Here is a 57,671-nt window from a genome sequence, read left to right as displayed (position 1 = left end):
CGATTAGCAGCCCGAGGCGTGCCGACCCTAGAACGGCGGCCCGAAAGAGGTGGCGGGGAGATCCGAAGTCAGCCGCAGAGCCTTCCGTACGTCTCGCTGGTATTTGTGTGAAGGGTGGTTCCAGGCGTTGTCAGAACAGGCCCAGTAACTGTTGTCCGAACGTGCCGCCACGGCCTTGCGCCACAGCTCGGCGCTCTTTCGAAGTTCCCCGACATAGGCGGTGACCTTGGGCCTGGCGCCGGCAGACCAGGTGGCGGCTTTGAGGCCGTCTGCTTCATGGTCCAGCGCGGCCGCCATCTTCGCAGACCAGGCACGATCGGCGGTCACGCTGCCCAGGTGCGGATAGGTCTTGAAGACGCGCGCGGAGGCCAGCTCCAGCTTGAGGAAGGCAAGCTGGTCTGCTGTCAGGCCGGTCTCCTGGACACGTACGCTGCCTGTGGTCTGACCGTCCGTGTCGGCCGTAAAGCAGGTGGCCGTCCTGTCACCCGACTGCTGGATCTCACGGGTCGGGTAGTAGTAGTTGACGCCCGTCGTGTGGGGGAGGGACCAGTCGTCCATGACGTACTCGGTCAGCCGACCCCTGCACTGGTGGTACGACTGTTTTGCGAGGACGTCGTCGGCGCCGGTGGACCCGGTGAGTGCGAGCGTGGCGAACACTTCGCCGTCGTGAGGCCGGGAGCACGGCACGGGTGCCGCGGAGTAGACCTCTCCGTGCTGCGAGCTGGTGAAGCAGTCGCCCACCGCGAGACTTATGGCCGACCGGTCGCCTGCGCCGGACATCCGCTTGTCCGGATTTTCGTCGACGTTACCGGAGATTCTTCCGATGATCAGACTCATCGCCAGTGCGACCCCACCGAGCACTATCACCCCCGAGATCGCCAGACGGCGACCCTTTTGGTTGCGCTTGGCGCCGGGCTCAGACGGCGTGGGCAGCGATATGGCGGACATGGATCTCCGGCCGACCTCGGCAGACACGTATGCGGAGCCGGATCTTCGCACACGACCAGTCGTCTCTGTCACCCCCGTGCACCTTGCGCGAGTTGAGCACCTTCCTGAGCCCCCTGCTGCGCGCGATCATGGCTACGGCCGTGGCCGATCAGATGATCAAGCGCAAATCGCCGACGCGGTGAGCGGTCTGGTGAAGAAGGGCCGGAAAGGCGCCGGAAAGCCGAAGAAGAAAGATCGAAAGCCCAAGGGGCACGCGGGGGACACGGCGGACTGAACGGGGTCTCCGGAAACGACAAGGGCCAGGCAGAGGATCGAATCTCTGACCTGGCCCTACGTCATGTGGAGCGGGCGACGGGAATCGAACCCGCGTAGCTAGTTCGGAAGATCGCGTATGCGGATGGCGGCTCACCTGAGGGAACGTTGACCTGCGCGTTCCACGCGGGTTTGCCGTCGTTCCCCCTTGTTCCCCGCTGGACGCTGTCCGATCGGGCGCCTGAAGGACACGGGCTCTGAGGCCCTCCGGGGCCCCTTGGGTCCGCTTCAGCCGGGCGCGCACATCATGCTGTGTGCCGGCACGACGGGTTCACTCGGCAGCGGATCGACTCCACGGACCCGTACAGCCACGACATCGGTGGTGATGGATCGGCCGGGGAGCTTCGTCAAACGCCAGCGGAAGGGCTCTGGGACGTCTTTGGCGGGCAACTCCACCATGGCGAGGCTCACCCACCGGTCGTAGTTGGTCGGGTAGACCCGAACCGGGGCGCCGCACTTGGGGCAAGTCGGCGGCTCGATCCATGACACGTCGTCGGGGTCAGGCTCGGGCTTTGGCGCGGCTGCGGCCCCATCGAGTTCGGCCATCTCGTTTGCGAGGATGTTCCAGCACGACTCGCAGAGTCTCGCCATGAGATCGATTCGGCCTCGGTCGCGCACGGTTGAGCGTGCCTCGCCGCACTGATGGCATAACCGCTCTTGATCCCTCAATGCCCCCATGTGTTCGAGTGTGCGTCAATCTGACCGGATCGCAGTAGGTAGCGATGTGGCCTCGTTCAGTGATCGCGCCTCGTCGGGGCCGGTGGCTGGGCGCATCGAGCAGCGTCGAGTGCGGTAGTCGAAGTTCCGACATCGCACGTTCGTGATCTGCGGCTCCGCCATCGGTCAACTCCCTGACCAGCGGCGGAGCGTGCCGACATTTGTCGGCCTTGGTTGTCGTTGAGCACCCCCGGACGGCCCGGAGGCGGCCCGAGCGGGGTGCTGCGGCATGCCCCTCGATGCGCACTATGGGCGTGAGGGGCACTGAGGTCTGCCGAGCACGTCAGTTGATCGTTTGAGGCCGGCGAGCTCGGACTGCGTACCTGCGGCCGGCTCAGCTTGCGGCACGCTGATCTGGCACGCGACGCACAGTTTGTGTCGGCCCTCGGCGGTGACCACCGTTCCCCAGCCGCGGCACGCCTCACAGTCCCGGGCGACCATCAGGTTGGCACGGGGCGCAGGTTGGTAAGCACTGTCGGCTCTACGGGCCATGATCGATCTCTTCTCAGTGATCCATAGGGCGACGACGCGCCCCTTACGTGATTTACATAGGTTTACGCCGATTCTGGGTAAGTCGGATGCAGCCGTCGCGCGAAGGTTCGGTGTAGCGACTTTGGCCGGGAGCTGCTTCGGCGCGAGTGATCATGGCCCCGTAAGCTTCCGGCGCGTCGGGCAGTCTGTGGACCTGGAGGACAAAGCCTGCCTGACCTGCACTGTTGGGGATCATCGTCCAAGAAGGGCCGGAAGAGCCCAGGGAAGCCGAAGAAGAAGGATCGAAAGCCCAAGGGGCACGCGGGGGACACGGCGGACTGAACGGGGCCTCCGGAAACGACTAGGGCCAGGCAGAGGATCGAATCTCTGACCTGGCCCTACGTCATGTGGAGCGGGCGACGGGAATCGAACCCGCGTAGCTAGTTTGGAAGACTAGGGCTCTACCATTGAGCTACGCCCGCACAAGCGGCGCCGCAGGTCAGTGACCGCGGCACAGGAGGCATCGTAGCGGGTCGAACCCCTCCGCCGCACACCCCGTTTCCGCGTCGCCCGCACGCCTGGGAAATGCGGCAGCCGCACTGCCTGCGGGCATGTACCCTACGTGTCGCACCGACGGGGTGTGGCGCAGCTTGGTAGCGCGTCCGCTTTGGGAGCGGAAGGCCGTGGGTTCAAATCCCGCCACCCCGACCACGAGCCGGAACCCTGCGGGGCTCCGACCCTCCGAAGATCACCTTTTGGGGCGTGTACCGCCTGCGGTTACTATGCAAGCTGCGCGCCCGTGTGTCTGCACTCTCACGTCTCTCAAGGGCCGCGAATCCGCTGAAGGCCCTGCCGGATCCGGCAGGAGCACGCAGCAGAACCCCCAAGAAGTCAGCCACAAGGAGACCGAACCGTGAAGAGCGCCGTGGAGAACCTGAACCCGACCCGGGTTCGGCTCACTGTCGAGGTGCCCTTCGAGGAGCTCAAGGACAGCCTCGACGCGGCGTACAAGAAGATCAACCAGCAGGTCACGGTGAAGGGCTTCCGGAAGGGCAAGATCCCGGCGCGCGTCATCGACCAGCGGTTCGGTCGGGGCGCCGTGCTCGAGGAGGCCGTCAACGACGCGCTCCCGAAGTTCTACACCGAAGCGGTCAACGAGGCTGAGCTGAACGTCCTCGGCCAGCCCGAGGTCGACATCACGGAGCTGAAGGACGGCGAGACGCTGAACTTCACCGCCGAGGTCGACGTCCGCCCCGCCATCGAGATCCCGGACTACTCCGGCATCGAGGTCGAGGTCGACGCCGTCGAGGTCACCGACGAGGACATCGACAAGGCCGTCTCCGACCTGCGCGAGCGCTTCGCGTCGACCTCCCCGGTCGAGCGCGCCGCCGAGGACGGCGACGTCGTCACCATCGACCTGGAGGCCAAGGTCGACGGCGAGGTGCTGGAGGACGGCATCGCCAGCGGTGTCTCCTACACCATCGGTTCCGGCGAGCTGCTCGACGGCATCGACGACGCCGTGAAGGGCCTGGAGGCCGGTGGCGAGGCCACCTTCGCCTCCGACCTCAAGGGCGGCTCCGCCGCCGGCAAGGAGGCCGAGGTCACCGTCAAGGTCACCCAGGTGGCCGCGCGTGAACTCCCTGAGCTCGACGACGACTTCGCCCAGCTCGCCTCCGAGTTCGACACCCTCGACGAGCTCAAGGCGGACAGCCGCAAGCGCCTCGAGAACATGAAGCAGTACGACCAGGCCACGCAGGCCCAGGAGCGCGTCCTGGAGAAGCTGCTCGAGCTGGTCGAGGTGCCCGTCCCCGAGAAGCTGCTCGAGGACGAGATCAACACCCGCAAGCACAACCTGGAGCACCACCAGCTCGGCCAGATGGGCCTCGACCTCGGGAAGTACCTGGAGATCCAGGGCAAGACCGAGGAAGAGTTCGACGCCGAGACCAAGGAAGCGGCGATCAAGGGCATCAAGACGCAGTTCGTCCTTGACGAGCTCGTCAACAAGGAGAAGCTGAACGTCAACCAGGAGGAGCTCACCGAGCACCTCATGCGGCGCGCGGCCTCCTCCGGCATGTCCCCCGACCAGTTCGCCCAGGCCGTCGTCGAGGGCGGCCAGGTGCCGATGCTCGTCGGCGAGGTCGCCCGCGGAAAGGCCCTCGCGGTCGTCGTCGAGGCCGCCACGGTCAAGGACACCAACGGCGAGATCGTCGACCTGGACGACGAGGAGGACGAGACGGCCGAGACCGTCGAGGCCGCCGAGGCCGCGGACGCCGAGGCCGCGGACGCCGAGGACAAGCCCGAGGCCTGATCGTCTCGCGTGTGAAGCACAGACCGATGGGCCCCGGGAACAGCTGTCCCCAGGGCCCATCGGCCTACCCGGGGGCGCGGGGAACGGTGCGCGCGACCCCCGCCTCGCCGCAGCGGCGTGCCGCCCCTCCCGGCCCCCCGGCGGGTGCGGCCTTTCGGGGGGTGCGCGCCGCCGGCCCGCCCCCCGGGGAACGGGACCGAAACCCTGGTGGAGCCGACGGAGCGCATGCGCTCACAGCGAACAGTTCCCTCTGCGGGATTCCCCGGGGGGAGCAGCGCGTTAGGGTCCATGAATACGAGGGCAGGGGAGTCCCCGGACGCCGCCGGGAGGCGGTGCGGAACCCGGGGTCCCAGGCCCCTGCAGAAGACGTGAGACGGCCCGGCGCCGTCGTAAGACGAGCAGGTGGATACGTGACGAATCTGATGCCCTCCGCCGCCGGTGAGCCCAACTTCGGTGGTGGCCTCGGCGACCAGGTCTACAACCGGCTGCTCAACGAGCGGATCATCTTCCTCGGCCAGCCGGTGGACGACGACATCGCCAACAAGATCACCGCGCAGCTGCTGCTCCTTGCCTCCGACCCGGACAAGGACATCTACCTCTACATCAACAGCCCCGGCGGATCGATCACGGCCGGCATGGCGATCTACGACACCATGCAGTACATCAAGAACGACGTGGTGACGATCGCCATGGGCATGGCGGCCTCGATGGGCCAGTTCCTGCTCAGTGCCGGTACCCCCGGAAAGCGCTTCGCCCTGCCGAACGCCGAGATCCTGATCCACCAGCCCTCCGCTGGCCTCGCCGGCTCCGCGTCGGACATCAAGATCCACGCCGAGCGGCTGCTGCACACCAAGAAGCGGATGGCGGAGCTGACCTCCTTCCACACCGGCCAGACGGTCGAGCAGATCACTCGTGACTCGGACCGCGACCGCTGGTTCGACCCGATCGAGGCCAAGGAGTACGGCCTCATCGACGACATCATGCCCACCGCTGCCGGTATGCCGGGCGGCGGCGGCACCGGGGCGGCGTAACCGGCGTACGCGGCGCACTGTGGCGCGAGCCGGAGTGCATCCGACGTACACGCGCCCCTCAAGCCCCTCAGCCGACCGCCTCAGCCCTTTTCAGGCTCTTCAGGAGACACAGTGAACGACTTCCCCGGCAGCGGCCTCTACGCCCGCACGCAGGCCGAGTACACCGGCCCTCGCGCGGAGTCCCGCTACGTCATCCCGCGCTTCGTCGAGCGCACCTCGCAGGGCGTTCGTGAGTACGACCCGTACGCGAAGCTCTTCGAGGAGCGCGTGATCTTCCTCGGCGTGCAGATCGACGACGCCTCCGCCAACGACGTCATGGCACAGCTGCTGTGCCTGGAGTCGATGGACCCCGACCGTGACATCTCGGTCTACATCAACAGCCCCGGCGGCTCCTTCACGGCGCTCACGGCCATCTACGACACGATGCAGTTCGTGAAGCCGGACATCCAGACGGTCTGCATGGGCCAGGCCGCCTCGGCCGCGGCGATCCTGCTGGCCGCCGGCACCCCGGGCAAGCGCATGGCGCTGCCGAACGCCCGTGTGCTGATCCACCAGCCCTACAGCGAGACCGGCCGCGGCCAGGTCTCGGACCTCGAGATCGCCGCGAACGAGATCCTCCGGATGCGTTCGCAGCTGGAAGAGATGCTGGCCAAGCACTCGACCACGCCGATCGAGAAGATCCGCGAGGACATCGAGCGCGACAAGATCCTCACCGCTGAGGACGCGCTTGAGTACGGTCTGATCGACCAGATCATCTCCACCCGGAAGATGAACAACTCCGCGGTCGTGTGACGTATCGCTGTACCGTCTGTCGCTCCTTGGCGTGGTTCACGACAAAGTGAACCACGCCAAGGGGGGCCCGAACGGGGGGCTCGGCAAGGTACCGTCGGACATAAGGCAGCACCAGGAGCCGCTGGACCTAGGCGTCTCCCAGGCGAAGGGGAAGCACACCGTGGCACGCATCGGTGACGGCGGCGATCTGCTCAAGTGCTCGTTCTGTGGCAAGAGCCAGAAGCAGGTCAAGAAGCTCATCGCAGGCCCCGGTGTGTACATCTGCGACGAGTGCATCGATCTCTGCAACGAGATCATCGAAGAGGAGCTCGCCGAGACGAGCGAGGTGCGGTGGGAGGAACTCCCCAAGCCCCGCGAGATCTACGAGTTCCTGGAGGGGTACGTGGTCGGCCAGGAGTCGGCCAAGAAGGCCCTCTCGGTCGCGGTGTACAACCACTACAAGCGGGTCCAGGCCGGCGAGAACAGCACCGGCCAGAACCGTGACGACGCCATCGAGTTGGCGAAGTCGAACATCCTGCTGCTCGGCCCCACGGGCTCGGGCAAGACGCTCCTGGCGCAGACCCTGGCCCGGATGCTGAACGTGCCGTTCGCCATCGCCGACGCGACCGCGCTGACCGAGGCGGGGTATGTCGGCGAGGACGTCGAGAACATCCTGCTGAAGCTCATCCAGGCGGCGGACTACGACGTCAAGAAGGCCGAGACCGGCATCATCTACATCGACGAGATCGACAAGGTCGCCCGTAAGAGCGAGAACCCGTCGATCACGCGCGACGTGTCCGGTGAGGGCGTCCAGCAGGCCCTGCTGAAGATCCTCGAGGGCACCACGGCCTCCGTACCGCCCCAGGGCGGGCGCAAGCACCCGCACCAGGAGTTCATCCAGATCGACACGACGAACGTCCTGTTCATCGTGGGCGGTGCCTTCGCGGGCCTGGAGAAGCTCATCGAGGCGCGGGCGGGCGCGAAGGGCATCGGCTTCGGTGCGACCATCCGCTCCAAGCGGGAGCTGGAGTCCAAGGACCAGTTCGAGGACGTCATGCCCGAGGACCTGGTCAAGTTCGGCATGATCCCCGAGTTCATCGGGCGTCTGCCCGTCATCACCTCGGTCCACAACCTGGACCGCGAGGCCCTGCTCCAGATCCTCGTCGAGCCGCGCAACGCACTGGTGAAGCAGTACCAGCGCCTCTTCGAACTCGACGGTGTGGAGCTGGACTTCGAGCGTGAGGCCCTGGAGGCCATCGCCGACCAGGCCATCCTCCGCCAGACCGGTGCCCGTGGTCTGCGCGCCATCATGGAGGAAGTCCTGATGTCCGTGATGTACGAGGTCCCCTCGCGCAAGGACGTCGCCCGGGTCGTCATCACGGCGGACGTCGTTCACTCGAACGTGAACCCCACCCTGATCCCCCGCGACGCCCGCCGCGGCGGCTCCGGAGAGCAGAAGACGGCGTAACGCCGGCCAGACATACGACGAAGGGCGCCCGGTGAATCCCACCGGGCGCCCTTCTGCGCGCGAACAGGTCGTCGTGCTGCCCGCCCAACTGCCCTGGACACAGACGGAGGTGGGGCCCGGCCGTCCGGCCGGGCCCCACCTCCGTCGTCCGGTCCGCGCGTCAGATCTTGACGCGGACGTCCTTGCGGAGCTTGGCGGCGATGTCGGCCGCGGCCTCCGGAGTGCTGCCCTTGCCGGCCATCATGCTCGCGATGTCGATCGGCATGACGAAACCGAGAGTGCTGTGGTCGCCCCAGATGCAGACCGGCATCGTGAACTCGCTGGGGCCGCCCGAGGAGGACTTGTCGTTCTTGACCTTGACCTCCTGGCACTTGAGGACGGCACCGTCGAGGCCGCTCGGCTCGTAGGCCTTGGGGCTGCCGACGAGTTCGCCTTCGTCGGTGCCCTCCTTCTCCTGGTTCTTCTTCATGTCGGCGAACATGTTGTCGACGGCCTTCTCGGGGTCGTCGATGGTGCCGTAGACACCGCCGAACGAGATCTGCTTCATGGCGAGCGGGTTGCTCTCGTCACCCGACTGGTACGCCGCGCTCACGTCCTTGGGGTTCTGCACACCCCAGCCCTCGGCGTCCTTCAGGTCCGACTTGGTCATGCCGCCGGTGTCGTCGGACTTGTCGCTCTTCTTGTACTCGCCGTTGATCACCGTGGCCGGCGTCGTCAGCTTGTGCGGGCCGTCGTCCGCGACGTCCGAGCCGCCGCCTCCGCCGCCGATCACGAAGTACGCACCCACCGCGATCGCCGCGACGACCGCGACCGCGCCGATGATGAGGCCGGTCTTCTTCTTGCCGCCTTCCGGGGCCGGCGGCTGCGGCACGGCGCCGTAGGGCTGCTGGCCGTACGGCTGCTGGCCGTAGGGAGGGGTCTGTGGCGGGACGCCCTGGGGGGCCTGCTGCGGGTAGCCGTAGCCGGGCTGCTGCGCGGGCGGCGCCTGCTGGGGGTAGCCGTAGCCGGGCTGGGGGGCCTGCGGCGGCTGCTGGCCGTACGGGCCCGGCTGACCGTGCGGTCCGGGCTGCTGGGGCTGCCCGCCGTACGGGCCCGGCTGGTTGTAGCTCATTACTGGGTTCCCCTCCAGATGCTTATGTGTTCCGAACATCCTGGCGCACAGGTCAGGCGCCCCACTCCCCGGGGGCCGCACCGTTACGAAAGAATCGTGTTTCGGGACAGGGGCGTGACGCCCCTAAACTGACCCCGTGACCGACAACGCTCAGCAGCAGCCGCCAGCATCCACTCCCGAACTGCCGACCCAGTACGCGCCGGCCGAGGTAGAGGGGAAGCTGTACGAGCGCTGGGTGGACAAGGGGTACTTCGCCGCCGACGCGAAGAGCGAGAAGCCGGCGTACACCATCGTCATCCCCCCGCCGAACGTGACTGGTTCCCTGCACCTGGGCCACGCCTTCCAGCACACGCTGATGGACGCCCTCACCCGCCGCAAGCGCATGCAGGGGTACGAGGCCCTGTGGCTGCCCGGCATGGACCACGCCGGCATCGCCACCCAGAACAAGGTCGAGCAGCAGCTCGCCGAGGAGGGCAAGTCCCGGCAGGACCTCGGGCGCGAGGAGTTCGTCGAGCGCGTCTGGCAGTGGAAGGAAGAGTACGGCGGCAAGATCCTCGGCCAGATGCGGCGCCTCGGGGACGGCGTCGACTGGGACCGCGAGCGGTTCACCATGGACGAGGGCCTGTCGAAGGCCGTCCAGACCATCTTCAAGAAGCTGTACGACGACGAGCTGATCTACCGCGCCGAGCGCATCATCAACTGGTGCCCGCGCTGTCTGACGGCGATCTCGGACATCGAGGTCGAGTACCAGGAGGACGACGGCGAGCTCGTCTCCATCAAGTACGGGGAGGGCGACGAGACCCTCGTGGTCGCCACCACCCGTGCCGAGACGATGCTCGGCGACACAGCCGTCGCCGTCCACCCCGACGACGAGCGGTACAAGCACCTGGTGGGCAAGCGGATCAAGCTGCCGCTCACCGACCGGTCCATCCCCGTCGTCGCCGACACCCACGTCGACCCCGAGTTCGGCACCGGTGCCGTCAAGGTCACTCCCGCCCACGACCCGAACGACTTCGCGATCGGCCAGCGCCACGGCCTGGAGTCGATCACGGTCATGGACGAGCGGGCCGTCATCACCGTCCACGGGCCCTTCCAGGGCCTGGACCGCTTCGAGGCACGCAGCGCCATCGTCGCGGCGCTGCGCTCGCAGGGCCGGATCGTCGCCGAGAAGCGCCCGTACCTCCACTCCGTGGGCCACTGCTCACGCTGCCGGACGACCGTCGAGCCGCGCCTGTCCATGCAGTGGTGGGTCAAGGTCGGCCCGCTGGCGCAGGCCGCCGGTGACGCGGTCCGTGACGGCCGGGTCGCCATTCACCCCGCCGACATGTCGAAGCGCTACTTCGACTGGGTCGACAACATGCACGACTGGTGCATCTCGCGCCAGCTGTGGTGGGGCCACCGCATCCCCGTCTGGTACGGGCCGGACGGCGAGGTCGTCTGCGTCGGTCCCGACGAGGAGGCGCCGACCGGTGAGGGCTGGCGTCAGGACACCGACGTCCTCGACACCTGGTTCTCCTCGGGCCTGTGGCCGTTCTCCACGCTCGGCTGGCCGGAGAACACCCCCGACCTGCAGAAGTTCTATTCGACCGACGTCCTGCTCACCGGCCACGACATCATCTTCTTCTGGGTCGCCCGGATGATGATGTTCGGTCTGTACGCGATGGACGGCGAGGTCCCGTTCAAGACCATCGCCCTCACCGGCCTGGTCCGCGACGAGCGCGGCAAGAAGATGTCGAAGTCCTTCGGCAACGTCGTCGACCCGCTCGACTGGATGGACAAGTACGGCTCCGACGCCGTCCGCTTCACCCTGGCCCGCGGTGCCAACCCCGGTACGGACGTGCCGATCGGCGAGGACTGGGTCCAGGCGTCCCGGAACTTCGCCAACAAGATCTGGAACGCCACCCGCTTCGCGCTGATGAACGGCGCGACGGTCGAGGGCCCGCTCCCCGAGCCGGAGAAGCTGTCGGCGACCGACCGCTGGATCCTGTCCCGGCTCAACAAGACCGTGGCCGCGGTCGACGCGTTCTACGAGGACTTCCAGTTCGCGAAGCTCTCCGACGCGCTCTACCACTTCGCCTGGGACGAGGTCTTCGACTGGTACGTCGAGCTGTCCAAGACGACGTTCATGGGCGGCGGCGAGGCCGCGAAGGTCTCCGGCCGGGTCCTCGGCGAGGTCCTGGACGTGACGCTGCGCCTGCTCCACCCGGTCGTCCCGTTCGTGACGGAGACCCTCTGGACCACCCTCACCGGTGGCGAGTCGGTCGTCGTCGCCGACTGGCCGAAGGACAGCGGCTTCCGTGACGACGCCGCGGAGCGGGAGATCGAGTCGCTCCAGCAGGTCATCACCGAGGTCCGCCGGTTCCGCGCCGACCAGGGTCTCCAGCCCGGCCAGCGCGTCCCGGCCCGGCTGACGCTCGACGGCACCGCGTTCGCCCCGCACGAGGCGGCCATCCGCCAGCTGCTGCGTCTTCAGCCGGAGGGCGACGGCTTCTCGGCCACGGCGACCCTGCCGGTCGCGGGCGCCGAGGTCGCCCTCGACCTGTCGGGCACCATCGACGTGGCCGCGGAGCGCAAGCGCCTCGCGAAGGACCTCGCGGCCGCCGAGAAGGAGAAGGCCCAGGCGAACGCCAAGCTCGGCAACGAGGCCTTCCTCGCCAAGGCGCCGGACAACGTCGTGGAGAAGATCCGCACGCGGCTCGCCAAGGCGGACGAGGACATCGCCCGTATCCAGGCACAGCTGGACCGCCTGCCCGAGGCGTAGGCACCGGCGCGTGACACCCCGGGGAGCCCTGCTCCCCGGGGTGTTCCGCTGTCCGCCCGTCCGGTGCCCGTCGCCGAGGCCGTACGCGCTCGCGCGGGGGCCTGGAAGCCCCATGTGCACGGACCTGGGACGGGTCGGGCGGACGGGGCGAAAACCCCACACGAACACAACCCCGCGGCGCTCCGTAGACTGGCCTCGTGAGTGACCTGCCCCCGCACGACAGCAGCGAGCCGGACGAGCCGGAGCCCCGCGATCCGCTGGGTCTCTTCGACGAGATCGTCGCGGCCGAGACCGACCGAGACCCCGACCTGGCGGTGATCGAGGCCGGCAGCCGCACCCTGCGCACCCAGGGCGGTGGCGCCCCGACGCCCGACGTCCCCGCGCGCCCGGCCGACCCCGAGGTCGACAAGGCGCTGCGCGAGGTCGAGGCCGAGCTCGCGACCCGCTGGGGCGAGACCAAGCTGGAGCCGTCCGTCGCCCGGATCGCCGCCCTGATGGACGTGCTCGGGGAGCCGCAGCGCGCCTACCCCTCCATCCACATCACCGGGACGAACGGCAAGACGTCCACGGCCCGCATGATCGAGGCCCTCCTCGGCGCCTTCGACCTGCGCACCGGGCGGTACACCAGCCCGCACGTGCAGTCGGTCACCGAGCGGATCAGCCTGGACGGGGCGCCGATCTCCGCCGAGCGGTTCATCGAGACGTACGAGGACATCAGGCCGTACGTGGAGATGGTCGACTCGCAGCAGGAGTACCGGCTGTCCTTCTTCGAGGTGCTGACCGGCATGGCGTACGCGGCCTTCGCGGACGCGCCGGTCGACGTGGCCGTCGTCGAGGTCGGCATGGGCGGCAGCTGGGACGCGACCAACGTGATCGACGGCGACGTCGCCGTGGTGACGCCCATCGACCTCGACCACACCGACCGGCTCGGCGGGACGCCCGGCGAGATCGCCGTCGAGAAGGCCGGCATCGTCAAGCAGGGCGCCACCGTCATCCTGGCGCAGCAGCCGGTCGACGCGGCCCAGGTGCTGCTGAAGAAGGCCGTGGAGGTCGACGCCACCGTCGCCCGCGAGGGCCTGGAGTTCGGCGTCGTCGCACGGCAGGTCGCCGTCGGCGGACAGCTGGTCACGCTGCGCGGGCTCGGCGGGGAGTACGAGGACGTCTTCCTGCCGCTGCACGGGGCGTACCAGGCGCACAACGCGGCCGTGGCGCTCGCCGCGGTCGAGGCGTTCTTCGGCGTCGGCGCCGCCCGCGCCGAGCGGCTCGACATCGACACCGTCCGCAAGGCCTTCGCCTCGGTCTCCTCGCCGGGCCGCCTGGAGATCGTGCGCCGCTCGCCGACCGTCGTCCTGGACGCCGCGCACAATCCGGCCGGAGCCCGTGCCACCGCCGAGGCCGTCAGCGAGGTCTTCGACTTCAGCCGGCTGATCGGTGTCGTCGGCGCGAGCGGCGACAAGAACGTACGCGGGCTGCTGGAGGCCTTCGAGCCGATCTTCGCCGAGGTCGTCGTGACGCAGAACTCCAGCCATCGCGCGATGGACGCGGACGAACTGGCCGGGATCGCCGTCGAGATCTTCGGCGACGAGCGGGTGCAGGTCGAGCCGCGGCTCGACGACGCCCTGGAGGCCGCGATCACGCTTGCCGAGGAGGAGGGCGAGTACGCGGGCGGAGGCGTCCTCGTCACCGGCTCGGTCATCACGGTCGGCGAGGCCCGGCTGCTGCTGGGGAGGGGCTGACCACATGCGTACGCTCTGTGCTTCGACGCTGATCGGCGAGTTCTTCGTGATCGGTTTCGCCGGGCTCGTCGCCATGAAGGACCCGGATCTGTCGGCGTCCACGGTGTGGACCGTCAGCGGCATCGTCATGGGGTTGAGCGTGCTGCTCTGCGGCATGATCACCCGGCCCGGAGGTGTCCAGCTCGGCTGGGCGCTGCAGATCGCGCTGATCGCCGGCGGGTTCGTGGTGCCGTCCATGTTCTTCCTCGGCGCGATCTTCGCGGCCCTGTGGTGGGCGTCCGTCCACTACGGTCGCAAGATCGACGAGGCGAAGGCGAGGTTCGCCGCCCAGGCGGAGGCCGGCGGCAACGCGGCGTAGCCACCCGCGACTTGTCCCTCCCGCGCGCCGCGCGGGAGGGCCCGTCCCGGGGAGACCGGGCGCGTCCGGCGCCCGTCACACCTGACTCTGTGTAACAGGCACCCGGACAAGCCCTGTAGCCTCGGTCCTCCGCACACTTGTGACCTGAAGGAGCCACCCCGTGAGCCAGCGCACCCTCGTCCTCCTCAAGCCCGATGCCGTCCGTCGGGGACTGACCGGCGAGATCATCAGCCGTATCGAGCGCAAGGCCGGCTGGCAGATCACCGCGCTGGAGCTGCGGACGCTGGACCAGGACACGCTGGAGCAGCACTACGGCGAGCACAAGGGCAAGCCCTTCTACGAGCCGCTGGTGGCGTTCATGTCCTCGGGTCCCGTCGTGGCGCTGGTCGTCGAAGGTGAGCGCGTCATCGAGGGTGTGCGGGCGCTGGCCGGTCCGACCGACCCGATCGCCGCGGCCCCGGGCTCCATCCGCGGTGACTTCGGTGTCATCGTCCGCGAGAACCTGATCCACGCCTCGGACTCCGAGGAGTCGGCCGAGCGTGAGCTGAAGATCTTCTTCCCGGGTCGTGTCTGAGGGTCGCGGACGTCAAGTTTTCGAATTATTTTCTGAGGGGCCGTCACGTCGCTCGGATGCCTGACCTGGGACGGCCGATGGTTTTCGGCCGTCCCGTGGCATATGCGTGGCGATCGGGGGAACGCATGCCTCCGATGGCCCGTCTCCAGAAGCGAGGCGGTTCATCATCTGCTGACAATGGCGAAGACCCTCGCGCAGTGTTCGGGCAGGCGCGTCTACGATGGAAGCCTTCACGTCGCTGCACCCACCTCGCCGTCCTAAAAAGCCGTCAAAGCTCCACTTGGGAAGGCCAGACGAATCCTGATGGGGAACTCAATGTCGTTCATCGGCCGTGACATGGCTGTCGACCTCGGGACCGCCAACACGCTGGTGTACGTCAGGGGTCGCGGGATCGTACTCAACGAGCCGTCCGTCGTCGCGATCAACACCAACACCGGTGGGATCCTGGCGGTCGGCGCGGAAGCGAAGAAGATGATCGGCCGGACGCCGGGCAACATCGTGGCCGTGCGTCCGCTGAAGGACGGTGTGATCGCCGACTTCGAGATCACCGAGCGCATGCTCCGCTACTTCATCCTGAAGATCCACAAGCGGCGCTACCTCGCCCGTCCCCGTGTCGTCGTCTGTGTGCCCTCCGGCATCACCGGAGTCGAGCGCCGTGCCGTCATCGAGGCGTCGTCCCAGGCCGGAGCCCGCCAGGTGCACATCATCGAGGAGCCCATGGCCGCGGCCATCGGATCCGGCCTGCCGGTCCACGAGGCCACGGGCAACATGGTGGTGGACATCGGCGGCGGCACCACGGAGGTCGCGGTCATCTCGCTCGGCGGCATCGTCACCGCCCAGTCCATCCGCGTCGCGGGCGACGAGCTGGACAATGCGATCATCCAGCACATCAAGAAGGAGTACAGCCTCCTCCTCGGTGAGCGCACCGCCGAACAGATCAAGATCACGATCGGTTCGGCGTACGACCTGGACGCCGACGAGCACACCGAGATCCGTGGCCGCGACCTGGTCTCCGGACTGCCCAAGACCGTCGTCATCTCCGCGGCCGAGGTCCGCAAGGCGATCGAGGAGCCGGTCAACGCGATCGTCGACGCCGTCAAGACGACGCTCGACAAGTGCCCGCCCGAGCTCTCCGGCGATGTGATGGACCGCGGGATCGTTCTGACCGGCGGCGGCGCGCTGCTGCGCGGTCTCGACGAGAGGCTGCGGCGCGAGACCGGCATGCCGATCCACATCGCCGAGGACCCGCTGGACAGCGTGGCGCTCGGTTCCGGCAAGTGTGTCGAGGAGTTCGAGGCGCTCCAGCAGGTCCTGGACGCCCAGCCCCGCAGATGACGTAACACTTCGATTCCGCCGTACGAGATCATCCCTTCTCGTGCGGCGGATCGTTGATATGGAGGCATAAACTCCTCCGACATAGAGTCATATCCTCCCCCATAACAGCCTGATCGCCCCGTGAGCATCACTTCGCTCGGGGTTCGCCCCTGTTGAACCATTCCAACGAGGAAGGCACGGCCGCCGCACGTGAGGGACACACGAGAGAGCCGGCTGCTCCTGGTGCTGCTGATCGCCATCGCGTTCGCACTGATCACGGTGGACATCCGCGGCGGGCAGGACTCGCCGGTGGACGGCGCCCGGGAGGCCGCCGCCACCGTCTTCGGCCCGATCGAGAACGGGGTGTCGTCCGCGGTCGACCCCGTCGGCAACGCGATCTCGGCGGTCCGTGACTCCGGCGACCGGCACGACCGCATCGCGCAACTGGAGCGCGACAACGCGGCGTTGAAGGCGAAGCTCGGAAGCGACGACCGCAACCGCAGCCGCCTCAAGCAGCTCGACAAGATGATCAAGGTGGCCGGTGAGGGCCAGTACGGCATCAAGGGAGCCGAGGTCATCGCCATAGGGGCCGCCCAGGGCTTCTCCTGGACCGTCACCATCGACGTCGGCGCCAACGACGGCGTCAAGCGCGACATGACCGTCCTGAACGGCGACGGCCTGGTCGGCCGCGTCACCACGGTGGGCCCCGACACCGCGACCGTCCTCCTCGCCAACGACCCCGACTTCACCGTCGGCACGCGGATGGAGTCGACCGACGAACTCGGCTTCGCCTCCGGGCAGGGCGACCGCCCGCTGCGCGTCGAACTCCTCAACGGCAAGGCCAAGATCAAAAAGGGCGACCGGCTGATCACCTTCGGCTCGCAGGCCGACAAGCCCTTCGTGCCCGGCGTCCCCGTCGGTGTCGTCTCCCGTGTCGACCCGTCCGGCGGCGGCCTGACCCGCACGGTCTACGTCAAGCCGTTCGCCTCGTTCACCAAGCTCGACATCGTCGGCGTCGTCGTGACGGCCCCCCGCAAGGACCCGCGCGACGAAGTGCTGCCGCCCAAACCCAAACCGACGCCCACGCCGACGGTGACCGTCACGGTCACCCCCTCGGCGGACGCCACCGACGACGGCCAGCAGCAGTAGCAGGAGGAGCCGAATCCCATGCGTTTCAACCGGATGCTGCTCTCCGCCACCCTGGTGGTCGTCGCCCTGGTGATCCAGGTGAGCGTCCTGGCCCGGCTCCACCTCCCGGGCGCCGTCCCGGACCTGGTGCTGCTGACCGTCCTCGCCCTCGCCATGGTCTACGGCCACGTCAGCGGAGCCCTCATCGGCTTCGGAGCCGGCCTGCTCGCCGACCTCGCACCGCCCGCCGACCACGCCGCCGGACGCTACGCGCTCGTCCTGTGCGTCATCGGCTACCTCGCCGGACTGGCGAAGCCCGAGACCGGCCGGCTCAAGTCCGCGACCGGACCGATGGCCGTGGTCGTCGCCGCCGCGATCGGCTCCACGATGCTGTATGCCGGTGTCGGCGCCCTCGTCGGTGACACCGCCGCCCGCCACGTGGGCCTCAGCAGCTTGCTGCTCACGGCCGCGGTCTACGACCTGCTGCTCGCGCCGTTCGTCGTCCCCGCACTGATGGCCCTGGCCCGGCGCGCCGACAACGACCCGCTCGCCGAGGCCGGTTCGTCCAAGGCGGCCGACGTCTCCGCCGGCTGGCTCTCGTCCGGCACCGGCCTGCGCATCGGCGGCCAGCGCGGCGGCCTGCGCGTCAAGGCGGCCAAGGCGCGCGTCGCCCGCGCCGGACGCATCAAGGGGGTCAAGCGGCTGTGAGCGCACCCCAAGCGCCGCTCGCGACACGGGACTTGACCGGCCGCGGCGCCACCGCGCACAGGTTCGCCGTGTACTCGTATGTCCCGTACACACACTGAGAGGGGGAGGCACCAGTGACCAACATCCCCGAGACCGGCCGGACCCCACGGGTCCAGATCCGGCTCGTCGTCATCCAGATTCTCGTACTCTCCCTCCTCGGCACGCTCGGCGGACGCCTCTGGTACCTCCAGATCCGCAACGGGGACGAGTACGCCAAGGAAGCCTCCGGCAACCACGTCCAGCAGGTCGTGCAGCCCGCCGTGCGCGGCTCGATCCTGGACGCGCGGGGCGTGCCCATCGCCGACAACGAGACCCGGCTCGTGGTCTCCGCCTCCCGCACCGACCTGCTGAAGATGAAGGACGACGGCAAGGCCGTCCTCACCAAGCTCGCCGCGGTCCTGGACATGAAGCCCAAGGACGTCATGGAGAAGGTCCGCCTCTGCGACTCCAAGACGCCGCAGCCCTGCTGGAACGGCTCGCCCTACCAGCCGATCCCCATCACCGACGAGGCCACCCCCAGGCAGGCCCTGCAGATCCGCGAGCGCTCCGAGGACTTCCCCGGCATCACCGCCGAGCCCGAGGCCGTGCGCCGCTACGCGGCCCCCGGCAAGGCCAACACCGCACAGGTCCTCGGTTACCTCTCACCCGTCACCGACGACGAGATCACCAAGGCCAAGGACAGCGACTCGCCCTACCTGCGCTCCGACCAGGTCGGCCGCAGCGGCCTGGAGCGCGAGTACGACAAGGAGTTGCGCGGCAAGGCCGGCGTCACCCGCTACGAGGTCGACAACCTCGGCCGCGTCATCGGCAAGGCCAAGAGCGACGAGGCCGAACCCGGCGCCAACCTGGTCACCAGCATCGACGCCCGGGTGCAGCGCGTCGCCGAGTACGAACTGAACGAGGCGATGAAGATCGCCCGCACCCAGTTCGACAAGATCACCGGCGAGAACTACAAGGCAGACTCCGGCGCGGTCGTGGTGATGGAGGCCAAGACCGGCCGGGTCGTCGCCATGGCGTCCAACCCGTCGTACGACCCGAACGCCTGGGTCGGCGGCATCTCCGGCAAGGACTACGCGCGGCTCACCGGCAAGAAGTCCAACTACCCCCTGCTGAACCGCGCCATACAGGGTCAGTCGGCGCCCGGCTCGACGTTCAAGGTGGTCTCCACGGCCGCCGCCGTCGAGGCCGGATACGACTTCGACGGCCGGTACCCGTGCACCAGCTCGTACTCCGTCGGCGGCCAGACCTTCAAGAACTTCGAGGGCGAGAGCTTCGGTCCCATCTCGCTCGGCCGGGCGCTGGAGGTCTCCTGCGACACCGTCTTCTACGGCCTCGCCGACCGCGAGTGGAAGAAGGACGGCGGCATCAACCCCAAGAAGGGCCAGCCGAAGGACTTCTTCTACAAGACCGCCCACCAGTTCGGCCTCGGCAAGGAGACCGGCCTCGACCTGCCCAACGAGGTCACCGGCCGCATCCCGGACCGGAAGTGGAAGGCCGACTACTGGAAGGCCAACAAGGACGCCTGGTGCAAGACCGGCAAGAAGAACGGCAGCTACGTCGAGAAGATCGCGTACGAGAACTGCCTCGAGGGCAACAAGATGCGCGAGGGTGACTCGATCAACTACTCCATCGGTCAGGGCGACACGCTCGTCACCCCGATCCAGGAGGCCGTGATCTACGGGGCACTCGCCAACGGCGGCACCATGTACAAGCCGACCATCGGCAAGGCCATCGTCAGCGCCGACGGCAGGACGGTCCAGGAGATCAAGCCCCGGCCCAGCGGCAAGCTGCCGATCGACAAGGCCACGATCAAGGGCATGGACGCCGCCCTCGAAGGCGTCGTCACCCGCGGTACGGCCGCCTGGAAGTTCGGCGGCTGGCCGCAGGACAAGATCCCGCTGCACGCCAAGACCGGTACCGCCGAGGTCTACGGCAAGCAGACCACGTCCTGGCTGGCCACGTACTCCAAGGACTACACGATCGTCATGACGATCGCCCAGGCCGGTACGGGTTCCGGCGCCTCCGGTGAGGCCGTGCGCAGCATCTACAACGCGCTCTACGGCGTCGGCACCGACGGCTCGATCGACAAGAAGCGGGCCCTGCTGCCGACCCCGCAGAAGAGCCTGCCGAAGATCCAGACCGACGGCTCGATCGACGCACCGGAGATGTCCAAGGACCCGGCCAAGGACCTTCAGGCCACCGAGAAGGACACGTCCGAGGACGACGACCAGAAGCTGCCCGCCGGCACTACACCGTCGCCGACCGCGAGCAACCGCGACACCCGCAGGCGCACCGCCCGCCCGAAGAAGCGGCGGAGGAACCTGACATGACGACCGGAGCGACCAAGCTGCTGAGGATGCGGACATGACCGGAGCGAACAACTTCTCCGTCTCCGGGTACGGACCCGAACGTGCCGGCTGGACCCGCCTGTTCGCCCGCGACTCGCTGGCCCGCCGGCTCGACTGGCCGATACTGCTGTCGGCGATCGCGCTCTCGCTGATCGGTACGGCACTCGTCTACTCGGCGACCCGCAACCGCACCGAGATCAACCAGGGCGACCCGTACTACTTCCTCGTCCGGCACCTCATGAACACCGGCATCGGGTTCGCCCTGATGGTCGGCACGATCTGGCTCGGCCACCGCACCCTGCGCACGGCCGTGCCGATCCTGTACGGCCTCTCCGTCTTCATGATCCTGCTGGTGCTGACCCCGCTGGGTGCCACCGTCAACGGCGCCCACGCCTGGATCGTCTTCGGCGGCGGCTTCTCGCTCCAGCCCTCCGAGTTCGTGAAGATCACGATCATCCTGGGCATGGCGATGCTCCTCGCGGCCCGTGTCGACGCGGGCGACAAGCCCTACCCCGACCACCGCACGGTCCTTCAGGCCCTCGGCCTCGCCGCCGTCCCGATCATGATCGTGCTGCTCATGCCCGACCTCGGCTCGGTCATGGTCATGGTGATCATCATCCTCGGTGTGCTGCTCGCCTCCGGCGCCTCCAACCGCTGGGTCTTCGGCCTGCTCGGCACCGGCGCCCTCGGTGCGATCGCCGTCTGGCAGCTGCACATCCTGGACGAGTACCAGATCAACCGCTTCGCCGCCTTCGCCAACCCCGACCTCGACCCGGCCGGCGTCGGCTACAACACCAACCAGGCCCGTATCGCCATCGGTTCGGGCGGTCTCTTCGGCACCGGGCTCGGCCACGGCTCGCAGACCACCGGCCAGTTCGTCCCCGAGCAGCAGACCGACTTCGTCTTCACGGTGGCGGGGGAGGAGCTGGGCTTCGTCGGCGCCGGGCTGATCCTCGTCCTGCTGGGCGTCATCCTGTGGCGCGCCTGCCGCATCGCCCGCGAGACGACCGAGCTCTACGGCACGATCGTCGCCGCCGGCATCATCGCCTGGTTCGCCTTCCAGGCCTTCGAGAACGTCGGCATGACGCTCGGCATCATGCCCGTCGCCGGCCTTCCCCTGCCGTTCGTCTCGTACGGCGGCTCGTCCATGTTCGCGGTGTGGGTGGCCGTCGGGCTGTTGCAGTCGATCCGGGTGCAGCGGCCCATGTCGGCGTAGCCGGTGCGGGGGCCGGCGCCGGCCCTGGCGCCGGAGTGGGAGCGGGGCTGGTCCGGGTTCGCGCCGAGCCGACCCGGGGCGGGCGCCGGTTCCGGGCCGATGCCGGCGCGAGGTGGGCGCTGGTCCGGGGCCGGGGCGAATTCCGGCCCCTTCCTGCGCTCCCGCGGGTCCGGGCACTGCCATCCCGGCCCCGACGGCACTAGATTCGGTTCATGGCGGACACGAAGCGCGAGATCGAGCGGAAGTACGAGGGTCCCTCGGCCGGAGGGGACACCGGTCTGCCGGACCTGACCCGCGTACCGGGAGTCGCCGGCGTCATCGACAAGGGTCTGGCCGAGCTCGACGCCACCTACTACGACACGGCCGACCAACGGCTCGCCGCCGCCTCCCTCACGCTGCGCCGCCGCACCGGCGGTGACGACGCGGGCTGGCACCTCAAACTCCCGGTCTCCGAAGGCGTCCGCGACGAGGTCCGCGCGCCGCTCTCCGACACCGTCCCCCGCGCGCTGAGCGGCCTCGTCCGCTCCCGTGTGCGCGACGCCGAACTCGTCCCCCTCGTCCGCCTGCTGTCGGCCCGCGACGTCCGCCACCTCGTCGACGCCTCCGGCGCCCTGCTCGCCGAGGTCAGCCTCGACCGCGTCCACGCGGAGCGGCTCGGCGGCGGCAAGGGCACCGCCGAGTGGACCGAGATCGAGGTGGAACTCGCGGACGACGGCGACCCCGCCTTCCTCGACAAGGTCGAGAAGAAGCTCCGCAAGGCGGGCATCAGCCGCTCCTCCTCGCCCTCGAAGCTCGCCAGGGCGCTCGGCGAGACGGGCAAGAGCGAGACGGGCAAGAGCGAGACGGGCAGGAAGAAGTCCGCCACCGCCGGGCCCGAGGACGCCCCCGTCACCGCGGGGGACCACGTCCTCGCCTACCTCCGCGCCCAGCGCGACGCGGTCGTCGAACTGGACCCCGCCGTCCGCCGCGACGTCTACGACTCCGTGCACAGCATGCGCGTCGCCACCCGCCGGATGCGCAGCGCCCTCCGTTCGTACGACAAGGTCCTCGACCGCTCCGTCACCGATCCGATCGGTGACGAACTGAAGTGGCTCGCGGGCGAGCTGGGCGTCGACCGCGACCAGGAAGTGCTCACCGAACGGCTCACCGAGTCCCTCGACGGCCTTCCCCGCACCACCGTCTCCGGGCCCGTCCGCACCCGGCTGCGCACCTGGGCCCACGCCCGCCGCGGCGGCTCCCGGCGGCGCCTGATCGCCGTACTGGACGGCAGCAGGTACCTCGACCTGCTGATCGCGCTCGACGCGCTCGTCACCGAGCCGCCGCTGCTCGAGGCGGCGGGCGGCGACCCCTCGACGGTGATCGCGAAGGCCGTCCGCAAGGACTACGGGAAGGTCGCCGGCCTGGTCGGCCAGGCCCTCGACCTGCCCCCGGGCGCAGACCGCGACAGCGCGATGCACGAGGCCCGCAAGAAGGCCAAGCGCGCCCGGTACGCGGCCGAGGCCGCCACCCCCGCCCTCGGCGGGCCCGCGGCCGACCTGGTCAGGTCGATGAAGTCCCTGCAGACCCTGCTCGGCGATCACCAGGACAGCGTGATGACCCGAGAAGCGCTGCGCGAGCTGTCGGTACAGGCCCACGGGGCGGGGGAGAACGCCTTCACGTACGGCGTGCTGTACGGGCGCGAGGAGCAGCGGGCGGCGGCGGCCGAGGCGGCGCTGCCCGGCCTGTGGGAGGCCGTGGAGGAGCAGACCGCGGTCTGACCGCCCGGCGAGCTTCCGTGCCCGTCTCAGGCACCCTGGCTGGGGCTGGGGCTGGGGCTGGGGCTGGGGCTGGGGCTGGGCCGGAGCCGGGGCTGGGTCCGCGGCCGACGGTCCGGTGCTCCCCTCCGGTCGCGTTAGGCTAGATGGTCACCCCTGTCAGCTCACGAAGGTTCGCGAGATGCCCGCCGAAACCGCCGAGGCCGCTGAGTCTGTGTTTCCGCAGCTCGAAGCTCTGCTCCCGCACGTGCAGAAGCCGATCCAGTACGTCGGCGGAGAGCTCAACTCCACGGTCAAGCCCTGGGACGCCTGTGACGTCCGCTGGGCGCTGATGTACCCCGACGCCTACGAGGTCGGACTGCCCAACCAGGGCGTCATGATCCTCTATGAGGTACTGAACGAGCGCGAGGGCGTCCTCGCCGAGCGCACCTACAGCGTGTGGCCGGACCTGGAGGCGCTGATGCGGGAGCACGACGTCCCGCAGTTCACCGTGGACAGCCACCGCCCGGTGAAGGCCTTCGACGTGTTCGGCCTGTCCTTCTCCACGGAGCTGGGCTACACGAACATGCTCACGGCTCTCGACCTCGCCGGGATTCCCCTGGAGTCCAAGGACCGTACGGTCGACGACCCGATCGTGCTGGCCGGCGGCCACGCGGCCTTCAACCCCGAGCCCATCGCCGACTTCATCGACGCGGCGATCATCGGCGACGGCGAGCAGGCCGTGCTCGACATGACCGAGATCATCCGCGCCTGGAAGGCGGAGGGCCGTCCCGGCGGTCGCGAGGAGGTCCTCTTCCGCCTCGCGAAGACCGGCAACGTCTACATCCCGGCGTTCTACGACGTCGAGTACCTCCCCGACGGCCGCATCGCCCGTGTCGTCCCGAACAAGTCGGGCGTGCCGTGGCGCGTGTCCAAGCACACCGTCATGGACCTCGACGAATGGCCCTACCCGAAGCAGCCGCTGGTCCCGCTGGCCGAGACCGTCCACGAGCGGATGTCCGTGGAGATCTTCCGCGGCTGCACCCGTGGCTGCCGCTTCTGCCAGGCCGGCATGATCACGCGTCCCGTGCGGGAGCGAAGCATCACCGGTATCGGCGAGATGGTCGAGAAGGGTCTGAAGGCGACCGGCTTCGAGGAGGTCGGCCTGCTCTCCCTGTCCTCCGCGGACCACTCGGAGATCGGCGACATCGCCAAGGGCCTCGCGGACCGGTACGAGGAGGACAAGATCGGTCTGTCCCTTCCCTCCACCCGCGTGGACGCCTTCAACGTCGACCTGGCCAACGAGCTGACCCGCAACGGCCGCCGCTCCGGCCTCACCTTCGCCCCCGAGGGCGGCAGTGAGCGCATGCGCAAGGTCATCAACAAGATGGTCTCGGAAGAGGACCTCATCCGGACCGTCTCCACCGCCTACGGCAACGGCTGGCGCCAGGTGAAGCTGTACTTCATGTGCGGCCTGCCGACGGAGACGGACGAGGACGTCATGCAGATCGCCGACATGGCGATGAACGTGATCGCCGAGGGCCGCAAGGTCTCCGGCCAGAACGACATCCGCTGCACGGTGTCCATCGGCGGCTTCGTCCCCAAGCCGCACACCCCCTTCCAGTGGGCCCCGCAGCTCTCCGCCGAGGGGACGGACGCCCGCCTGGAGAAGCTCCGCGACAAGATCCGCGGCGACAAGAAGTACGGCCGCTCGATCGGCTTCCGCTACCACGACGGCAAGCCGGGCATCGTCGAGGGCCTGCTCTCCCGCGGCGACCGCCGTATCGGCGCCGTGATCCGCGCCGTCTACGAGGACGGCGGCCGCTTCGACGGCTGGCGTGAGCACTTCTCGTACGACCGCTGGATGGCCTGCGCCGAGAAGACGCTCCCGGCGTTCGGCGTCGACGTCGACTGGTACACCACCCGCGAGCGCACCTACGAGGAGGTCCTCCCCTGGGACCACCTCGACTCGGGCCTCGACAAGGACTGGCTGTGGGAGGACTGGCAGGACGCCCTCGACGAGACCGAGGTCGAGGACTGCCGCTGGACCCCGTGCTTCGACTGCGGCGTCTGCCCGCAGATGGACACCCACATCCAGGTCGGTCCCACCGGCAAGAAGCTCCTGCCCTTGACGGTCAAGAACGCCGGCCCGACGCCTGCTTCGAGCGGTCACACGCACTGAGGTGAGCGGGGCGCGCCCCCTTCCTTGATCGGAAGGGGGCGCGTTGGCGTTCGCCGGCGCCTGAGGCCGTGGCCCGGCCGCCCAGGACTCCGGTCGTCGCACCGGCAACCTGCATCGGCTGCGGCGCTACAGCCGTCGCCTGCGTCGGGTGCCTGAACACGCTGGTGCCGGCCCCTTCCTGGGGCCGGCACACAGCGCTCGGTGTGGCTGGGATCAGTGGCCGCCACCGCCGCCACCGCCGTGGCCACCGCCACCGCCACCGCCGCCGTGACCGCCACCGCCGTAGCCGCCACCGCCGTGGTCGCCGCCGTAGCCGCCGCCACCGCCGTGGTCGCCGCCGTAGCCGCCACCGCCGTGGTCGCCGCCGTAGCCGCCGCCACCGCCGTGGTCGCCGCCGTAGCCGTATCCGCAGTCGCCGTTCCAACCGTTGTCACAGTCGTCGTCGTGGTTCCAGGAACTGCTGTAACTGGAGTTGTGGTTCGAGCTCGCCGAAGCGGTGCCCGCCGTGCCGATCGCGGCACCACCGGCCATCAGCAGTCCGGCGGCCGATATCACGAAGACGCGCCTGGCGCGTTGTGATCGCATGGGAAGTCACCTCTCGCTCTCCATCGCCTCTCGCGGCTCCCAGAGCTGCGGACGCGAGGTGGAGGGCCGCTGCCGCACAAGGGAAAGGTGCGGCGCGGTCTTAGGGCTTACGGCGGCATTCTCCGATGCACCGCCCTGCCGCCGATGTCTCCAGAACCCCTGCGCCAGGTCGCGCCGGCGGCCGCTGTGACCGGGTTCCCGCGGTGACGGAACCTTTTCAGACGGTGTGCCACGAATCACGGCATTTCTTCCATAAAGTGTAACGCGCTACATGTCATGGGGGGCTGGGTCGATATGGGTAAGAATGTCGTAAGAAATGCAGCTCAAGAGATGGCTGGGGCGTACACGCTGTACGCAGGCACTCAAGGCGTTCGGGCGGTGTTTCGGGGAAAGAACGTGATGGGCGTGTCACCCGTGTACTGGACATCGCCGCCGGGCGGGCAATTCGCATCGGGATGGGTGCAGAGCCCATCGCGGTGTTGTGCGCTCAGCCGCATGAAGCCCGTGGTTGTGTCATCGCCCGCGAGGTCTTCAAGCACCTCACCGGCCAACACGCCTCACCGAAGCCACGCATCGAGATCGCTTGACGGCCTGTAGGAGCTTTGTCAACGGCGGCGAACGGTGGGACAGCGAGGCACTCGCAGCCGGATCGGCGAGCGACCCGTGCCCCTGTGCCGGCACGCCGCTCCGCGCTGTCAGATGCCGCCCGCGCTGCAACCCGGCGCTGCGTCACGACAGGGCGAACGGTGCCTGACGTGGCGCTAGACTCCTTCGGTGGCATATGAACTGAACTCGCTACTTGGCCGCCTTGTCGGTTGCCGCCTGTATTCGGTGCAATTCGTCATGGACTACGTCCAGCTGCGATTTGAAGCCGGCACGACCGACGACAAGCCTGTGCTCACATGCAACGTCCTGCCGACCGTCACCCTGTCCGGCCGGCAGTTCTCACCGACCGAGGCCGGCTGGGCGGAAGCGCTCTGGAGACTCATCCCCCAGGATGTGACTGCCACCGACGAGGAGACCGGGACCGGGATCAAGGTCGACTTCGCGATCGGCTCCATCCAGTTGCACCCTACTGAGAGTGAGCTCGTCGGTCCGGAAATCGCGATGCTCAACGGCTTCGAAGACCACTCTTGGATGGTCTGGCGGCCCGGCGAAGACGCCTTCGAAGATCTGTAGTTCACAGCTGACATCTGCGTCGTCGGACAGAGATGTACATCAGCATCCCTGACCGACTCTCGTGTCAGCGAGCGGCGGCCGCCGGAGCGGGCTGGGACCGAACTCCTGAAGCAGTTGTCGGCAGGGCGTGGCGCGGGTGTGCGTGCCCGACTGCCCGCAGAGGGATACGGCCATACAAATCGGCCCGACCGGCGAGAAGTTGCTGCCTCTGACGGTCAAGACGGCCCGGCGCATGCTTCGAGCGGTCACACGCACTGAGGTGAGCGGGGCGCTCGACCGGGTGATCGAGGCGCCGGCCGGGGCGAGCGAGGACGAGGCCACCGCTGCATTCGCCGCTGTGCTAGCGGTCCAAGCCGCAGGCGACCTCGGCGGTCGTGAGCCACCCGAGATACCAACCCGCGAAGTCCAGCGGAGAGCCGCCGGCGTCACGTACCGGATGCAGATCCTTGCCGTCGGATCGCGGATCACGCCATATTCGGCCGCGCTCCGAGCCCGTGACGACCAGCCAGGCCGTCAGCCCGCAGCCCTCATCACACAGGCACAGCGCGCCCGCAGTGAAGCGCGGGTCGTACTGCACATCTGCCAGACGGTCTTCCCACACCTCAAAGGCCGCTTCGAGATCGGCGAGGTCGTCGAAGTCCTCCATGATCGGCTGCTCGGCCAGGATCTCCACTGCTGCCTCCGGATCCGCCCCGCCCGGAAACAACTCGGAGACCATGCCCGGCTCGATCTCCTCAGGGGCATCTCCGATCCAGCGCCAACCGCCGGAGTCCACGCGCCGCACCGGAAAAAGCCCGTAAGCCGGGCCGGCCCCGCCGGCGCCGACGTGCAGCAGGAACGAGCGATAGTCCTCGGGCAGCTCAACTCCCAACCAGGCCTCGATATCGGCTGCCTCGGCCGCCGTCAGAGGTGCATCGAGCGCAAAGCCGTGCGCCATCGACCCGAACACCTTGCCGCTGCCCGATACTGCGGCCAGAGCCAGAACCCGCTCGCGTACCCCGGTCCAGTCGGTCATGGCGCCCGACGATATCGGCTGTCCCCGACTGTCCATGCGCAGGCCTGGCGCGCACCAGCAGCTCCTGACGGCAGGTCCGCAGAGGAGCTACGGGCGGGCCGGCGGATCCCAGACCTCGGCAGGCGCCGTCGCAGCGGCGTGCTCCAACCTCTGGATGAGCTCCCGGACGACCACGATCGACAGCACAGCGGCGCAGATGTACAGACCGTCGCCGAACATGATCTGCCGCAGGGCATCCCGAGCCTGGGTCGTGGTGACGGCCCTCTTCAAGTCCTCGGAGGCGTCGCCGGACAGATACGCATTGGCTGCGGCCAGGACGGACAGCCACCACGCCGTCAGCAGCGGATGTCCGCGCCGGCGCTGCGATTCCGGCCGGCCGGCGGCCCACAGGTCGTTGACGAACATCTTGGGTACGAAGAGCTGCGCCACCGGTATCACCCAGCCGAAGACCAGCCACGTCCTGCGCCGACGTTGTCCCTGACGCCAGAGCACGTCCGCAACGTCGCGCATGGTGGCGAGCCAGATGCTGAACTGCAACAGGGCCACGAGGAGCAGCCCTGTTCGCCAGCCCATGAGGTTTCTGAAGTACGTGTCGACCTCGACCAGTGGGTTGTCGACATAGGGTCCCGGCGTCAGAGGGTCCGCCAGCAGTCGGTACTTGTGCCAGGCCGCCAGCGCGGCCGCGACAGTCACCAGCGCGAACGCGGCGAGCACACCGCTGGCAAACCGGGCCTGCCCACGCGGCACCCTGACTGCTTCAGCCACTTCACACCTCCGGGAAGCCGCCCGGTCGGACTTCCCGCAGGTCGGCAGCGGATCCTAACCTCCACAGCCCGGCCGAGTCGGCCGGTGAGAGGCCGACTCAGCCCTGCCGCAAGGTCAGGATGCAGAGGGAATGGCCGTCGTCGGGATCCCCGACGTATGTCCAGAGCTTCAGTGTCTTGCCGTCTCGCAGTGCCTCGTAGGTGGAGCTCACGCGACCGGCTTCGAACGACACCGTGACGCTGCTCTGTCCCTCCGAGTCGTCCTCGTCCCAGGTACCCGATCCCGACCGGGGTTCGTTCTCCGGCCCGTAGGCGGAGATGTCGTAATCACCGCAGACATCATCGGCAGTGAACGTTCCGTCCGGCTTCAGCTCCAGTCTGCCGCCCCTGCCGTCACCCCACATGGTCGCTGTCCGCGATCGGGGCAGCTCGGCCGGCTTACCGTCAGGGACCGGCGGAAAGGCGAACCTGCCACATGCGACGAGGGCGGACGCGACGGCAACGAGGACCAGGACTGCCCGACAGGAACGCAACTCACGCCACCCCAACACTTTCCGGGACACGAACGACCTGGGTTCGAGTACGTGCTCGTCATCCTGGCAGCATTATTGAACATGTTCAACTCCTCCGTGCGGCTGCGCGATCACCCCCGTGCGTAGATCCGTTGCGGTGCACCGTGCCGCGACCGCGCCGGATGGTGGGGACTCGCGGGCTCAGCATGCGAGACCTCAGCGACCGTCGACGGCGGGCGGGAGAACACCAAGTAGCGGGCTGTTCATCAGCCGGAGACGGGATTGCACCCGGCTCGCACGGCAGTCCGCGGAGGGGGACGGCTGCCTTGTCCCGGCAAACTCAGCACGCTGGAGGGTGGGAGCCGGAGTGAGTGGCGGGCTGACGTGGGTCACCGACCGCCGTCGGGTGCGACATGGAACCTCGTCAGTGCGAAGACGATCAGGAGGTCCAGGGTCATCACGGGGATGGACCACGCCGGATAGTACGGAACGAACATGAACTGGGTGATCAGGCTGATCCCTGCGGCCACTACGCCGGCCCCGCGACCCCAGCTCTTGTTCGTCAAGACCCCCAGGCCGGCGATGACGAGCGCCACTCCGACCACCAGGTGAATCCAGCCCCAGGCGGTCAGGTCGAACCGGTAGGCGTACCGGGACGCGAAGAACACGGTGTCCTGTGCGATGCCGGACGCCCCCATGAGAATGCTGAGCGGCCCGCTGAGCAACAGCATGGCCCCGGCGAACAGGGACGCGCCGCTCGGTGTCTCGTTGCTGTCCGGCCCCCCGCGCCCTTGCCGTGTCTGGTTCGGCATCGCTGCCATGGCCGCTACCTTCCTGTACAGCGCGCTCACCGACGCACCATGCCCGTGCGCCGGCCGGCCGCGCTCCTCTGCCAGGATCACCGCGATCCTTCGGCACCGCGACTGCAATGAGCCGCGGGGAGGCCGGGGACTCCTACCGTGCCGCTCGGTGCTGCCCCGCGGACTCAGGCCATGTGGGCCTGGTGGGAGGGTCTCGTCGGTGTTCTCCGGCGTCCGGGGCCGTGGGTTGTGGTTGGTCGCTGGTGGACCTCAGTACCGATGTGGTGCCTCGTGCGGTGCACGCTGCCGCAGGCCGTTGTGGGGTAGGGGCTGCGCGTGCCCGTCGTACGGTGCCGCGTAGGAGAAGCCGTCGTACGGTGTCGGCTGCGCGAACCCGGCTTCCTGCGGAGAGTGGCCATCGAGCGGTGTCTCAGCGCCCGCCGGGGCCCGCAGGCTGCCGTACCGCTCCATGCGTTGCCACCGCAGGCGTGAGCCCGTCAGGGCGGTGAATACGGACTGGATCACCACCAGGTACATCAGTTGCCGGTAGACGAACTGCTGCAGTGGCAGGCTCCACAGCGGGCCGGGCCGTTCTCCGTCCAGGCGGAACGCGTACAGGCCCATCAGCAACTGCAGCAGCAGGAAGGCGAGCCACAGTCCGAGGATCCGGACCGGATCGAGGAAGACCAGCCCGTACACGGCGAAGATGTCCACAACGGGTGCCAGCAGGGGCAGAAGAACCTGGAAGAGCAGCAGATAGACCAGTCCTCGACGGCCCAGCTTCCCCGCGGCACCGCGCTGCACCATCGCGCCCCGGTGCTTCCACATCGCCTGAAGGGTGCCGTAGCACCAGCGGTACCGCTGCCGCCACAGGGCGTTCAGGGAGGCGGGTGCCTCTGTCCACGCCTTCGCGGCCTCCTCGTACACCACTCGCCAGCCGTTTCGGCACAGCGCCATGGTGAGGTCGGTGTCCTCGGCAAGGGTGACGTCACTGACGCCGCCGAGGTCCAGCAGCGCCTGGCGGCGGAATGCGCCCACCGCTCCGGGAACGGTCGGCATGCATTCGGCGAGGTCGAACAGGCGGCGGTCGAGGTTGAATCCGACCACGTACTCGATGTGCTGCCAGCGGCCGAGCAGACCCCCGCGGTTGACGACCTTGGCGTTGCCCGAGACGGCGCCCACGCGGGGGTCGGCGAAGGGCTGCACGATCGTGCGGACGGTGTCGGGTTCGAAGACCGTGTCGCCGTCCACCATGACCACCAGGTCGCAGGTGGCGAAGGCGAGTCCGGTGTTGAGGGCGGCGGGCTTGCCCGCGTTCCGCTGGCGGATCACCCGCACCGGCAGGTGGAGCGAGTCGACCAGGTCGGCGGTGCCGTCGGTCGAACCGTCGTCGACCACGATGATCTCGACCGGATGGTCCGAGGCGAGCAGCGATCGCACGGCCGCTTCGATCCCGGCGCTCTCGTTGTAGGCGGGGACGATGACACTGACGCGCTGGGTGACCGGCGCCCCCCAGGTGCGGCCGCGTCGTCGCGTTCGCAGGCGCCGGTGCCGCCGAGCGGCGATCAGCACGATGGCGGCTCGCAGCACACTGATCGCCCCGGCCGCATACATCAGCAGGCCCAGCAGCCGGACCACCCGGTCGCCGCCCTGCAGAGCCTTGATGAGGGCCAGCCCTTTGAGGTGATCGCCGAGGCCGGCGGCCTGGACAGGTGCGGCCATGCCGACCGCGTCGGACACTGTCGCGAACGTGAAGCCCTGTGCCTTGAGACGTGGCACCAGGGAAGCCAGCGCGGCGACGGTCTGTGAGCGGTCTCCGCCGGCGTCGTGCATCAGCATGATCTGCCCGCCGTCACCATGTGGTGTGGCATGGGCGAGGATGCGCTCCACGCCGGGGCGCTGCCAGTCCTCGGAGTCCTTGGTGCTGAGCACCGTGACGTAACCTGCCGCGTCGGCCTGCTTGAGCACAGACCAGTCGGCGTTGTCCAGCGTGGCGTTGTTCGAGGAGTACGGCGGCCTGAGCAGTGCGGTGGTGACCCCTGCGGCGCCGGCTACCGCCAGCTGCGTCTCGCGCAGTTCCAGCGAACGCTGCCACGGCGCGAGGCGGGCCAGGTCGGGATGGGTGAAGGTGTGGATGCCGATCTGGTGGCCCTCGGCGACGATGCGGCGGACCAGCTCCGGGTGGGCGACGACCTGGGTTCCGACGACGAAGAAGGTCGCGTGCACGTGGTTGCGGCGCAGTACGTCCAGGATCCGCGGCGTCCAGGTGGGGTCCGGGCCGTCGTCGAAGGTCAGCGCGACGGTGTGGGCTTTCGCCCGGGCGGTGTGGGCAGAGGTGGCGGCGTTCGCGATCACGGCGCCGCCGTGGACCACCTGGCTGGGCACCGAGTCGTTCCTGCCGCGGTCGGTCACGTCGTCCGAGGTGATGCCGAACATGTGATGGGTGTAGCCCTGAAGCAGCAGGGCCACCGACAGGGTCACCACGAGGACGCTCAGCAGCAGCCAATGGGTGCGGGGTGTGATCTGGCGGGTGCGGCTGCGACGAGGAGGAACGTTGCGGCGTCGGCGGTCGGTCATGTCAGGGGCCTTGGATCACTTCACGGGGTTGTGGGACGAGCCGAGCGCGCGGCCCTTGGACGCAGGGGTGGCGGTGGGAGTGGCCGTCGGGGCCGAGGCCGGCGACGCGACCCCGGTGGGCGTCGCGGTAGGGGCGGACGTGGCGGCAGAGGTGACGGACGCTGCTGTCGACCGGTCGGTGGAACCGGAGCTCTTCTGCACGGCTGTGGAGCGGGAGGTCTTCTGCGCCGCGGTGGGCCTTGCACTCGGTGCGGACCGGTCTGCGTCGGGCGCGGGCGAGTGGGGCGCGGTGGGGCGCGTGGTGTCCGGCTGCGGGACGAACGGGGCGTTGAGGCTGGGACCGCCGAGTACGGCACTGATCAGCAGGGCGGCGTAGCCGCCTGCGGGGAGCACCAGCAGTCGGGCGGCGCGCAGAACGCGACGCTGGCGTCGCCCCGAGGAATCGACGAAGACGGGGCTCACCGGCCCGCTCTTCGGCGCTTCCGGTGCGGCTGGGGGCGCGCCGGGCGTGCCGAATTCCGGAGGCGGCATGGTGAGGGTGTCGGCGCGGGGAGCGTCCCATGCCGCCGCGGCGGGGCTCGGCCCGGCGGCGTACTCGTCCGTGGCGACGACGTAGAGGTCCGGCCTGACGGTGTAGGGGTCGGTCCCGGCCGCACGGGTGTCACCCGTCGCGTGCGCCCATTGCGTGAATTGCGTCGAGTCCTGGGGCATCGTTGCCGTGCCGGTGGTGACGCTCCCGTTGTACTCGTGACCGTAGGCATACGTGTACCCGACGCCGTCGTACGGATATTCGCCGTACCCTCCGTCGCTTTCGTCCGTCCACCGCACGAGTCGTGCTCCTTGTCCTGGCTGACCGACACAGCCGTCCGATTGGACAGAGTGAACTCGGCCGGAAGTGTTACACCTCGGCCTCGCAGCACAGAACGAACCAGGCGAAAGGGGCGGCTCGGTCGGCGGGACCGGCGGGACGGCAGCACGTGGCTCGCCGTCGGTTCGCCGGACACGGTTCACCGCGACTGCTGTGCCGTGTTGCGGCCGTGAGCGCGCCCGGATCCTGAGATCCGTGGTTCCGGGAAGGTCCGTGATCCGGGCCCGACAGCCTGCCGCCGGTCCGATACGTGTGCGGGGCGGCCGGACCCCCGTGCAGTGGGCGGGGGTCCGGCCGCCCCAGTTGCTCCCCGTGCGCTCCCGGGGGGAGTCAAGAGCAGCACGGGGAGTGCTCTGGGGAGCGCGCGGTGCCGGTGCCGACGGGCGGTCGCCCACGATCCGTTCTGCACGCGAGTGGCACTCACACAGCGCACTACCGGCGCGGAACATCACCCGGCCGGAAGGCTTCCCGGTCGGACACGGGGCCGACGAGGCGACGAACTTCCGGTTCCTCCGGGGCAGACCCGTGACCGAGGGCTGGGGCAGCCCGGACGCGTGCCCCGTCCGCGGCGCGCAGCGGAGACGGCGTCGCGCGGAAGGCCGGAGCCGGCGTTGCCGCCGACTCCGGCCCGCAGAGGACCGGGGATGCCGCAGCATGGCGGCGGTCCTCCGCGCAATACACGTGACCGACCGGCTTGTTCAGCCGGTGAACGCGGTGGTGCCGTTCGGGACGCCGAGCCCGGACGGGCCGTCGTACCCGGCGGTGCCGGTGCAGAGGTAGGAACCGCCGCAGCTGCCGTTCGAGCCGCTGGTGACGTCGTACAGCGCCGACGTGTGCGCGTACGGGAAGGACGCCGGATAGGAGCCGGCGGACGGGGCGCCGCCCAGCGCGTAGGTCGCCGCGATCAGCGGGGAAGAGGCGCTGGTGCCCCCGAAGACCATCCAGCCGGTGGCCGAGCGGTAGGTGTCGTAGACCGCTACCCCGGTGTTCGGGTCGGCGACCGCCGAGACGTCCGCCACGGTGCGGTCGGCGCAGCCGGTGTCCTTCTGCCAGCCGGGCTTGGCGTCGTACTTGGAACAGCCGGAGCCAGCTCCGCTCCAGACCGTGTCGGTCCAGCCGCGGGAACTGGAGGCGGTCTTCAAGGACGTGCCGCCCACGGATGTCACGTACTTGGAGGCCGCGGGGTACTCGACGCCGTAGCCGTTGTCACCGGAGGAGACGGTGATGGCGACGCCCGGGTGGTTGAAGTAGCTGGAGTCGTACGTCGAGTCGCTCGAGGACTCGGATCCGCCGTAACTGTTGGAGACGAACTTCGCGCCCAGTTGGACGGCGGTGTTCACGGCAGTGCCGAGGTTGGTCATGGTCGGCGTCTTGGCTTCCACCAGCAGGATCTTGCAGTTCGGGCAGGCCGCGCTGACCATGTCGAGGTCGAGGGAGATCTCCTCGGCCCAGCCGGAGTCTCCGCGCGGATAGCTGGTGCCGCCGTTCTGGTCCACCTTCTTGAAGCAGCCGTTGGCCGTGGTGCACGGGGGCAGGCCGTACTGGGAGCGGTAGACGGAGAGGTCGGACTCGGCGTTCGGGTCGTCGTAGGCGTCGACGATCGCCACCGTCTGGCCCGAACCGCCACTGGCGGACGGCAGGTTGTACGCCGCCTGCAGCGAGGCGGGGCCGTAGCCGGAGGGCGCGGCGGCCGCGCTCAGGTCGCTCTCGGCGTGCGCCGATTGCGGGGTGCCCGCGGTGACCTGCAGGGCATTGCAGGCCATCTCTCCCTTCTTCGCCGGGGCGGCGCAGGCGTGGGCGACGGTGACGCCGCGGGACGGGGAGGCCGTGGTCTGGGCCGCCTGGCCCATGGGGGAGGCCAGGGCCAGTGCGGCCGTGGCGAGCGTGGCCACGGCGGTGAGGGATACGGTTCTGCGCAACGTACGTCCTCCACATGGTGGGTGAACCGGGAAGGGCTGTGGGGGGTGCGCGGTACGGCCTCGGCGCGGGATGCGCGCAGTGGCCGGGCAGACCGTATGGATGTCGAGGTCACGTCAACAAGAAGAAGGTTGAGGCGGGGACGTTTCTTTGCCTTTCCTGGGACGATCACGTTCCGTTCATGAGTGAGTCATGACGGAAAGCGGGCTCGACCATGGCTTGACCGACCCGAGTGACCGCATGGAAGGCAAGCGGGTCGTCCGTCCACGACGCCGTGCCAGGTGGGAGCCTCGGCCGATCCGGCAGGCCACGGGGGCAGCTTCCTCTGCCGACGGTCTCGTCTCAGGGCCGTCGAACCGCAGCACCTGCCCTCCTCTGCCGCGAGATCCGCTCCCGAGCCGGGTTGACCCTCGACCTTGTGCAGGGCCCAGAGTGCCGGGTGTGGAGAACGACATGCACAGCATTGGCGAGATGGCCCGCGACAGCGGTCTGGGCGTGAGCGCCCTGCGGTTCTACGACCGTGCCGGTGTGCTGGTCCCGGCCTGGGTGGATCCGGTGAGCGGTTACCGCTGGTACGAACCCGAGCAGCTCGAAGAGGCCCGGCTGTTGGCCCGCTTGCGGCGGGCCGGAATGCCACTGCCGGACATCAGGCTGGTGCTGGCCGGCTGGTCCGGCGCGGACACCGATCTGGTCCGAGAACTGCTCAAGGCGCACCTGCGCCGTCTCGAACAGGGACTGTCCGACGCCCGCGGCGAGTTCTCCGCGCTCCGAGCACTACTCGATCACCGGGAGAATCCCATGACTTCGCTCCGCATCGCCGCCGTCCGGCTGTCCGGCACCGCACCTGAGCTGGCAGCCGCGCTGGACGCGGTCCGTTTCGCGGCGAGTACCGACCCTGAACTGCCGATGCTCGGCGGGGTCCTGTTCGACATCGAGGGCGAGAGACTCCACGTCGTGGCAACTGACCGGTACCGGATGGCTGTCGCGCAGGCCGATGTCGCCGGGCACGACGGGAGCCGAGTGCAGGTCGTCGTGCCCAGCCCGCTCGCCGACGCGATGCGGGCGCTGTTGGACGGCGAGGGACCCGTGCGGCTGTCTTTGGACGGTGACCGCGTGACGCTGGGGGCGGGGGACGGGCAGGCGGCCGGTCAGTGCCTCGACCACGACTTCCCCGACTACCGTCGTCTCCTCCCTCAGGCCGCAGGGCGCCGCGCCGTCGTCGAGGTGGCGGCCTTCCGTAAAGCCCTGGAGACCGGTCCTGTCCGGTCCGAAGAGGCCGGAGCGCCCGACCTCAGTGTGCTCAGGGTGGAGGACGGCGGCACGGTGACCCTTTGCGCAGACGGTGACGCAGACCCGGACCGCGTCGCCGTCAACCGTGAGTTCCTCCTGGACGCGCTGGCCGCCGGAGCCCGGGACCGACTGATTCTCGAGGTCGACACCCCCGCGACGCCGATCGCGGTCCGCCGGCCCGACGACGAGGGCACCTTCTCGATCCTGATGCCGGTCCGCCTGGACGACTGACGGTCCACTCACCCTGATCCGGCTCGCCCGGTCCGATCGAGCAGTCGGCCGCCAAGGTTCCGCCCGGCGTGGTCGCGGGCCGCAGCGAGCGGGCCGTGTCCGCCTGCTATCGGGGCTCACCGCCGACCACGAGGCGAACGACGGGGAACAGCGGGGAACGACGGCGAGCCTCTCAGGAACATCCATGGCGGCGTCGCTCGGTCACCGATGGAGCAGCGACCGCCCAGGCGGACCAACTGGAGTGGACAGGCCCCGAGCGCCCCGGGCCAACTGGGAGGAGAGGCCCGCCGGGATCGCTTCCCGCGGCCGCACGGATGCGCCGTCCGACACCATGGAGCGCGCTCATGAACGGAACGGCCGCGGCGACCGACGGCGAGGAGACCGACGCGTCCGGCGCCACAGTGGTACGTCGTCGACGCAACCGGCAGCCAAGACGACCCCGACCGATGGGGGACCGATGACCGAGCACACGGGCGAGCAGAAGCGGCGCCCCGCACACATGGTGGCGGGCTTCTTGGTCGCGCTGCTGCCGGTCGCGGTCGCGGTGGGTGTGTACGTGTTCGGCCGCACGCACACACCCGACTACACCCAGGGCCTGTTCGGGCAGCACGGCGTCGGCGTCGTCGACCTCAAGGCGCGCCTGGGCAGCGCTCTGATGGCACTCGCGGTCGTCCAACTGCTGCTCGGGCTGTGGATGTACCGGCGCCTGCCGGGAGCGGGCGCCGCGCCGCACCGGGTGCAGCCCACACACCGGCTCATCGGCCTTCTCGCCTTTCTGCTGTCGCTGCCCATCGCCTACCAGTGCATCACCGCCTACGGAGTCGAGTTCTCGAGCAGCCGAGTGGCGGTGCACTCCATCGCGGGCTGCGTCCTGTACGGCGTGTTCGTCGCCAAGGTGCTGGTGGTACGCAGCCGCCGACTGCCCGGCTGGGCACTTCCGGCCGCCGGCGGCGCCTTGGTCACCGCCATCGCACTGCTGTGGTACACAGCCGCGTTGTGGTTCTTCGCCGGCTCCGCCCCCGGCTTCTGACCGCGCCGTCACCGAGTGCCTGCTCCGAGCGGTCACGCGCACTGAGGTGAGTGCGGCACTCGATGTCCTGGATCGTGTGGCTGATCGTCACCTGGCCGTTGGCGCCGGGTGTTCCGACCGGCGAGGTGGCATACGTGGTGCCGGTTCCCGTGGTGCCGGCGAAGCTGCTGCCTTCACCACCGCTGCCCCCGCCGGCCGCACCCAGGGTGGTGGCGGACGCGCCACCCCCGCCGCCGAAGTAGCCGCCCCCGCCGCCGCTGACGACGAGTCCGGTGCTGCAGCCGGAGTAGTTGCCGCCGGCACCTCCCGTGCCGACCGTCGCGCCGGAGGATCCGCCCCCGGCGTTGCCTGCCTGGCCGGTGCAGGACCCGGCGGTGGCTCCCGCGCCGGGCGCGCTGGTGGTTCCTTCTCCTCCGCCGCCTCCGGGCGAGCCGCCGAGAGTCCCGCCGACCGCGCCGTCGGTGCCCTCGGGGGTTCCGCCGGCACCTCCCTGGCTGGGGAGATTGCGTCCTCCGTTGTCGCTTCCTCCACCCGCTACCACGAGCAGGCTGCCGCCCGTCGCCACGCTTGACGCCCCGCCCCCGCCCGAGCCGCTGGACACGGGAGTGGTGGTTCCGCCTCCGCCCGCGCCTCCGCCGTCGTAGCCACCGGCGCCGTCAGCGGTGATCGTCGCTACGTCTGAGTGACGTCGACCGCACGGGGCCGGGGCGCGGCAGCCGCCGGAGCCATCCCGACACCGGACAGGACCACACACAGGGCTGTCGCGGTGCCTGCTCCGTACCGTCGCCGACCGCTGCCGAGCCCCTCGCGCCGTCGCTCCGACGGCGCGGTCGAAGACCGCAGCATGTACTTTCCGTCCGCCGATCTCTCCCAGCTCATTGGTGTCAGACGCGTCAGCGCCCGTGCGCAGTCAGCAGCAGTCCAGCGCCCCGCTGCCTCACGGTGCACGCAGACGCGCTATATGAGACGGAAAGAAGTGAAATGATCGATGAGTCCCTTCTGTGCATCAAGGGCGCGTCCTGCGTGTGCCCGCCCGACGAGGTGACCGCATCCGTCCGCACCGCCCCGGAGTCGAGCAGAGGAGGACACCGGGCGGCGCGCCGCGGAGTCGAAGGGAACCCTCGGAGGGGACCACGGTGAAAGCATCGGGACCCGGCTGCACCGTCCGACCGCCGTCAGCGCCGCACACGGCCGGGGCGGGTCGCCGGCAGGAGACCGGGCGGTACCGGGACGGAGGCGGCCCCGTTCCCGACTGCGGGCACGTCGTGGCGCACGTGACGGGAGTGAGGCACGAGTCCGGTGCTGTCCGGGTCAAGGCTTAGGGTTGGTTGGTAGGTGAAGCGGCCTGTCGGGGACCTTCGATCGGCACCGAGCGGCCGCACCGGGTGCTCATCCCGAGCTGGGGGTCCTGCGGCTCGTGAGGGCGAGGCAACGTGAGTGATGGGCCTGCGCAACGCTCACCGGCCACCGCGGTCTCCGAGAGCTCTGCGGCGGGACGGGCGCGCGTGCGTCGGGAGGCCCGCCGTACGCATCTGCAGACCCTTTCGGTCGTTGCTGTGGGTGGCGCCCTGGGTTCCTGTGCGCGCTACGGAGCGGCATTGATCTGGCCCACGGGGAAGGCGGCGTTCCCCTGGACGACCTTGGGCGTCAATGCGGTCGGGTGCTTCATCATCGGCGTGTTCCTGGTGATGATCACAGAAGCCTTCACCGTGCACCCATTGCTGCGGCCGTTCTTCGGGACGGGAGTTCTGGGCGGCTTCACGACCTTCTCCACGTACTGCGTCGACATCGAACGTCTGGTGCGAGCGGACAGGGCCGGCCTCGCCCTGACCTACCTGGCGGCGACCGTGGTCATCGCCCTGGCCGCGGCGAAGATCGGCATGGTCTCCACCAGACGCATCCTCGCGACGAGAGGACTGTGATCATGCGACTCCACGGACACGCACTGCGCCTGACCATCATCGTGGACGACACGGACACCTGGCAGCACAAGCCCCTGTTCACGGAAATCGTGCACCGGGCCCATGAGGCGGGGTTGGCCGGCGCGACGGTTCTCCGGGGCGTGGAGGGCTTCGGGGCGACATCGGTCGTGCACACCACACGGCTGCTGTCGATGGCCGACGACCTGCCGACGGCCGTCATCATCATCGATGAGGAGGACCGCATCCGAGCCTTCATGTCCCAGCTCGAAGAGCTGCCCATCAGCGGCCTCGTCACCGTCCAGCCGGTCGAGGTGGTCCACTACAAGGGCCGGGAGGCTGCAGCCACATGAGGTTCCTGCTCGTCATTCTCGGAGGGGCCATCGGCGCCCCCATGCGGTATCTGATCGACCGGAGCGTCCAGGCACGCCATGGCACCACTTTCCCTTGGGGCACGTTCGGAGCCAATGTCACCGGATCGGTGATCCTGGGCACGCTGACCGGAGCGACGCTCGCCGGAGCCGCCTCGCCGAACGTGCAGCTTTTCCTGGGCACGGGCCTGTGCGGGGCCCTGACCACCTACTCGACGTTCTCCTACGAGACGCTCAGCCTCGCCGAGGCCGGAGCGCGCTTTCTCGCCGCGGTCAACGTAGTGGCCTCGATCGTGGCCGGGCTGGGCGCCGTGTTCATCGGCCTGACCTTCGCGCAGGCGGCTTTCGGCTAGGCCGACGCCCCGGGGTCGCCGAACGATCCGCACCCGTCCCTGCGGGCCTCTGCCGGGAACCGGACCCCTCAGACCTGTGCGGGGACGGAATCCCGGTCGGTGCACCGCATGATCCCGACCCTTTCGACGATCACGAGCCCTTCGTCGATCAGCTCGCGCAGCGTCGGAAGGAACCGGCGTACGCGTTCCTCGTCGTCCACGATGACGATCACCAATGGCAGGTCCTGCTTCAGCGACAGCATCCGAGGCGCGTGCATGACCGAGGAGGCTCCGAAGCCCTCGACGCCACGGAAGGCCGTCGCGCCGGCCAAACCCGCCTCATGGGCGCGATGCACGATCTCCGCGAACAGTGGCCGGTGATGCCAGGTGTCGCACTCCTCTATGAAGATCGTCAGCTGCAGGGCCGATTCCATGGGCATCATGACGTCCTCCTGGCCATCACACAGGCGCTTTGCGCCGCGCGCGGTCGGCCCAGCGGCAACCGATGTGTCCCGGGGCCCGCCGCGCCACGGCAGATCCAACCCGAAGAACCGGCCACGTCCACCCGGACGGCCGAACAACGTGAGCTGCAGTTGGGGCCTTCCATTCCGTAGCCCTCCTACTCGCGCGGGCCGACAGACAGGCCAAGATCACTTCACGAGTAGGGACTGTTGGTGGCACCGAATGCCACGGTTGGGTACGGCGAGCCCCACCGCCGCGTAACCGCAGCCGCAAGACGACTTCGGCTACACGTCCAAGATATCGCCATTCAGCACACTATGGAATGAATCCACCGCCTCCCGTACGCCTTTGCCGGGGCTCGGGAGAACGAACGCGGACTACGGGTCCCGCTCGGCCACCGCGTGCAGCGCCGCCGCCAGAACCTGTTCCCGGTCGCCGGAAGCGTCGACGGTGAGGCCCGGCTCGTCGGCCCCGAGCGGATCCAGGATGTCGTACTGGGAGTCGAGCAGCCGCGGAGGCATGAAGTGTCCCTTGCGACGGGCGATCCGCTCCGCGGCCACCGCTCGGTCCAGAGCCAAGTGGACGAAGCACAGGTCCGCGCCCGTCCGCCGGAACCGGTCCCGGTACTCACGTTTGAGCGCGGAACACGTGGCGACGCCCCCGTGCCCGCCTGCCGCCGTCGCTCGAATCCACTCCGTGAAGGCGGCCAGCCACGGCTCGCGATCCGCGTCGTCGAGGGGATGGCCTGCGGCCATCTTGGCGCGATTGGCAGGGGGGTGGAGGTCGTCGCCGTCCAGGAACGGCACGTCGAGCCGTTGCGCGAGGCGTGGTCCGACGGTGGACTTGCCGGACGCCGACACGCCCATCACGATCACCACGCGTGAACCACCGACCACGCTGGTCAACGAGCCTCCCTGAGGCGACGGGTCGAAGACTGGAGCCACCTCCACTATCACCTGTCGTGCCACGGAGTGCTGGATGAGCCGGCCCTGGGCGGAGCGCGTCCAGCTCGCCACTGTCCCTCACCCGCAGCAGACCGTCGCGCGGGGATGTGCCCGATGGGAACCACAGCCTCACGGCAGGACGCTCCCGGCCTGACGGTGGAGAACGCCAGACCGGGAGCGGCGGTCGGTGTGTCTTCGGCTGTCGCGTCAGCCGGTGCCCTGCTCGACGGGCAGATGGATCGGACCGCGAAGAACCGGGCTGCGCCGGTAGGGCGGTGGATCGGCGACCAGCCGGGGCCGGTCGAGGCGGCGTACCAGCTCGGTCAGCGCGATCTGGGTCTCCCGCCTGGCCAACGGGCCGCCGAAGCACAGATGGATACCGCTGCCGAAGCCGAGATGCTGGTTGTCCCGCCGGTCGGGGTCGAAGCGGTCGGGATCGTGGAAGCGGTCCGGATCGCGGCTGCCCGAGGCCAGCATGAGCATGATCTGCGAACCCCTGGGGATGACGGTGTCGGCGACGGTGATGTCGCTGTACGCCGCCCGCCACGGAATGATGTGCACGGGAGGCTCGTAGCGCAGGAGTTCCTCGACCAGCGGGACGACGAGGCCCGGGTCGTCGCGCAGCCGCTGGAGCACCTCCGGGTGGCGCAGCAGCGTCAGCATGCCGTTGGTGATGAGGTTGACGGTGGTCTCGTGGCCGGCGATCAGCAGCAGGTTGGCGGTGGAGACGATCTCCTCGTCGGTCATCCGCCCGTCCGGCCCGTCGTCGTTGGCGAGCCGCGTCAACAGGTCGTCGCCCGCCCGGCCATGGCGTTGCTCCAGCAGTCCGCCGAGGTACTGGCGCAGGTCCTTGCGGGCCTGCAGCCCCTTTTCCAGCTTCTCCTTCGGGTCGATCTTGGGGTTGTAGTCGATCGAGTCGACGATCGCGTCCACCCACAGATGGAACCTCGGTTCGTCCTCGCGCGGCACGCCGAGCAGGTGGCAGATCACCGTGACGGGGAACGGGTAGGCGAAGTCGTCGACGATGTCGATCTGCCCCTTGCCCGCGAAGCCGTCGATCAGACTGCTCACGACGGCGGTCAGATCGTCGTCCATCCCGGCCACCAGGCCCGGGGTGTGCGGGGGCCCGAAGTGGCGCATCGCCATACGCCGCAGGCGGTCGTGCTCGGGCGGATCGAGGTTGATGAACGGCGGTGTGGTCTCTCCCTCGTGCGAGGGCATCGGATGCGCCAGATTGCGGACGTCGGAGCTCAGGTGCGGATCGTGCAGCAGTTCGGTGAGCTCGCGATAGGTGCTGACGACGTAGCTGCCGTCCTCCTGCCGGGCCACCGGCGTCCTGCGCAGCTCGGCGTACAGCGGGTACGGGTCGGCCCGGGAGGAGTAGTCGAGGATCCTGCGCAGCGTGTCGGGCATCTGGGTCGTGGTCATCTTCCCTCCTACCGATGGTGCTGCTGCAGGGACGTGACGCGCCGCTCACTCGGGGCGTTGCCGGTGACGACCACCGTGGCTCCCTGGGCGATCAGGGCGGGGCCGGGGAAGTCGACGGGCACCGGTTTGGAGTCGACGGGCTGGTCGGGCGTGGGGCAGGGCGGCGGGAAGGGTGCGGCCGTCTCGATCAGCTGCCGGTAATGGTCCAGCCACTTCGCGTTGTTGAAGCTCACCGCCGCGGTGACGCGGCCCTGGTAGCCGTAGGCGGCGACGAAGCGGCGGTCGGACACCGACCCCTGGGTGACGACGACCTCGTCGGCGAAGGTCGGTACGCCGACGGACTTGATGTTGGCGCCGAACTGGATCGACCAGAACAGCGGGATGGACAGGTGGGGCCAGCGGTCCGCCTGGGCGCTGACCATGTTGTGCGCCGCGACCTCGGCCTGCTCCACGGCGTTGGCCCAGTGCTCCAGCGAGATCAGCCGGTACTCGTAGATCGGGTTCGGGCAGCGGGCCACGTCTCCGGCGACGAAGACGTCGTCGGTGATCAGGCCGTTGATGTCGAGGGCGCGGCAGCCCGTGTCGCAGGCGATTCCCCAGACACCTGCCGCCAGTCCCGAGTCGCGGAGCCAATCGGTGTTGCGGATGCCGCCGAGTGCCACCACCGCGACGTCGGCGTCGATCGTGCTGCCGTCGTCGAAGTGGGCGCGGCGGAGGTGCCCCTGCGCGTCGCCCTCCAGCCGGGTCACCTTGACGCCACAGCGCAGGTCGACGCCGTGAGCGCGCTGCATGTCCGCCGCGACCTCACCGACCATGGCGCCGAGCGCCCCGACCAGCGGGGCCGGCGCGAGTTCGGCGACGGTCACCGGGATGTCGCGCTCGCGGCAGATGGAGGCGATCTCGGAGCCGGTGAACCCCGCGCCGATGACCAGGACGCGCGAGGGCCCGGCGGCGAGGGCTCGCTGCAGACCCTCGGCGTGTTCGCGGGTACGCACGACGAACACTCCGTCCAGGGCCGCCTCGCTCTCGACGAACCAGGGCCGGGCCCGTACCCCCGTGGAGATCAGCACCCGGTCGAAGGGAACCTCGCGTCCGTCGGCGAGACGTACGACGTTGCTCGCCATGTCCAGCCCGCTGGCGGGCACGCCCAGCAGCCACTCCGCGTTGATGTCACGGCGCCGCGGCAGCGTGGTGCCGCTGGCCGGCACCCATCCGGTCAGTACCTGCTTGGACAGGGGAGGCCGGTCGTAGGGCTCGCCCAGCTCGTCACCGATCATGGTCAGCGAGCCGGTGAAGCCCTCGGCGCGCAGAGCCTCCGCGGCCCGCAGCCCCGCCAGCGAGGCTCCGACGATCACGATGCGGCCGTCGCGTCTGAACGCTCGCAGGGTGTCCGCACTGGTCATGACGACGACGCCTCCACCGGTGCCTCCCGCCCCTCCAACTGGTCGACCAGAATGGCCTGGACCGGGCAGGCCGCCGCGGCGCGCAGCACCTGTTCGCGCCGGGCGTCGTCGGGGCTGGGGTCGTACATCAGCGCTTCCTCGCCGTGCATCCGGAACACGTCCGGAGCCAGGAAGGCGCACTGCGCATAACCTTCACATCGGGAAAGATCAACGACAATTCTCATCCCGGCCTCCACGGGCACTGCAGACTGCGGACCCTGAAGCCGGTGCCACTGCGGCACGCGCGCGACATGCTCGCGGAGGAAGTCGGTCGTCGCTCAGCCCAGCGGGTGCGAGGGGGTGCACACCGGGTCAGTCGGGTCTCCACAGAAGGAAGTTGTTCGCCACGAACAGAGCGACTGGCCTCCGTGGAAGCGACTGGCGTCTCTAGAACCGCCCAGGGAACCTGACTTGTCGAGAAAAGCGTATCCCGCGCGCCCATCACCTGCACTTGGGGAACCAGGGCGGCAGTGCGTGTTCGTCCCCCGCATGCCGCGTGCTCCTGCGGCCATGACCGTGCTCGGTGATCCTTTGTAGGTGGCGTGGAGCGACCCGGTCCGCGGAGTGCTCCTGCTTCGTGGTGTCCGTCGCTCCGACGGCCGCGGTCAGTGCAGTTCTTCGATGTGCCGGAGGCACGCATGGGAAACGTACTGGGCGATGTACTGGGCCTGGCGGCGGCCGTCGCCATCAGCCCGCTTCCGATCGTCGCCATCATCATCGTGCTGGCAACGCCTCATGGACGCCTGAACGGGTTGGTGTTCGCCACCGGCTGGGTGCTGGGTCTGTCGGCCGTGGGCGCGGTGATGCTGCTGATCGGCGGCAAGGGGAGTGCCGACAGCCACGGGCATCCCGCGGACTGGGTGGGGGTCCTCAAGCTCGTGCTGGGAGTGGCGCTGGCCCTCTTCGCCGTGCGGCTGTGGCGCCGTCGCCCCAAGGACGTCACGCAGGCGCAGTTGCCGCAGTGGATGGCCGCGATCGACCGCTTCACGCCGGTGAAGATCTTCCTCCTCGCCCTCCTGCTGTCGGCCGGAAACCTGAAGAACGCTCCGCTGACCATCGCCGCAGCAACGTCGATCAGCGCGTCGGGGGTGCCGGTCGGACAGCAGATCGCCGCGCTGGCGATCTTCATCGTCATCGCGTCCATCGGACTCCTGACCCCGCTCGGCGTGTTCCTGGTCATGGGGGACCGGGCGAAGAACATGCTGGGCAACTGGAAGGAATGGGCCGCGCGGCACAACGCCGCCATCATGGCGGTCCTGTTCTTCGTGTTCGGACTGAAACTGCTGGGGGACGGCATCGACGTGCTGACCTCCTGACCGCGGGCGTGCGGTGCCGCCCGGTCGGGGCGGTGGAGTGCTCCCGGGCCACAGTGCGAGGGCCGTCGCAGGCCGGTGCGTGACCGTGCCCCCCGAGCCCCTGCAGGCGCGGCGTGTCGCCCTTACCCGGGCGGCGTCGCCCCTATATCGTCGAACAGGCTGAATGGGTGTTTCGTGAAGAGGAAATCGGAACGGCTCACCCTACTGGCCTTACGGTGAACGGGTGGAGTGGGAATGGAGTCCGGGGAGACCCGCAATCCGAGATCGAGCGGCAAGCGTGGCCTACCGGAAATCCATTCTTCGCTGCGTGCCACCGCGACGGCGGCGGCGGGCGGGACATTGGTCATCTGGTGGCCGGCGTTCACGTTCGGCGCTTACGACGCCATCTTCTTCGACAATGTGCTGGCCCTCTGGGCGGTGGCCACAGCGGTACTCCTCGCGGGCCTGGCGCTGCACAGACAGGTCTCCGTGCCCTGGGGCAGCTGGGCCGCGCTGCTGCTGCCGTCGCTCTGGATCATTCTCGGCATGACGGCACCGATCAGCAAGGGATTTCACTACCTCCACTATTTCGAGGTGGCCGTCACCATTCTGAGCGCCCCCTATCTGACGTGGCTCCTGTCGAAAATTCTCCTGTCCGACTACGACGAGCTTCCTACGGCTCAGCGTTTCGGAGCCGTAGGCATCACGCTGGTCATCGGAATTCTCGCCTTCCTGCTCGGCAAGTTCAATTATCTTTTCCTCACCTGTGCGGACTTCGATGTGAGCGGCAACAACACACCGCCCGGCTGCGCCAAGGGCCCGCCCTACCGTCTGCGCTGAATGCGCGAGGACGCACGCGTCGGCCACTGCGGCGCGGGTGAGGGAGCAGGTCCGGTGAGTCCGTCCGTCGTGGTGCGCCGTGTGCGTGTGCCGGGGGCGACCTGCCGGGGCGGTGGTTGCGTCCCGCGTGGGGGACGGCGACCGTGAGCGGGTGATTCTCGTTCCGGGGTGGCTGTGGCAGCGGGGGGCGGTGAGCCGCGCCGTGGCCGCCGGCCTCGCCGCCGGCGTCTTCTCCGGGGTGTTCGTTCTCGTCGAGTCGGGGTCATGGGCGGGCGCCGCGGTGGTCTTCGTGGTGCTGAGCCTCTTCTGCGGGATCCGCACGGCGCGCCGGATGGACCGGATCTGGCCCGCGGCGAAGGAGATGCCGTACGCCGACCGCGTGGCCGTGGTCCGCGCCACCCGGTGCGGCGAGGCCGTCGACGATCCCCGGCTGGCGCCCCCGGTCGTCGAGTACGCCGGTGCCCTGCGCCGGGCCGCCGAGGACGACCGCCTGCACCGCCCGCTCGTCCTGCTCGTCACCGCGCTCGCGGTCGCACTCGCCGTGTACGACACCCTGACGGGCGAGACCGGCGAGACGGTCGTCTCGTGGCTGGTGGTCCTTGTCCTGCTGGCCGACCTGTTGTGGTGGCCCCGCAGGCGGGAGCGCCTGCTGGCCCGTGCCGGCCGGGCGGAGGCGACGGCCCTGCGCAGGACGGACAGGGGCTGCGCGACGGGCGACTCCTGACCACGGGCGGCGGTCCGCCTGTCCGGTCGAGCCCCCGCCCCGATGGAGAGGGGGCTCAACCGGGTTCGTGGTCCGCTCAGTCGCGGCCGGTGCCAGGACCGTAGGCCGCGGCGATGTCCTTCGACGTCACCCACCGGCTGTAGGTGGGCGACTGGGGCCAGCCTTCGGGCGAGTCCTGCCATTCCTCCTGGCGTCCGTACGGCAGGAGGTCGATCAGCGCGAAGGTGTGGCTGAGCTGCTCGGTGCCGCGGCCGTCGGTGTGCCAGGTGCGGTAGACGGTGTCGCCGTCGCGCAGGAACACGTTGACCGCGAACCCTCCCTCGGGCGGTGCGCCGACGTCGGCCCCGAACGAGCTGTTCGCGGTCGAGTACCAGGTCATCCGGTTGCCGACCCGCTGCTTGTAGGCGAGTGCCTCGTCGATCGGTCCCTGGGTGACGACGACGAACCGCGCGTCGTAGTTGTCCAGGAATTCCAGCCGGGTGTACTGCGAGGTGAATCCGGTGCAGCCCGGGCACTGCCATTCCTGGCCGGCGGACCACATGTGGTTGTAGACGATCAGTTGCCGCCTGCCGTCGAAGACGTCCGCAAGCCGGACGGCGCCGTCCTCGCCTTCGAGGGTGTAGTCGGGCATCTCGACCATCGGCAGGCGGCGTCGCTCGGCGGCGATGGCGTCGAGCTCCCGCGTCGCGGCCTTCTCGCGGGCACGCAGTTCTTCGAGCCGGCGCTCCCAGGTCGCGGTGTCGACGACAGGTGGTAGGGCGTGGGTGGTCATGGTCCCCTCACAGAGCTCGTGCGCGATTTCGCTTGTGCAGAGGTGGACTCCACGGGTCTGCGGAACTCATCGGTCGCCCGCCGGCAAAGCGGTGGTGTCCCCGAAACGGGCGCACTGAGAGGCGCGCGGCGTCCTGGGGCGAGCGCTGGGCGCGAACCGACTCCGGCGATCCGTCGTTTGAGCTTCTTACCTGCACGGGCTGGCGATGGTCGCGATCGAGCAGTTGTCGCAGGCGTTGCGGCGCCCGGACCCCGCGGCGGTGTGACGCCGGTGCGGCGAGCGGCGACGATCTTCGATCTGGACGACACGCTGGTCGACAGCGGCGCGGCGTGGGGACGCGTGTGCGCCGCCTTCGCCGCCCGGCACGGGCACCGCTGGCGGGCCGAGGACGACGCCGCGCTGCACGGCAACGGCGGCTGGGCGTCGTACGTCGCCGGCTCGTGCGGCGGCGCGGCGGGCAGCGGAGGTGGTGGAGACCTGTGCGGCCGCGATGGCCGTCGAGTGCGCGGCAGGCCGGGTTCCGGCGCTGCCCGGAGCGCTGGACCTCGTGCGTGAGGCCGGTCGCCACGGCCCGGTCGCCGTGGCCACGGCCAGCCCGCGCCGCTACGTCGTGGCGATCCTGGCGGAGCTGGGCCTGGCGCCGCGGTTGGGGGCCGTCGTCTGCGGCGAGGACGTGACCTCCGGCAAACCCGCTCCCGACGCCTCCCTGCGCGCTGCCGCGGGGATCGGTGTCCCGCCGTCGGACTGTGTGGCGGTGGAGGACTCCGCGAACGGCATCCGGGCGGCGTGCGCCGCCGGCATGCGCGTCCTCGCCGTCCCCCGGGCGGGCACCCCCTGTCGGCCGATGTGGCCCGGCCGCCCACGGCGCAGGCCCGCACCGCGGCCGACGCGCTTCCCCTGCTCACCCGGATGCTGGACCTCCGTCCCGATCCGCGGGCCGCAGAGTCCTCGGGCCCGTGGCTGGTCCGCGAGGGCGCGCCGTGACGCGCCGCGGGAACGGCGGAGGAGGTCACGGAACGAGGAGCCCACGACAAGGGGCTGCGCAAGGGCGACGACAGGGGGCGGCGGTGCAAGCTCCACGGCAGGCTTCCCCGCCAGGCCGCGTGACCTGCTGAGCCCCTTCCCGGTCCGGAGGGCTCCGTGGTGTGCGGCCCTCCGGACGCCCCGCTGTTGCGGAGGGCCGTGGCGCGGCGTTGGAATCAAGTGTGAGGCACTTCGGCGGAGCCGGGTCCCCCGGCCGTCCCGCACCCGGGACGGGGGCCGGCCAGAAAGGGCTCAAGAACGACGCCCTCGGCATGTTCTCCTCGGTGGTCATCGGGCTGGCCTCCACCGCTCCGGCCTACAGCCTCGCCGCGACGCTCGGCCTCATCGTGGCGGCGGTCGGACTCCAGGCCCCGATCGTCACCATGCTGGCGTTCGTCCCGATGCTGCTGATCGCGTACGCGTTCCGGGAGCTCAACGCGAGCAACGCGGACTGCGGCACCACCTTCACCTGGGCGACCCGCGCCTTCGGCCCCCGCACCGGCTGGATGGGCGGCTGGGGCATCATCGTCGCCAACGTCATCGTCATGGCGAGCCTCGCCGAGATCGCCGGTATCTACAGCTTCCGGCTGGTGGGCCTGGACGGGCTGGCGGAGGACCGGCTGTGGACCACGGTCGCGGGCATCGCCTGGATCGCCGTGATGACCGTGGTCTGCTACATAGGCATCGAGTTCTCGGCCGCCGTCCAGCGCTGGCTGCTGTGTCTCGAAGTGGGGATGCTGGTCGTCTTCGCCGTCGCCGCACTGGTCAGGGCCTACACCGACGCTCCACCGACGGCGATCCACGTCTCCGCCTCCTGGTTCAACCCCTTCGAGGTGTCGTCGGTGAAGGCCCTCACGTCGGGACTCCTGGCGGGCGTCTTCATCTACTGGGGCTGGGACACCGCGGTCTCGATCAATGAGGAGACCGTCGACAGCACCCGTATCCCCGGACGCGCCGCGGTCATGTCGACCGTACTGCTGCTGATCATGTACGCCTTGGTGACCACCTCCGCGCAGGCCTACGCCGGGATCGGGTCCTCGGGCATCGGGCTCAGCAACTCCGGGAACTCGGACGACGTGTTCTCCGGGCTCGGCGAGGCCGTCTTCGGGAACGAGGACGCGGGGATCGTCCTGACGACCCTGCTGGTCCTGATGGTGCTGACCTCGGCACTGGCCTCCACCCAGACCACGATCCTGCCGCTGGCCAGGACCGTCTTCTCCATGGCGGTCCACAAGGCACTCCCCTCGCGGCTCGCCCGGGTCCACCGCCGGTTCCTCACCCCCACCTGGTCGACCGTCGGCATGGGCGCCGTCTCCATCGCCCTGCTCGTGCTGCTGACCTCCTTCAGCGGGAACGTACTGGCCGACTCGATCGACTCGGTCGGCCTCGCGATCACGTTCCACTACGGCCTGACCGGGTTCGCCTGCCTCTGGTACTACCGCAAGATCCTCACCCGCAGCACCAAGGACTTCGTCTTCAAGGGCGTCCTGCCGGGGCTGGGCGGGCTGATCATGCTCTGTCTGTTCGTCTACGCCACCATCGTCTACGCGGCCCCCGACTACGGCGCGACCAGCGTCGACCTGCCATTGATCGGGCCGACCGGCGGGGTCACCGTCGTGGGCCTGGGTGCCCTGCTGCTCGGTTTCCTGCTGATGCCGGTGGTCACCCGCGGCCATGCGGTGACCCTGAGACTCCAGCGGAGTCTGCTGCCGCGCCGCCTGCCCCGGCACACCGCTCTCGACTCGGCGAGCCGCTATCTGCCCGCCGACAGCGGAAGCGGGGTGGGCGGCGACTGGTACGACGTCATTCCCCTGTCGGGAACCCGGATCGGCCTGGTCGTGGGTGACGTGCTCGGCCACGGGCTGCGCGCCGCGGCCACCATGGGGCGGCTGCGCACCGGGGTGCGCGTCCTGGCCCGGCTGGACCTGAGCCCGGACGAGCTGCTGTCCCGCCTGGACGACCTGGTCGAGCAGACCGAACACGAGCGGCGCCTGACCGGCCACGGCCGAGGTCATCTGAGGATGCCGGCCGACGCCGCCCTCGGCGTGACGTGCCTGTACGCGGTGTACGACCCCGTCACGGGGAAGTGCAGCCTGGCACGGGCCGGGGAGTCGGTGCTGGCGGTCTTCGAACCGCACAAGGGCGTCGTGCACTATCCCGAGCTGCCCCCCGGACCACAGCTGGGGTTCGGCGGGCCGCCCTACCAGAGCAAGGAGCTGGACCTTCCGGCGGGCAGTCTCATCGCCCTCTTCACGGGCGGCCTCCTCCAGGCGGCCGACAGCCGTGACGCCGGGCTCGCGCAGCTGTCCGAGGCCCTCGCCGACAACACCGCGTCCCTGGACGAGCTGTGCGACCGGGCGGTGACCGCGCTGCTGCCGGGGCCGGTGGACGAGGACGCGACGCTGCTCCTGGCCCGCACACGCCTGCTCGACCGGAACCAGTTCACCCAGTGGGAGCTGCCCCCGGACCCGGCGGCGGTGGCCACCATCCGCACCGCTGTCAGCAAACAGCTCCGCGACTGGGGCCTGGACGATTTGACGTTCGCCACCGAACTCATCGTCAGCGAGCTGGTCACCAACGCCATCCGCTACGTCGGCGGCCCGATCCAGGTGTGCCTGATCCGCGACCGGACCCTGATCTGCGAGGTCTCCGACACCGGCCACACCACGCCCAACCTGCGGCATGCCGCGAGCGACGACGAGGGCGGCCGGGGCCTGTTCATCATCGCGCAGATGACCCACCACTGGGGCACGCGGTACACGCCCACCGGCAAGACGATCTGGACCGAGCAGGACCTGCCGCCGGCGGACGAGGGGCAGCCCCGCCACGCGTGATCGGCGTTCCCGACTTGCGATCAGCGTCCGCGCGGCTTGGAGTGGAGTCAGCCCTGTCTGCACGCGGCCGCAGGCGTATGCGTGTGCCTGTGCCGGGTGCCGCGCCGGGGACCCTGTGCCGTCCGGAGGACGAGAAGAGGGATGGCCATGCGAACGAGCATCATCCGCAGCGAGCGCATGGCCATCAGCTATGACGTCGTCAACGGCTGGACCGTGCTCGAGGTGGACGGCGAGATCGACGTCCACACCTCGCCCGGGATCCGGCAGGCAGTGGTGGAACTGCTCGGTGAGGGTCACCGTCACTTCGTCCTGGACCTGTGCTTCGTGCCGTTCCTGGACTCCGTCGGGCTGGGGACGGTCGTGGCCAGCACGAAGCGCATCCGGGAGCAGGAGGGTTCGCTCCGGATCGCCTGCCCGTCGGGCCGATTGCTCAAGGTCTTCGAGATCAGCGGCCTCCACGACGCCTACGACTTCTACGTCTCGCCGGAGGAGGCGACGGTCGACGCCCCGTCCGCCGACGGTCTCGCGCACTGGCCGCACGGCGAGGCCGGGGCGTGAGCCGTCCGCCGGGAGCGGCGGCGCGGTCGGGGCGCCGGCCGGCGGGCGATCAAGGGAGGGCACCACCACCATGGGATCCGTGACCGACACCTGGAGGTGCGCATGACGGGCGCCACGGCCGGTGTTCCCGGCACCGACGGACGGCCCGGTCTCGACGGCCGGACCGTCGTCGTGATCGGCGGCAGCTCGGGCATCGGACGGGAGACCGCGCGCCAGGTCCGCGCGGACGGCGGGCAGGTGGTCCTGGTGGGCCGCGACCCCGGACGGCTGCGGCAGGCCGCCGAGGAGCTGGACGCCGTGAGCACGGCGGCGTTCGACGCCGCCGACAGCGATCGCGTGGCGCAGTTCTTCCACGATCTGCCCGGCCCGGTCGACCATGTGATGGTCACCGCGGGCAGCCCCTCGTACACGCCGCTCGCGGAGCTGGACCTCGACGCGGCCCGCCGCGAGTTCGGCGACCGCCTCGCCATCACGCTCGGGATCGCCCTGCACAGCCGTGACAAGGTCAGAGCCGGAGGCACGCTCGTGTTCATCGGCGGCACCGGCGGCCGGCGTCCCGGCGTCGGCCTGTCCGTCGTCTCCGCGATGACCGCGGCGCTGCCCGCCCTCGTCGCCAACCTGGCGCTGGAACTCGCGCCGATCCGGGTCAACCTCATCGCCGCCGGGTTCGTCGACACCCCCCTGTCGGCCTCGCTGCTGGGCGACCAGCTGGAGGCCCGGCGTGCGGACCTGCGTTCCAGGCTCCCCATCGGACGCGTCGTCGGTCCGGCCGACGTCGCCGCCCTGGCCGTGCACATCATGCGCAACGACGCGCTCACCGGGGCCACGTACGACATCGACGGAGGCCAGCAGCTCCTGCCGCACTGACGGGACCGCGGTGTCCGGGGCCCGTCCCCGGGCCCTTTCGCAGGGCACGGCGGGGCGTGAATCACCCACGGAGGGTGAGGCCGCCGCGCCCGGGCCGGGCGGAAGCTGCTGGTGCACGACGAGCGGGCGCCCGAAGGCGCCGCGGGCCGGGCGACGAGAGGGCGTGCGCTGATGGCCGAGGACAGGGCCGAACGCATTGCGGAGTTCATCAGGCCACTGAGGGTCGAGCCCGGTACGAAGGTGCATCTGGCGAAGGACTTCGACCCCGGGTACAAGGCGGGCATCCGGAAGAAGAAGGACGGCGTCGAACTGCTGCGCGAGGGCGTGGAGTTGCTCGCCGACTACCAGCGGCGGCTGGCCGCCCAGGACACCTACGGGGTGCTCATGTGCCTCCAGGCGCTGGACGCCGGCGGCAAGGACGGAACGATCCGCCATGTGATGAGCGGCATCAACCCCCAGGGCGTGCGGGTGGCCGGTTTCAAAGTGCCCTCGGCCGAGGAGCTGGACCACGACTTCCTCTGGCGCTACACCCGCGAGCTGCCCCGGCGCGGGGAGATCGGCATCTTCAACCGGTCCCACTACGAAGAGGTCCTGGTGGTGCGGGTGCACCCCGAGAACCTCGACCGGCAGAAGCTGCCGGAGGCGGCGCGCGGTCCTGACGTGTGGGAGCGGCGCTACCGCGAGATCAACGACTGGGAGCGCTACCTGTGCGACAACGGCTTCAAGGTCGTGAAGGTGTTCCTGAACCTGTCGAAGGAGGAACAGCGCCTCCGCTTCCTCAAACGCATCGACGTGCCCGAGCGGAACTGGAAGTTCTCCCCGGCGGATGTCCGGGAGCGCGCCCGGTGGGACGACTACCAGCGGGCGTTCTCGCAGATGTTGTCCGCCACGAGTACGGAGTGGGCGCCCTGGTACGTCGTGCCCGCCGACCACAAGTGGTTCGCGCGCGTCTGCGCCGCGGCCGTCCTGGCGCACACCCTGATGGACATCGACCCCCAGTACCCGCACGTCAGTGCCCGGACACGCCGGGAGCTGGCCGAGGTGAAACGTGAGCTGGAGCGGCAGGCGCCGGAGGGCGAGCCCCGCGATCCGTACGCCGCCGAGGCCGCGAAGCGGGCTCGCGGGGCCAAGGGCGGCGGCAGGCGGAAGCGCGGGGGCGGCAAGGGCTGAGGGGGCGGGCAACGCCGAGGGGGCGGACAGCACTCGGGGCGAGCGGGCCGGATCGGAGGCACGGGGATGACCGCGCAGACAGAAGCTCCGCACGAGCGGACGGGCGACGGCCGGCCCTGGTACACGAGTGCGCCGGAGGAGGTCGCCGCCGCCTTCGACGTCGACCCGGCCGTGGGGCTCCCCTCGGAGCGGGCGGCGGAGGCCCTCCGGGCGAACGGTCCGAACGCCCTGCCGGAGGAGAAGCCCCTCCCGGGCTGGCGCCGCTACCTCGCGCAGTACCGCAGCTACATGCAGCTGGTGCTGGTGGCCGCCGCCGTGGTGTCCCTGGTGATCAAGGAGTGGAGCACAGGGGTGCTGCTGCTCGTCCTGACGGTGCTCAACGCGGTCGTCGGGATGCGTCAGGAGGGCAAGGCGGAGAGCGCCATGAACGCGCTCAAGTCGATGATGAAGGCGACCGCCCGGGTGCGCAGGGACGGAACGGAGTCCGAGATCCCGGGGGAGGAGGTCGTCGTCGGCGACGTGGCGCTCATCACCGCGGGGGACGAGGTACCCGCGGACGGCCGGATCGTCGCGGCCAACGCGCTGCAGATCGACGAGTCGGCGCTGACGGGGGAGAGCGTGCCCGCCGCCAAGGAGACCGGACGTCTGGCCGGGAAGGACCTGGGACCCGGCGACCGGACGAACATGGCGTTCATGAACACCCCGGTCACGCACGGCAGCGGAACGGTGATCGTCACGGCCACGGGAGCCGGTACCGAGCTCGGCCGGATCTCGGGGATGCTGTCGGCGACGCACCGGGAGGCCTCGCCGCTGACCCGCGAGCTGGACCGCCTGACCCTGTGGATCACGGGCGCCGCCGGGCTCACCATGATCGTGATGTTCGTCCTGGGCCGCAGCCGCGGCACCGCGTGGGACGTGCTGTTCGTGAGCGCCGTGTCGCTGGCGATCGCCGCCATCCCGGAGGCCCTGCCCACGGTCACCCAGACCATCCTGTCGATCGGTGCGGTCGACCTCGCGCGGCGCGAGGCCATCGTGAAGGACCTGCCGTCGGTGGAGTCGCTGGGCTTCACCTCGGCCATCAACTCCGACAAGACCGGCACGCTCACGATGAATCAGATGACCGCCGTGGAGCTGATCGATCCGGGCGACCGCTACACCGTCTCGGGCACCGGGTACGGCCTGGAGGGCAGGATCCATCACGCCGTCGGCAGCTCACCCGACCTCGGGGACTCGATCCTGCCGTACCTGGTCGCCAACGACGCCCGCCTCGTCGACGGCGAGGTGGTCGGCGACCCCACCGAGGGCGCGCTGCTCGTCCTCGGCCACAAGGCAGGGGTGGACGTGGAGGCCACCCGGAAGCGGCTGCCCCGGCTGGCCACGCTGCCCTTCGACCCGTCGTACAAGCTCATGGCCACCTTCAACTCGGCCACGGACGCCGACGGCCGCCCGGTGGTGCGGTGCTTCGTGAAGGGAGCGGCGCCCGCGGTGATGGCACGGTCGGCCACCGCCCTGGCGCAGGGCGCGGCCGTGCCGTGGAACGAAGAGGCGCAGCGCAAGGCCCAGACGCACATCGAACGCATGGGGGGCGAGGGGCTGCGGGTGATGGCCGCCGCGCGGCGCGACCTCGATCCGGCCACGTTCGATCCCGCCGGCGATCTGCTCGGTCACGTCACGGACCTCCAGATGACGAGTCTGGTCGGCATGGTCGACCCGCCGCGGGAGGAGGCGCGGGCGGCGGTGGCCGACGCGCAGGCCGCCCACATCCGGGTCCGGATGGTGACGGGCGACGACGTCGTCACGGGTGCCGCCATCGCCCGGCAGCTGGGGATCGAGGGGGAGGCCGTGCTGGGCGCGGACTTCGCCGCCCTGGACGAGAGCGAGCGGCTCGCCCGGATCGAGGACATCGGCGTGGTCGGCCGGGTGGCCCCCGAGCACAAGGTGCTGCTCGCCGACACGCTGAAGAAGAAGGGGCATGTGGTGGCCATGACCGGCGACGGGGTGAACGACGCGCCGGCCATCAAGGCGGCCGACGTGGGGATCTCCATGGGGTCCGGTACCGAGGTCGCCAAGAACGCCGGGCGCATGGTGCTGGCCGACGACAACTTCGCCACGATCGTGTTCGCCGTCGAGCAGGGCCGCAAGATCTACGACAACCTCACGAAGTACATCCGCTTCGTGCTGGTCCTGCTCGTCGTGTTCGTGCTGACGTTCCTCGGCGCGACCCTGTTCGACATCGCCGCCGGTGAGCCCTTCACCCCGGCGCAGGTGCTGTGGATCCACTTCTTCGTCAACGCCGCCTTCGGCTTCGCGCTCGGCTTCGACCAGCAGAGTCCCGGCCTGATGGCGCGACGGCCGCGTCCGCGGGGCGAGCCCGTGCTGACCCGGAGCGTGATGATCACGGTCGGGCTCTCCGGGCTGGCGATCACCATCGGTCTGCTCGCCCTGATCAAGCTCGGCCAGTCGCACTTCGACAGCGTCGCCGTCGGCCAGTCGATGGCGTTCACGACCTTCGCGCTCTGTCTGATCGTGGCCGCGCTGGAGTGCCGCAGCGAAACGGATACGGTCCTGACCACGGCCAGCTTCGACAGCAAGCAGATGAACCGGGCGATGCTCGTGGAGTTCGTCCTCGCCGTGCTGGTCACACAGATGGACGCCTTCCGCCGGCTGCTGGGGACGACCGAGCTCGAC

At 69.5% G+C, this 57,671-nt stretch carries 48 protein-coding genes, 2 tRNA genes and 1 pseudogene (1 of these 51 only partly in view); 33 read left to right on the top strand and 18 right to left on the bottom strand.

Translation table 11 applies throughout. The features are described 5' to 3' along the window. Nucleotides 1–27: 27 nt before the first annotated feature. The 3 genes from ACZ4IF_RS03915 to ACZ4IF_RS03905 form a co-directional block, all read right to left on the bottom strand. Nucleotides 28–948 (bottom strand): septum formation family protein, encoded by a 921-nt coding sequence (locus tag ACZ4IF_RS03915; RefSeq protein ID WP_467559254.1) that lies wholly within the window; start codon nt 946–948, stop codon nt 28–30. Between the two features lie 540 nt (nt 949–1,488). Next, the gene (locus ACZ4IF_RS03910; RefSeq protein ID WP_467559252.1) at nt 1,489–1,806 is read right to left on the bottom strand and encodes a DUF6083 domain-containing protein; all 318 of its coding nucleotides are present in this window, start codon (nt 1,804–1,806) and stop codon (nt 1,489–1,491) included. Between the two features lie 1,050 nt (nt 1,807–2,856). Continuing rightward, nucleotides 2,857–2,930: transfer RNA gene (locus ACZ4IF_RS03905), tRNA-Gly, on the bottom strand. Nucleotides 2,931–3,082: 152 nt separating this feature from the next. Between ACZ4IF_RS03905 and ACZ4IF_RS03900 the strand changes: the two genes are divergently transcribed. The 5 genes from ACZ4IF_RS03900 to clpX all read left to right on the top strand — a co-directional run bounded on the left by ACZ4IF_RS03900 (nt 3,083) and on the right by clpX (nt 8,026). Next, nucleotides 3,083–3,159 (top strand) — tRNA-Pro (locus ACZ4IF_RS03900). Between the two features lie 202 nt (nt 3,160–3,361). Continuing rightward, nucleotides 3,362–4,756: a trigger factor gene (gene tig / locus ACZ4IF_RS03895; protein WP_467559250.1), complete on the top strand. Its 1,395-nt coding sequence runs from the start codon at nt 3,362–3,364 to the stop codon at nt 4,754–4,756. A 422-nt stretch (nt 4,757–5,178) separates the two neighbouring features. Next, complete coding sequence (locus ACZ4IF_RS03890; protein ID WP_028802636.1) at nt 5,179–5,787, top strand: ATP-dependent Clp protease proteolytic subunit; 609 nt, start codon at nt 5,179–5,181, stop codon at nt 5,785–5,787. Nucleotides 5,788–5,898: 111 nt separating this feature from the next. After that, nucleotides 5,899–6,579 carry an ATP-dependent Clp protease proteolytic subunit gene (locus ACZ4IF_RS03885; protein ID WP_028802635.1) on the top strand — a complete coding sequence of 227 codons (681 nt, stop codon included), beginning with the start codon at nt 5,899–5,901 and terminating at the stop codon, nt 6,577–6,579. Between the two features lie 160 nt (nt 6,580–6,739). Then, nucleotides 6,740–8,026, top strand: coding sequence for an ATP-dependent Clp protease ATP-binding subunit ClpX (clpX, locus tag ACZ4IF_RS03880; RefSeq protein ID WP_028802634.1), 1,287 nt, complete (start codon nt 6,740–6,742; stop codon nt 8,024–8,026). Between the two features lie 160 nt (nt 8,027–8,186). Here the strand turns inward: clpX and ACZ4IF_RS03875 are convergent, their stop codons facing one another. After that, complete coding sequence (locus tag ACZ4IF_RS03875; protein WP_467559248.1) at nt 8,187–9,137, bottom strand: hypothetical protein; 951 nt, start codon at nt 9,135–9,137, stop codon at nt 8,187–8,189. A gap of 136 nt (nt 9,138–9,273) precedes the next feature. Between ACZ4IF_RS03875 and ACZ4IF_RS03870 the strand changes: the two genes are divergently transcribed. From ACZ4IF_RS03870 to ACZ4IF_RS03820, 11 genes are all read left to right on the top strand, one after another. Further along, nucleotides 9,274–11,898, top strand: a complete 2,625-nt coding sequence (locus ACZ4IF_RS03870) for a valine--tRNA ligase (protein WP_467559246.1) — start codon at nt 9,274–9,276, stop codon at nt 11,896–11,898. Nucleotides 11,899–12,095: 197 nt separating this feature from the next. Next, a complete protein-coding gene (folC, locus tag ACZ4IF_RS03865; RefSeq protein ID WP_467559244.1) occupies nt 12,096–13,634 on the top strand; it encodes a bifunctional tetrahydrofolate synthase/dihydrofolate synthase in 1,539 nt (512 codons plus the stop codon). A 4-nt stretch (nt 13,635–13,638) separates the two neighbouring features. Then, the gene (locus tag ACZ4IF_RS03860; protein WP_359487140.1) at nt 13,639–13,992 is read left to right on the top strand and encodes a DUF4233 domain-containing protein; all 354 of its coding nucleotides are present in this window, start codon (nt 13,639–13,641) and stop codon (nt 13,990–13,992) included. Between the two features lie 160 nt (nt 13,993–14,152). After that, nucleotides 14,153–14,566, top strand: a complete 414-nt coding sequence (gene ndk / locus ACZ4IF_RS03855) for a nucleoside-diphosphate kinase (protein WP_095934321.1) — start codon at nt 14,153–14,155, stop codon at nt 14,564–14,566. A gap of 315 nt (nt 14,567–14,881) precedes the next feature. Then, a complete protein-coding gene (locus ACZ4IF_RS03850; protein ID WP_028802628.1) occupies nt 14,882–15,901 on the top strand; it encodes a rod shape-determining protein in 1,020 nt (339 codons plus the stop codon). Between the two features lie 189 nt (nt 15,902–16,090). Beyond that, nucleotides 16,091–17,029, top strand: coding sequence for a rod shape-determining protein MreC (gene mreC, locus ACZ4IF_RS03845; RefSeq protein ID WP_467559241.1), 939 nt, complete (start codon nt 16,091–16,093; stop codon nt 17,027–17,029). Between the two features lie 18 nt (nt 17,030–17,047). Then, a complete protein-coding gene (mreD, locus tag ACZ4IF_RS03840; RefSeq protein ID WP_467559239.1) occupies nt 17,048–17,716 on the top strand; it encodes a rod shape-determining protein MreD in 669 nt (222 codons plus the stop codon). Between the two features lie 113 nt (nt 17,717–17,829). Continuing rightward, nucleotides 17,830–20,085: a penicillin-binding protein 2 gene (gene mrdA, locus ACZ4IF_RS03835; RefSeq protein ID WP_467559237.1), complete on the top strand. Its 2,256-nt coding sequence runs from the start codon at nt 17,830–17,832 to the stop codon at nt 20,083–20,085. Nucleotides 20,086–20,119: 34 nt separating this feature from the next. Next, entirely contained in the window at nt 20,120–21,319 is a 1,200-nt protein-coding gene (gene rodA, locus ACZ4IF_RS03830; protein WP_467559235.1) for a rod shape-determining protein RodA, read from the top strand. Between the two features lie 212 nt (nt 21,320–21,531). Next, nucleotides 21,532–23,076, top strand: coding sequence for a CYTH and CHAD domain-containing protein (locus ACZ4IF_RS03825; protein ID WP_467559233.1), 1,545 nt, complete (start codon nt 21,532–21,534; stop codon nt 23,074–23,076). Nucleotides 23,077–23,254: 178 nt separating this feature from the next. Further along, nucleotides 23,255–25,234: a TIGR03960 family B12-binding radical SAM protein gene (locus ACZ4IF_RS03820; protein ID WP_467559231.1), complete on the top strand. Its 1,980-nt coding sequence runs from the start codon at nt 23,255–23,257 to the stop codon at nt 25,232–25,234. Nucleotides 25,235–25,447: 213 nt separating this feature from the next. Here the strand turns inward: ACZ4IF_RS03820 and ACZ4IF_RS03815 are convergent, their stop codons facing one another. Then, complete coding sequence (locus tag ACZ4IF_RS03815) at nt 25,448–25,819, bottom strand: hypothetical protein (protein ID WP_467559229.1); 372 nt, start codon at nt 25,817–25,819, stop codon at nt 25,448–25,450. Nucleotides 25,820–26,593: 774 nt separating this feature from the next. Between ACZ4IF_RS03815 and ACZ4IF_RS03810 the strand changes: the two genes are divergently transcribed. Further along, complete coding sequence (locus tag ACZ4IF_RS03810) at nt 26,594–26,998, top strand: hypothetical protein (protein WP_467559227.1); 405 nt, start codon at nt 26,594–26,596, stop codon at nt 26,996–26,998. A gap of 340 nt (nt 26,999–27,338) precedes the next feature. Here the strand turns inward: ACZ4IF_RS03810 and ACZ4IF_RS03805 are convergent, their stop codons facing one another. From ACZ4IF_RS03805 to ACZ4IF_RS03775, 7 genes are all read right to left on the bottom strand, one after another. Continuing rightward, the gene (locus ACZ4IF_RS03805; RefSeq protein ID WP_467559225.1) at nt 27,339–28,013 is read right to left on the bottom strand and encodes an SMI1/KNR4 family protein; all 675 of its coding nucleotides are present in this window, start codon (nt 28,011–28,013) and stop codon (nt 27,339–27,341) included. A gap of 87 nt (nt 28,014–28,100) precedes the next feature. After that, nucleotides 28,101–28,778 carry a DUF4328 domain-containing protein gene (locus tag ACZ4IF_RS03800; protein ID WP_467559223.1) on the bottom strand — a complete coding sequence of 226 codons (678 nt, stop codon included), beginning with the start codon at nt 28,776–28,778 and terminating at the stop codon, nt 28,101–28,103. A gap of 97 nt (nt 28,779–28,875) precedes the next feature. Continuing rightward, entirely contained in the window at nt 28,876–29,181 is a 306-nt protein-coding gene (locus tag ACZ4IF_RS03795) for a hypothetical protein (protein WP_467559221.1), read from the bottom strand. A gap of 497 nt (nt 29,182–29,678) precedes the next feature. Beyond that, nucleotides 29,679–30,191: a DUF7144 family membrane protein gene (locus ACZ4IF_RS03790; protein ID WP_467559219.1), complete on the bottom strand. Its 513-nt coding sequence runs from the start codon at nt 30,189–30,191 to the stop codon at nt 29,679–29,681. Between the two features lie 168 nt (nt 30,192–30,359). Continuing rightward, on the bottom strand, nt 30,360–32,666 hold the full coding sequence (locus tag ACZ4IF_RS03785; RefSeq protein ID WP_467559217.1) for a bifunctional polysaccharide deacetylase/glycosyltransferase family 2 protein: 2,307 nt from the start codon (nt 32,664–32,666) through the stop codon (nt 30,360–30,362). A 15-nt stretch (nt 32,667–32,681) separates the two neighbouring features. Beyond that, a complete protein-coding gene (locus ACZ4IF_RS03780; protein WP_467559215.1) occupies nt 32,682–33,494 on the bottom strand; it encodes a hypothetical protein in 813 nt (270 codons plus the stop codon). Nucleotides 33,495–34,232: 738 nt separating this feature from the next. Beyond that, a complete protein-coding gene (locus ACZ4IF_RS03775; protein WP_467559214.1) occupies nt 34,233–35,453 on the bottom strand; it encodes a S53 family peptidase in 1,221 nt (406 codons plus the stop codon). A gap of 451 nt (nt 35,454–35,904) precedes the next feature. On the opposite strand from ACZ4IF_RS03775, the gene ACZ4IF_RS03770 reads away from it, so the two are divergent. From ACZ4IF_RS03770 to crcB (ACZ4IF_RS03745), 6 genes are all read left to right on the top strand, one after another. Further along, the gene (locus ACZ4IF_RS03770) at nt 35,905–36,972 is read left to right on the top strand and encodes a DNA polymerase III subunit beta family protein (protein WP_467559212.1); all 1,068 of its coding nucleotides are present in this window, start codon (nt 35,905–35,907) and stop codon (nt 36,970–36,972) included. A 457-nt stretch (nt 36,973–37,429) separates the two neighbouring features. Beyond that, nucleotides 37,430–38,002, top strand: a complete 573-nt coding sequence (locus ACZ4IF_RS03765; protein WP_467559210.1) for a DUF6529 family protein — start codon at nt 37,430–37,432, stop codon at nt 38,000–38,002. Nucleotides 38,003–38,064: 62 nt separating this feature from the next. Continuing rightward, nucleotides 38,065–38,244 (top strand): hypothetical protein, encoded by a 180-nt coding sequence (locus ACZ4IF_RS03760; RefSeq protein WP_467559208.1) that lies wholly within the window; start codon nt 38,065–38,067, stop codon nt 38,242–38,244. Nucleotides 38,245–39,507: 1,263 nt separating this feature from the next. Next, complete coding sequence (gene crcB / locus ACZ4IF_RS03755; protein WP_467559206.1) at nt 39,508–39,924, top strand: fluoride efflux transporter CrcB; 417 nt, start codon at nt 39,508–39,510, stop codon at nt 39,922–39,924. Then, the gene (locus ACZ4IF_RS03750; protein ID WP_467559952.1) at nt 39,924–40,274 is read left to right on the top strand and encodes a DUF190 domain-containing protein; all 351 of its coding nucleotides are present in this window, start codon (nt 39,924–39,926) and stop codon (nt 40,272–40,274) included. Before crcB (ACZ4IF_RS03755) ends, ACZ4IF_RS03750 begins: the two co-directional genes overlap by 1 nt. Beyond that, entirely contained in the window at nt 40,271–40,645 is a 375-nt protein-coding gene (crcB, locus tag ACZ4IF_RS03745; protein WP_359487225.1) for a fluoride efflux transporter CrcB, read from the top strand. Before ACZ4IF_RS03750 ends, crcB (ACZ4IF_RS03745) begins: the two co-directional genes overlap by 4 nt. A 68-nt stretch (nt 40,646–40,713) precedes the next feature. Here the strand turns inward: crcB (ACZ4IF_RS03745) and ACZ4IF_RS03740 are convergent, their stop codons facing one another. From ACZ4IF_RS03740 to ACZ4IF_RS03720, 5 genes are all read right to left on the bottom strand, one after another. Next, nucleotides 40,714–41,067, bottom strand: a complete 354-nt coding sequence (locus ACZ4IF_RS03740; RefSeq protein ID WP_359487227.1) for a DUF190 domain-containing protein — start codon at nt 41,065–41,067, stop codon at nt 40,714–40,716. A 396-nt stretch (nt 41,068–41,463) separates the two neighbouring features. Further along, complete coding sequence (locus ACZ4IF_RS03735) at nt 41,464–41,952, bottom strand: gluconokinase (protein ID WP_467559950.1); 489 nt, start codon at nt 41,950–41,952, stop codon at nt 41,464–41,466. Nucleotides 41,953–42,237: 285 nt separating this feature from the next. Further along, nucleotides 42,238–43,458 (bottom strand): cytochrome P450, encoded by a 1,221-nt coding sequence (locus tag ACZ4IF_RS03730; protein ID WP_467559204.1) that lies wholly within the window; start codon nt 43,456–43,458, stop codon nt 42,238–42,240. 8 nt (nt 43,459–43,466) lie between these two features. After that, entirely contained in the window at nt 43,467–44,861 is a 1,395-nt protein-coding gene (locus ACZ4IF_RS03725) for an NAD(P)/FAD-dependent oxidoreductase (RefSeq protein ID WP_359487231.1), read from the bottom strand. Further along, the gene (locus ACZ4IF_RS03720; RefSeq protein WP_467559202.1) at nt 44,858–45,085 is read right to left on the bottom strand and encodes a ferredoxin; all 228 of its coding nucleotides are present in this window, start codon (nt 45,083–45,085) and stop codon (nt 44,858–44,860) included. The genes ACZ4IF_RS03725 and ACZ4IF_RS03720 overlap by 4 nt, the downstream gene beginning before the upstream one ends. 453 nt (nt 45,086–45,538) lie before the next feature. Here ACZ4IF_RS03720 and ACZ4IF_RS03715 point away from each other — a divergent pair, with 453 nt between their 5' ends. The 3 genes from ACZ4IF_RS03715 (at nt 45,539) to ACZ4IF_RS03705 (ending at nt 47,759) form a co-directional block, all read left to right on the top strand. Next, entirely contained in the window at nt 45,539–46,216 is a 678-nt protein-coding gene (locus ACZ4IF_RS03715) for a GAP family protein (protein ID WP_467559200.1), read from the top strand. A gap of 234 nt (nt 46,217–46,450) precedes the next feature. Then, nucleotides 46,451–47,035 (top strand): hypothetical protein, encoded by a 585-nt coding sequence (locus ACZ4IF_RS03710; RefSeq protein WP_467559198.1) that lies wholly within the window; start codon nt 46,451–46,453, stop codon nt 47,033–47,035. Nucleotides 47,036–47,186: 151 nt separating this feature from the next. Beyond that, nucleotides 47,187–47,759, top strand: a complete 573-nt coding sequence (locus ACZ4IF_RS03705; RefSeq protein ID WP_467559196.1) for a hypothetical protein — start codon at nt 47,187–47,189, stop codon at nt 47,757–47,759. Between the two features lie 76 nt (nt 47,760–47,835). Here the strand turns inward: ACZ4IF_RS03705 and ACZ4IF_RS03700 are convergent, their stop codons facing one another. Next, nucleotides 47,836–48,531 carry a DUF899 domain-containing protein gene (locus ACZ4IF_RS03700; RefSeq protein WP_467559194.1) on the bottom strand — a complete coding sequence of 232 codons (696 nt, stop codon included), beginning with the start codon at nt 48,529–48,531 and terminating at the stop codon, nt 47,836–47,838. Nucleotides 48,532–48,801: 270 nt separating this feature from the next. Between ACZ4IF_RS03700 and ACZ4IF_RS03695 the strand changes: the two genes are divergently transcribed. From ACZ4IF_RS03695 to ACZ4IF_RS03665, 7 genes and pseudogenes are all read left to right on the top strand, one after another. Then, entirely contained in the window at nt 48,802–49,086 is a 285-nt protein-coding gene (locus ACZ4IF_RS03695) for a hypothetical protein (protein WP_467559192.1), read from the top strand. Beyond that, nucleotides 48,998–49,339, top strand: a pseudogene (locus ACZ4IF_RS03690) (HAD family hydrolase); the annotation flags it as partial. The gene ACZ4IF_RS03695 and the pseudogene ACZ4IF_RS03690, both read left to right, overlap by 89 nt. Before the next feature lie 397 nt (nt 49,340–49,736). Continuing rightward, nucleotides 49,737–52,388, top strand: coding sequence for an amino acid permease (locus ACZ4IF_RS03685; protein ID WP_467559190.1), 2,652 nt, complete (start codon nt 49,737–49,739; stop codon nt 52,386–52,388). Between the two features lie 147 nt (nt 52,389–52,535). Beyond that, nucleotides 52,536–52,946, top strand: a complete 411-nt coding sequence (locus ACZ4IF_RS03680; protein WP_051370900.1) for an STAS domain-containing protein — start codon at nt 52,536–52,538, stop codon at nt 52,944–52,946. Between the two features lie 102 nt (nt 52,947–53,048). After that, nucleotides 53,049–53,813 (top strand): SDR family oxidoreductase, encoded by a 765-nt coding sequence (locus ACZ4IF_RS03675; RefSeq protein ID WP_467559188.1) that lies wholly within the window; start codon nt 53,049–53,051, stop codon nt 53,811–53,813. 171 nt (nt 53,814–53,984) lie between these two features. Then, nucleotides 53,985–54,983 (top strand): polyphosphate kinase 2 family protein, encoded by a 999-nt coding sequence (locus ACZ4IF_RS03670; protein ID WP_467559186.1) that lies wholly within the window; start codon nt 53,985–53,987, stop codon nt 54,981–54,983. A gap of 66 nt (nt 54,984–55,049) precedes the next feature. After that, nucleotides 55,050–57,671, top strand: the 5' portion of a protein-coding gene (locus tag ACZ4IF_RS03665) for a cation-translocating P-type ATPase (protein WP_467559184.1). Its footprint extends 111 nt past the window's final position; 2,622 of the gene's 2,733 nt are visible here — the first part of the coding sequence; the start codon lies at nt 55,050–55,052; the stop codon falls past the right edge of the window.

This window comes from Streptomyces sp. NPDC025784, assembly GCF_055558435.1.
This window is presented reverse-complemented; position numbering and strand designations above follow the sequence as displayed.

Coding starts and splice junctions, on each gene's coding strand:
- ACZ4IF_RS03820 (WP_467559231.1), top strand. CDS start 23,255: ATGCCCGCCGAAACCGCCGAGGCCGCTGAGTCTGTGTTTCCGCAGCTC.
- ACZ4IF_RS03710 (WP_467559198.1), top strand. CDS start 46,451: ATGGAGTCCGGGGAGACCCGCAATCCGAGATCGAGCGGCAAGCGTGGC.
- ACZ4IF_RS03795 (WP_467559221.1), bottom strand. CDS start 29,181: ATGTGGGGTGACGGCAGGGGCGGCAGACTGGAGCTGAAGCCGGACGGA.
- ACZ4IF_RS03680 (WP_051370900.1), top strand. CDS start 52,536: ATGCGAACGAGCATCATCCGCAGCGAGCGCATGGCCATCAGCTATGAC.
- ACZ4IF_RS03725 (WP_359487231.1), bottom strand. CDS start 44,861: ATGACCAGTGCGGACACCCTGCGAGCGTTCAGACGCGACGGCCGCATC.
- ACZ4IF_RS03670 (WP_467559186.1), top strand. CDS start 53,985: ATGGCCGAGGACAGGGCCGAACGCATTGCGGAGTTCATCAGGCCACTG.
- ACZ4IF_RS03910 (WP_467559252.1), bottom strand. CDS start 1,806: ATGGCCGAACTCGATGGGGCCGCAGCCGCGCCAAAGCCCGAGCCTGAC.
- ACZ4IF_RS03805 (WP_467559225.1), bottom strand. CDS start 28,013: ATGACCGACTGGACCGGGGTACGCGAGCGGGTTCTGGCTCTGGCCGCA.
- ACZ4IF_RS03765 (WP_467559210.1), top strand. CDS start 37,430: ATGACCGAGCACACGGGCGAGCAGAAGCGGCGCCCCGCACACATGGTG.
- ACZ4IF_RS03760 (WP_467559208.1), top strand. CDS start 38,065: ATGTCCTGGATCGTGTGGCTGATCGTCACCTGGCCGTTGGCGCCGGGT.
- rodA (WP_467559235.1), top strand. CDS start 20,120: ATGACCGGAGCGAACAACTTCTCCGTCTCCGGGTACGGACCCGAACGT.
- mreD (WP_467559239.1), top strand. CDS start 17,048: ATGCGTTTCAACCGGATGCTGCTCTCCGCCACCCTGGTGGTCGTCGCC.
- ACZ4IF_RS03915 (WP_467559254.1), bottom strand. CDS start 948: ATGTCCGCCATATCGCTGCCCACGCCGTCTGAGCCCGGCGCCAAGCGC.
- ACZ4IF_RS03850 (WP_028802628.1), top strand. CDS start 14,882: ATGTCGTTCATCGGCCGTGACATGGCTGTCGACCTCGGGACCGCCAAC.
- ACZ4IF_RS03730 (WP_467559204.1), bottom strand. CDS start 43,458: ATGACCACGACCCAGATGCCCGACACGCTGCGCAGGATCCTCGACTAC.
- ACZ4IF_RS03825 (WP_467559233.1), top strand. CDS start 21,532: ATGGCGGACACGAAGCGCGAGATCGAGCGGAAGTACGAGGGTCCCTCG.
- crcB (WP_359487225.1), top strand. CDS start 40,271: ATGAGGTTCCTGCTCGTCATTCTCGGAGGGGCCATCGGCGCCCCCATG.
- ACZ4IF_RS03740 (WP_359487227.1), bottom strand. CDS start 41,067: ATGATGCCCATGGAATCGGCCCTGCAGCTGACGATCTTCATAGAGGAG.
- ACZ4IF_RS03735 (WP_467559950.1), bottom strand. CDS start 41,952: ATGGGCGTGTCGGCGTCCGGCAAGTCCACCGTCGGACCACGCCTCGCG.
- ACZ4IF_RS03675 (WP_467559188.1), top strand. CDS start 53,049: ATGACGGGCGCCACGGCCGGTGTTCCCGGCACCGACGGACGGCCCGGT.
- ACZ4IF_RS03715 (WP_467559200.1), top strand. CDS start 45,539: ATGGGAAACGTACTGGGCGATGTACTGGGCCTGGCGGCGGCCGTCGCC.
- ACZ4IF_RS03890 (WP_028802636.1), top strand. CDS start 5,179: ATGCCCTCCGCCGCCGGTGAGCCCAACTTCGGTGGTGGCCTCGGCGAC.
- ACZ4IF_RS03875 (WP_467559248.1), bottom strand. CDS start 9,137: ATGAGCTACAACCAGCCGGGCCCGTACGGCGGGCAGCCCCAGCAGCCC.
- ACZ4IF_RS03785 (WP_467559217.1), bottom strand. CDS start 32,666: ATGACCGACCGCCGACGCCGCAACGTTCCTCCTCGTCGCAGCCGCACC.
- ACZ4IF_RS03700 (WP_467559194.1), bottom strand. CDS start 48,531: ATGACCACCCACGCCCTACCACCTGTCGTCGACACCGCGACCTGGGAG.
- ACZ4IF_RS03720 (WP_467559202.1), bottom strand. CDS start 45,085: ATGAGAATTGTCGTTGATCTTTCCCGATGTGAAGGTTATGCGCAGTGC.
- ACZ4IF_RS03770 (WP_467559212.1), top strand. CDS start 35,905: ATGCACAGCATTGGCGAGATGGCCCGCGACAGCGGTCTGGGCGTGAGC.
- ACZ4IF_RS03815 (WP_467559229.1), bottom strand. CDS start 25,819: ATGCGATCACAACGCGCCAGGCGCGTCTTCGTGATATCGGCCGCCGGA.
- ACZ4IF_RS03860 (WP_359487140.1), top strand. CDS start 13,639: ATGCGTACGCTCTGTGCTTCGACGCTGATCGGCGAGTTCTTCGTGATC.